Source organism: Ancylomarina salipaludis, assembly GCF_004122035.1.
Taxonomy (GTDB): domain Bacteria; phylum Bacteroidota; class Bacteroidia; order Bacteroidales; family Marinifilaceae; genus Ancylomarina; species Ancylomarina salipaludis.
Genome location: NZ_SAXA01000005.1, coordinates 1 through 57,671 on the forward strand (window position 1 = coordinate 1; position 57,671 = coordinate 57,671).

Annotated in this window: 48 protein-coding genes, 1 tRNA gene and 1 riboswitch (1 of these 50 running past the window's edge); of the genes, 27 read left to right on the top strand and 22 right to left on the bottom strand. The window is 37.1% G+C overall.

What is annotated here, in order from left to right; genetic code table 11:
- Positions 1–246: 246 nt before the first annotated feature.
- The 6 genes from EO244_RS06645 to EO244_RS06670 all read right to left on the bottom strand — a co-directional run bounded on the left by EO244_RS06645 (position 247) and on the right by EO244_RS06670 (position 4,536).
- Positions 247–331 (bottom strand) — tRNA-Ser (locus EO244_RS06645).
- A gap of 139 nt (positions 332–470) precedes the next feature.
- On the bottom strand, positions 471–1,406 hold the full coding sequence (locus tag EO244_RS06650; protein WP_129253880.1) for an MOSC domain-containing protein: 936 nt from the start codon (positions 1,404–1,406) through the stop codon (positions 471–473).
- A 38-nt stretch (positions 1,407–1,444) separates the two neighbouring features.
- Positions 1,445–1,903, bottom strand: coding sequence for a cyclic pyranopterin monophosphate synthase MoaC (gene moaC, locus EO244_RS06655; RefSeq protein ID WP_129253881.1), 459 nt, complete (start codon positions 1,901–1,903; stop codon positions 1,445–1,447).
- Between the two features lie 123 nt (positions 1,904–2,026).
- The gene (locus EO244_RS06660; RefSeq protein WP_129254079.1) at positions 2,027–2,827 is read right to left on the bottom strand and encodes a GTP 3',8-cyclase MoaA; all 801 of its coding nucleotides are present in this window, start codon (positions 2,825–2,827) and stop codon (positions 2,027–2,029) included.
- Positions 2,811–3,986: a molybdopterin molybdotransferase MoeA gene (locus EO244_RS06665; protein ID WP_164977430.1), complete on the bottom strand. Its 1,176-nt coding sequence runs from the start codon at positions 3,984–3,986 to the stop codon at positions 2,811–2,813. Before EO244_RS06665 ends, EO244_RS06660 begins: the two co-directional genes overlap by 17 nt.
- Before the next feature lie 4 nt (positions 3,987–3,990).
- Entirely contained in the window at positions 3,991–4,536 is a 546-nt protein-coding gene (locus tag EO244_RS06670; protein ID WP_129253883.1) for a hypothetical protein, read from the bottom strand.
- A 97-nt stretch (positions 4,537–4,633) separates the two neighbouring features.
- Positions 4,634–4,765, bottom strand: a riboswitch (molybdenum cofactor riboswitch).
- Between the two features lie 273 nt (positions 4,766–5,038).
- On the opposite strand from EO244_RS06670, the gene EO244_RS06675 reads away from it, so the two are divergent.
- The 11 genes from EO244_RS06675 to EO244_RS06725 all read left to right on the top strand — a co-directional run bounded on the left by EO244_RS06675 (position 5,039) and on the right by EO244_RS06725 (position 22,505).
- Positions 5,039–5,974: a cation diffusion facilitator family transporter gene (locus EO244_RS06675; protein WP_129253884.1), complete on the top strand. Its 936-nt coding sequence runs from the start codon at positions 5,039–5,041 to the stop codon at positions 5,972–5,974.
- A gap of 144 nt (positions 5,975–6,118) precedes the next feature.
- Complete coding sequence (locus tag EO244_RS06680) at positions 6,119–6,703, top strand: RNA polymerase sigma-70 factor (protein ID WP_129253885.1); 585 nt, start codon at positions 6,119–6,121, stop codon at positions 6,701–6,703.
- A 139-nt stretch (positions 6,704–6,842) separates the two neighbouring features.
- Positions 6,843–7,856, top strand: coding sequence for a FecR family protein (locus EO244_RS06685; protein WP_129253886.1), 1,014 nt, complete (start codon positions 6,843–6,845; stop codon positions 7,854–7,856).
- A 106-nt stretch (positions 7,857–7,962) separates the two neighbouring features.
- A complete protein-coding gene (locus EO244_RS06690; RefSeq protein WP_129253887.1) occupies positions 7,963–11,409 on the top strand; it encodes a SusC/RagA family TonB-linked outer membrane protein in 3,447 nt (1,148 codons plus the stop codon).
- A 323-nt stretch (positions 11,410–11,732) separates the two neighbouring features.
- Complete coding sequence (locus tag EO244_RS06695; RefSeq protein ID WP_129253888.1) at positions 11,733–13,175, top strand: Kelch repeat-containing protein; 1,443 nt, start codon at positions 11,733–11,735, stop codon at positions 13,173–13,175.
- Between the two features lie 103 nt (positions 13,176–13,278).
- Entirely contained in the window at positions 13,279–16,416 is a 3,138-nt protein-coding gene (locus EO244_RS06700; protein ID WP_129253889.1) for a SusC/RagA family TonB-linked outer membrane protein, read from the top strand.
- Positions 16,417–16,482: 66 nt separating this feature from the next.
- The gene (locus EO244_RS06705; protein WP_129253890.1) at positions 16,483–17,931 is read left to right on the top strand and encodes a RagB/SusD family nutrient uptake outer membrane protein; all 1,449 of its coding nucleotides are present in this window, start codon (positions 16,483–16,485) and stop codon (positions 17,929–17,931) included.
- A 132-nt stretch (positions 17,932–18,063) separates the two neighbouring features.
- A complete protein-coding gene (locus EO244_RS06710; protein ID WP_164977431.1) occupies positions 18,064–19,203 on the top strand; it encodes a thioredoxin family protein in 1,140 nt (379 codons plus the stop codon).
- A gap of 232 nt (positions 19,204–19,435) precedes the next feature.
- Positions 19,436–20,692: a thioredoxin family protein gene (locus EO244_RS06715; protein WP_129253892.1), complete on the top strand. Its 1,257-nt coding sequence runs from the start codon at positions 19,436–19,438 to the stop codon at positions 20,690–20,692.
- A 152-nt stretch (positions 20,693–20,844) separates the two neighbouring features.
- Complete coding sequence (locus EO244_RS06720; RefSeq protein WP_129253893.1) at positions 20,845–21,975, top strand: TlpA disulfide reductase family protein; 1,131 nt, start codon at positions 20,845–20,847, stop codon at positions 21,973–21,975.
- 5 nt (positions 21,976–21,980) lie between these two features.
- A complete protein-coding gene (locus EO244_RS06725; protein WP_129253894.1) occupies positions 21,981–22,505 on the top strand; it encodes an SRPBCC family protein in 525 nt (174 codons plus the stop codon).
- Positions 22,506–22,636: 131 nt separating this feature from the next.
- Here EO244_RS06725 and EO244_RS06730 read toward each other — a convergent pair whose 3' ends face one another.
- Both EO244_RS06730 and EO244_RS06735 read right to left on the bottom strand, forming a co-directional pair.
- Positions 22,637–22,984 carry a DUF6122 family protein gene (locus EO244_RS06730; protein WP_129253895.1) on the bottom strand — a complete coding sequence of 116 codons (348 nt, stop codon included), beginning with the start codon at positions 22,982–22,984 and terminating at the stop codon, positions 22,637–22,639.
- An 85-nt stretch (positions 22,985–23,069) separates the two neighbouring features.
- The gene (locus tag EO244_RS06735) at positions 23,070–24,512 is read right to left on the bottom strand and encodes a TlpA family protein disulfide reductase (RefSeq protein ID WP_129253896.1); all 1,443 of its coding nucleotides are present in this window, start codon (positions 24,510–24,512) and stop codon (positions 23,070–23,072) included.
- Between the two features lie 269 nt (positions 24,513–24,781).
- Between EO244_RS06735 and EO244_RS06740 the strand changes: the two genes are divergently transcribed.
- Complete coding sequence (locus tag EO244_RS06740) at positions 24,782–26,071, top strand: cysteate synthase (RefSeq protein ID WP_206734507.1); 1,290 nt, start codon at positions 24,782–24,784, stop codon at positions 26,069–26,071.
- 106 nt (positions 26,072–26,177) lie between these two features.
- Here the strand turns inward: EO244_RS06740 and EO244_RS06745 are convergent, their stop codons facing one another.
- Together EO244_RS06745 and EO244_RS06750 are read right to left on the bottom strand one after the other, a co-directional pair.
- A complete protein-coding gene (locus EO244_RS06745) occupies positions 26,178–27,092 on the bottom strand; it encodes a glutaminase (protein WP_129253897.1) in 915 nt (304 codons plus the stop codon).
- Between the two features lie 98 nt (positions 27,093–27,190).
- Entirely contained in the window at positions 27,191–28,420 is a 1,230-nt protein-coding gene (locus EO244_RS06750) for an MFS transporter (protein ID WP_129253898.1), read from the bottom strand.
- A gap of 520 nt (positions 28,421–28,940) precedes the next feature.
- Here EO244_RS06750 and EO244_RS17005 point away from each other — a divergent pair.
- Positions 28,941–32,387, top strand: a complete 3,447-nt coding sequence (locus EO244_RS17005; protein WP_206734508.1) for a hypothetical protein — start codon at positions 28,941–28,943, stop codon at positions 32,385–32,387.
- An 89-nt stretch (positions 32,388–32,476) separates the two neighbouring features.
- On the opposite strand, the gene EO244_RS06760 is transcribed toward EO244_RS17005, so the two are convergent.
- The gene (locus EO244_RS06760; protein ID WP_129253899.1) at positions 32,477–33,055 is read right to left on the bottom strand and encodes a tetratricopeptide repeat protein; all 579 of its coding nucleotides are present in this window, start codon (positions 33,053–33,055) and stop codon (positions 32,477–32,479) included.
- Between the two features lie 138 nt (positions 33,056–33,193).
- Positions 33,194–33,808, bottom strand: a complete 615-nt coding sequence (msrA, locus tag EO244_RS06765) for a peptide-methionine (S)-S-oxide reductase MsrA (protein ID WP_129253900.1) — start codon at positions 33,806–33,808, stop codon at positions 33,194–33,196.
- Between the two features lie 184 nt (positions 33,809–33,992).
- Between msrA and EO244_RS06770 the strand changes: the two genes are divergently transcribed.
- The 7 genes from EO244_RS06770 to EO244_RS06800 all read left to right on the top strand — a co-directional run bounded on the left by EO244_RS06770 (position 33,993) and on the right by EO244_RS06800 (position 40,680).
- Entirely contained in the window at positions 33,993–34,577 is a 585-nt protein-coding gene (locus EO244_RS06770; protein WP_129253901.1) for a molybdenum cofactor guanylyltransferase, read from the top strand.
- Positions 34,578–34,918: 341 nt separating this feature from the next.
- Positions 34,919–37,153, top strand: a complete 2,235-nt coding sequence (locus tag EO244_RS06775; protein WP_129253902.1) for a molybdopterin-containing oxidoreductase family protein — start codon at positions 34,919–34,921, stop codon at positions 37,151–37,153.
- 3 nt (positions 37,154–37,156) lie between these two features.
- The gene (locus EO244_RS06780; protein WP_129253903.1) at positions 37,157–37,690 is read left to right on the top strand and encodes a 4Fe-4S dicluster domain-containing protein; all 534 of its coding nucleotides are present in this window, start codon (positions 37,157–37,159) and stop codon (positions 37,688–37,690) included.
- A gap of 100 nt (positions 37,691–37,790) precedes the next feature.
- Entirely contained in the window at positions 37,791–38,732 is a 942-nt protein-coding gene (gene nrfD, locus EO244_RS06785; protein ID WP_129253904.1) for an NrfD/PsrC family molybdoenzyme membrane anchor subunit, read from the top strand.
- Positions 38,733–38,797: 65 nt separating this feature from the next.
- Complete coding sequence (locus EO244_RS06790; RefSeq protein ID WP_129253905.1) at positions 38,798–39,319, top strand: YeeE/YedE thiosulfate transporter family protein; 522 nt, start codon at positions 38,798–38,800, stop codon at positions 39,317–39,319.
- 73 nt (positions 39,320–39,392) lie between these two features.
- Positions 39,393–39,983 (top strand): YeeE/YedE thiosulfate transporter family protein, encoded by a 591-nt coding sequence (locus tag EO244_RS06795; RefSeq protein ID WP_129253906.1) that lies wholly within the window; start codon positions 39,393–39,395, stop codon positions 39,981–39,983.
- Positions 39,984–40,059: 76 nt separating this feature from the next.
- On the top strand, positions 40,060–40,680 hold the full coding sequence (locus EO244_RS06800) for a rhodanese-like domain-containing protein (RefSeq protein ID WP_129253907.1): 621 nt from the start codon (positions 40,060–40,062) through the stop codon (positions 40,678–40,680).
- Between the two features lie 76 nt (positions 40,681–40,756).
- Here the strand turns inward: EO244_RS06800 and EO244_RS06805 are convergent, their stop codons facing one another.
- The gene (locus EO244_RS06805) at positions 40,757–41,113 is read right to left on the bottom strand and encodes a hypothetical protein (protein ID WP_129253908.1); all 357 of its coding nucleotides are present in this window, start codon (positions 41,111–41,113) and stop codon (positions 40,757–40,759) included.
- Positions 41,114–41,477: 364 nt separating this feature from the next.
- Between EO244_RS06805 and EO244_RS06810 the strand changes: the two genes are divergently transcribed.
- The 5 genes from EO244_RS06810 to rplS all read left to right on the top strand — a co-directional run bounded on the left by EO244_RS06810 (position 41,478) and on the right by rplS (position 45,852).
- The gene (locus EO244_RS06810; RefSeq protein ID WP_164977432.1) at positions 41,478–42,647 is read left to right on the top strand and encodes a sensor histidine kinase; all 1,170 of its coding nucleotides are present in this window, start codon (positions 41,478–41,480) and stop codon (positions 42,645–42,647) included.
- Between the two features lie 4 nt (positions 42,648–42,651).
- Positions 42,652–43,353 carry a response regulator transcription factor gene (locus EO244_RS06815; RefSeq protein ID WP_129253910.1) on the top strand — a complete coding sequence of 234 codons (702 nt, stop codon included), beginning with the start codon at positions 42,652–42,654 and terminating at the stop codon, positions 43,351–43,353.
- Positions 43,354–43,509: 156 nt separating this feature from the next.
- Positions 43,510–44,172: a YggS family pyridoxal phosphate-dependent enzyme gene (locus EO244_RS06820; protein WP_129253911.1), complete on the top strand. Its 663-nt coding sequence runs from the start codon at positions 43,510–43,512 to the stop codon at positions 44,170–44,172.
- Between the two features lie 135 nt (positions 44,173–44,307).
- Complete coding sequence (locus EO244_RS06825) at positions 44,308–45,312, top strand: dihydroorotate dehydrogenase-like protein (RefSeq protein WP_129253912.1); 1,005 nt, start codon at positions 44,308–44,310, stop codon at positions 45,310–45,312.
- 192 nt (positions 45,313–45,504) lie between these two features.
- Complete coding sequence (gene rplS, locus EO244_RS06830) at positions 45,505–45,852, top strand: 50S ribosomal protein L19 (protein ID WP_129253913.1); 348 nt, start codon at positions 45,505–45,507, stop codon at positions 45,850–45,852.
- Between the two features lie 88 nt (positions 45,853–45,940).
- Here rplS and EO244_RS06835 read toward each other — a convergent pair whose 3' ends face one another.
- From EO244_RS06835 to EO244_RS06860, 6 genes are all read right to left on the bottom strand, one after another.
- Positions 45,941–46,783 carry a patatin-like phospholipase family protein gene (locus tag EO244_RS06835; RefSeq protein WP_129253914.1) on the bottom strand — a complete coding sequence of 281 codons (843 nt, stop codon included), beginning with the start codon at positions 46,781–46,783 and terminating at the stop codon, positions 45,941–45,943.
- Positions 46,784–46,793: 10 nt separating this feature from the next.
- Positions 46,794–47,528 (bottom strand): lysophospholipid acyltransferase family protein, encoded by a 735-nt coding sequence (locus EO244_RS06840; RefSeq protein ID WP_129253915.1) that lies wholly within the window; start codon positions 47,526–47,528, stop codon positions 46,794–46,796.
- A gap of 203 nt (positions 47,529–47,731) precedes the next feature.
- Complete coding sequence (locus tag EO244_RS06845; RefSeq protein ID WP_164977433.1) at positions 47,732–48,436, bottom strand: SIMPL domain-containing protein; 705 nt, start codon at positions 48,434–48,436, stop codon at positions 47,732–47,734.
- A 290-nt stretch (positions 48,437–48,726) separates the two neighbouring features.
- Positions 48,727–49,806: an ACR3 family arsenite efflux transporter gene (arsB, locus tag EO244_RS06850; protein WP_129253917.1), complete on the bottom strand. Its 1,080-nt coding sequence runs from the start codon at positions 49,804–49,806 to the stop codon at positions 48,727–48,729.
- Between the two features lie 96 nt (positions 49,807–49,902).
- A complete protein-coding gene (locus tag EO244_RS06855) occupies positions 49,903–50,328 on the bottom strand; it encodes an arsenate reductase ArsC (RefSeq protein WP_129253918.1) in 426 nt (141 codons plus the stop codon).
- Positions 50,329–50,412: 84 nt separating this feature from the next.
- A complete protein-coding gene (locus EO244_RS06860) occupies positions 50,413–50,739 on the bottom strand; it encodes an ArsR/SmtB family transcription factor (RefSeq protein ID WP_129253919.1) in 327 nt (108 codons plus the stop codon).
- 180 nt (positions 50,740–50,919) lie between these two features.
- Here EO244_RS06860 and EO244_RS06865 point away from each other — a divergent pair, with 180 nt between their 5' ends.
- The gene (locus EO244_RS06865; protein ID WP_129253920.1) at positions 50,920–53,940 is read left to right on the top strand and encodes a hypothetical protein; all 3,021 of its coding nucleotides are present in this window, start codon (positions 50,920–50,922) and stop codon (positions 53,938–53,940) included.
- Positions 53,941–54,111: 171 nt separating this feature from the next.
- Here the strand turns inward: EO244_RS06865 and EO244_RS06870 are convergent, their stop codons facing one another.
- From EO244_RS06870 to EO244_RS06880, 3 genes are all read right to left on the bottom strand, one after another.
- Positions 54,112–55,275 (bottom strand): hypothetical protein, encoded by a 1,164-nt coding sequence (locus EO244_RS06870; RefSeq protein ID WP_129253921.1) that lies wholly within the window; start codon positions 55,273–55,275, stop codon positions 54,112–54,114.
- Between the two features lie 37 nt (positions 55,276–55,312).
- The gene (locus tag EO244_RS06875) at positions 55,313–56,542 is read right to left on the bottom strand and encodes a PQQ-binding-like beta-propeller repeat protein (RefSeq protein ID WP_129253922.1); all 1,230 of its coding nucleotides are present in this window, start codon (positions 56,540–56,542) and stop codon (positions 55,313–55,315) included.
- A 432-nt stretch (positions 56,543–56,974) separates the two neighbouring features.
- Positions 56,975–57,388, bottom strand: a complete 414-nt coding sequence (locus EO244_RS06880; RefSeq protein ID WP_129253923.1) for a VOC family protein — start codon at positions 57,386–57,388, stop codon at positions 56,975–56,977.
- Between the two features lie 197 nt (positions 57,389–57,585).
- On the opposite strand from EO244_RS06880, the gene EO244_RS06885 reads away from it, so the two are divergent.
- Positions 57,586–57,671: the start of a RidA family protein gene (locus EO244_RS06885; RefSeq protein ID WP_129253924.1), read on the top strand. The gene runs 292 nt beyond the window's last position; the window shows 86 of its 378 coding nt (coding positions 1–86); the start codon lies at positions 57,586–57,588; the stop codon falls past the right edge of the window.

Consider the following 57,671-nt stretch of genomic DNA (forward strand, 5'->3'; position numbering starts at 1 on the left):
AAAATTAAAGATTTCAGGAGATCTTTAAGAGGTGTCGTAGATATTGACTTCTTCTTATTTCGGTTAACAAAAATATTCGCCTAATTAGAATCATTATAGAATTAGACCCAACTTTTACCAGTGATCCGGGGTTATTCGCTCGCGTCTCGCTCATTAATATATTACGAACCCTATGGGTTCTCATCCATAAACATTTAGGACATAAAAAAAGCATCAAAGTTTTTTCAACCTTGATGCTTCAATCAGCGGAGAGAGAGGGATTCGAACCCCCGGTACGTTGCCGCACAATAGTTTTCAAGACTACCGCATTCGACCACTCTGCCATCTCTCCATTATTTGTAAGCGTTATCTCTTGTGATAACGGGTGCAAATGTAAGTCAAAAATGAGCTTCTACCAAATAAAAAATGCACTTGTAGCCAATATTTGTTTGAATGCTTTGATTATCAGAATAAGAATTTGTAAAAATTAATTAGCCATGTAAATCCAGTTCATTCAGCATGTATAGTGAGTGTTCGATTGTTTTGAATATTTCATTGCAATATTCATTTACGGCCTTAGGGTTGCCTGGGAGTGTGTAAATCAATGTTTTATTCATGACTCCGGCTATCCCTCTGCTCATAAGTGCATTGGCTTTTTCCATACCGTACTTCACACGAATGAGTTCCATTATTCCTGGAATCTCTTTGGTTAATAGGGGTTTAACTACATCAGGCGTAATGTCTTTAGGTCCAATGCCGGTTCCGCCTGTCGTAAAAACGATGTCGTAATTTTCTGCCTGAGCTCTTAAGAGAATTGTTTTTAATTGTTCTTCGTTGTCAGGAATGATTAAGGTTTCAATTTCATAATGGCGGTTTTTTGATTTAAAAAAATCTTCAGCCAGTTTTTTTAGAAGAGGACCACTTTTATCAACATATTCACCTCTACTTGCTCTGTCGCTAAGTGTAATGATGAGTGTTTTTATGATTCGGGGTTGATAATCCAACTGATCACCTGCTTTTAATTCGCCACCCTTCAGTACACGACAAAAAATACCTTCTTTGGGCATCACACAATTCCCAACTTCGCGAAATATACTGCAATTATCACCATGGCATTTTTTACCGATTTGGGTAACTTCCAGAAGCATATCGCCCATTGTGAAGCGGTCAAGCGGAGCTGTTTTGTGCAGAATAAGTCCCTTTGTTGTAATATTTTCAGCAAATTCGCCAAAAGCGATTTCACGTTTTGCTTGTTCAGAAAATTTATCGATACTTTCCTGAGCCAGTAAACTCACTTGTCGGTGCCAGTTTCCGGAATGAGCATCATTTGCAACACCTGTCTTGTCTAGTTCTATAGTATCTACAGGCTTTTTGATTGTCCCTTTTTGTTCCGAAATATTAACAGAGAGTATATCTATTTTAGTCATGTCAAGTGAATTTGTTGGTGCTGGGATATTAAAAGATTTTAAATGTCTAGTTTTGTTTTCTCATCTAATTTTATGCTCTCCATAATCATGTTTTTATCTACAGCTTTACACATATCGTATATGGTTAGTAGAGCCACACTTGCAGCAGTAAGAGCTTCCATCTCCACACCGGTTTGTCCAATACATTTCACACGGGTGTTGACTTGTACGCCACTATCTATTAATTGGCATTTTACTTCAGCTTTTGTAATCATCAGCGTATGACAGAGAGGGATGAGGTTGCTTGTTTGCTTGGCAGCTTGAATTCCAGCAATTTCGGCAAGGGTCAAAACATCACCTTTCTTCATGTTGTTATCGCGAATCAGTTCAATTGTTTTTGCTGATAAGATGATTTTGCCCGAAGCTTTAGCCTCTCTGATTTGCTGAGTTTTATGTCCGATATCGACCATATTGGCTTTGCCGTCTTTATCAATATGGCTGAATTTATTAGTGGTCATGTTTTATTTGTAAAAGTGTGAAAGAGTGAAAAAGTTTTCTGTTTTTGGGGTGGAGGAGCGGGCGTTTGTTTTTGCATAAACATCTATCCTTAATCCTCACATTATCCAATCAGCGTATCAACATTATCCTCCAATGTTATAAAATTTCCCAATTTTGTTTTGACTTCCTTCTTGAGGCTTGCTTTCAATTGTTTTTTTTATGGCATCTTTAGCACCCAGCTTTTTGATATCGAATTCATTATTATTAAAGAGACAGGGTTTTACTTTGCCGTTGGCAGTTAATCGAATGCGGTTGCATATTTTACAATTGCCACCTTCACCACCTTCAACAATCGAAAAATCTCCGGATTCAAGGTCCATTTGTCTGATAAAACGTAAGTCAAGCCCGTTGCTTTGGCAAAATTCTTTCAGAGTGATTAATTCTGTTTCACTACTATCAGGCATGCGAACACAATTGATTTTTATAGGGGTTAGGCCTGCTTTTTTTGCTGCATCTATTCCTTTAAAAACATCATTTATATCGCCACATCGGGTTATTTCTCTGTATTTGGCCGGATTAAGTGTATCCAAACTAATATTGACTCTTTTGAGGCCAGCCTGCGCCAATGCTTCTGCGTATTTTTCAAGTAAAATCCCATTAGTAGTGAGAGCTAAGTCTTCTACTCCCTGAACATTAGCAATAAGCCTGACCAAGTCAATAATGCCTTTTCGAACCAAAGGTTCTCCACCCGTCAAACGAATTTTAGTAATACCTGTTTTAACCGCTTCTTCTACAAAGTTGATAATTTGCTCAAAACTGAGCATTTCTTCGTGTGCTATCAGATCGATGCCTTCTTCAGGCATGCAATAAGTACAACGCAGATTGCATCGGTCAGTAACTGAAATTCTGAGGTAGCTTATATTTCTGTTATATTTGTCTAACATGTACGAATTCTCCTTCTGTATACTCATCAACTTCTCGGGGAATAGCCATTATGCCATCCGCCTGAGTGAATGCATTAATATGAGCCGAACCATTATAGTTGACCGGAATAACCTGATTGTTTGCATTTAAGCGAACGGGTATAAACTCCAAACGATCGGTTCGCTTGCGTTTGTAGTCACATGAAATGGGTAAACGCACAATAGCCGGGTTATAATCGTGTCCCATCAGGCGGAAGACAAGTGCTTTTCCTAAAAGTTCGAATTGAACAAATGAGGAAACCGGATTGCCTGGCATGGCAAAAACATATTTTCCCTGACGGGTTGCAAAAACAGTATGCTTTCCAGGTTTTACGCTTAGTGTATGAAACCAAATGTTGAATTCCAATTCCTTTAATATTTGTGGTATGAAATCATATTCGCCAACCGAAACACCTCCTGAGATAATTAGCAGATCATTTTCATCAATACATTTGGCTATCATCTCTTTTGTCGCTTCTTTTGAATCAGAAACAATACCATAATAGTTTCCTGTAATACCAATCTTTTCGAGTTGAGCCAGTAATTGCCAGGAGTTTACATTTCTGATTTGCGTTGCTCCTGGAGTTTCATGTGGTTCAACCAATTCGCTACCTGTTGCAATAATTCCGATTTTTACTCTTTGGTAAACCAGAGGTTTGGCACAACCAATCTCTGCTAAAACGGATATGTGTTGTGCTTTAATACGTGTTCCTTTTTTTAGGACCACATCATTTTCCTGAATATCTTCCCCTTTTATGCAGATGTTTGTTTTCGTTTTTGTTTCTGTAAAACGAACATGATTTGGATCTACAATCTCACTTTTTTCAACCATAACCACACAATCAGCACCTTCAGGAACCATTGCTCCGGTCATAATTCTGGAACACTGATTCTTTCCAATCGTTTTTGTTGGATGTGTTCCCGCAGGAATGGTTTCAAGAATTTCTAATGTTTCTTTTAAATCAGCTTGACGACAAGCAAAGCCGTCCATTGCAGATTTATTGAATGGTGGAATGGAAATAGGTGACACAACATCTTCAGCTAATACACGGTTCAAGCATTTTGATAGTTCAATATGTTCTTTTTCCAACTTTTTAGTTGCGTGCTTTACTGTTTTTAAAGCTTCATTAAATGTTATCATAGGGTTAGGTTTGTATGGTCCAGCCAGAATTAGAAAATTGAAGATTTTCCGGATTGAAATCAAATTCGGAATCATCAAATTCAATCCATTTATCGGCAAGACCCTTGTTTTTAATAGCTTTGGGTTTTATGTTATGATTGTTTTTTTTATTGATTATTAAGAATATTCCTGGTTTAATAAATTGTCTCAATCCTCCTGATTCACATATTATAGGTGCGTCAACAGGAAGGTGTTGAACAAGTTTGTTAAAGGCTAAATGTAATTTATTGTCCAGACACTGAATGTAATAAACTTCCTTTGATCCTGCAATAAGAAATCGTTGACTATCTTTATGACCATTGGGATTTGTTTCCTTGCTAATACTATAGTCAGCTGTTTTATCTATGATTACTGCATCCGGATTTAGAAAATGAAAATGGGGTGATATTTTAATACTTACTACGGGAAACCTGGAGGCAAAGTGTGTAATCGTTTTGCAGGCAAAAAGCGTTTTACCCACATTTTGCCCGGTTCCTGCTATTAATAATATATTTTTGTAAATATTTTCCATTCTGCTAAATTTAAGAAAACTCTATTTTAATTCTTAGATGGAGTTGTCTGTTATTTAGCATATTGGGGGTCGGTTTGTTACAGTATAGAGCCCAGAAGCCAAATCACATATCTCTCCTTTCCAATTTAGGATCTAGTCCTGCGGGAGGTAATTAAGTTTCCTACTTTACCCATCGGTTATTAAAACGTACCAAAGGCTTAGCCATTAATAACTCGGAGTCTTCATGATAAGGGTAAAGATATAAAACATTAATGAATCTAGAAATGTGTATATGTTGTGGTGTGTGAAGTATTTAGATTGATTTGGATTCTGGATATTATCAATGATACTTAGTATGAGTGTGTTGTGATCTATTGCGCTGGTTGTTCAGATTTAAGATGAATTATTATTTGTAATTAATTTCGATAAGAATAATCTTTTTATCTTTAAGCAGTCTTGCTTTTTTTGTTCGCACACAAAGTTTTTTGTCTTCAATTATAGAAAATACATTGTTCAAAATAATATGGAAAAACACACTCATAAACACGATCATGGGCATTCGCACAGCCATGGCGATTTAAAAGGACGAAATCTAGGGATAGCTATTTTGTTGAATATAGGAATCACTTTGGCGCAAGTTGCAGGTGGTTTTATTTCGGGAAGTTTGGCCTTGATGTCTGATGCCATGCATAACTTCAGTGATGTATTGGCTCTCATTATTTCCTGGTTTGCCGGTAAGCTTTCCAAAAAGGATCAAACACCTTCGCAAACCTATGGCTATAAGCGCGCAGAAATATTAGCTGCCTTAATCAATGCGGTTTCTCTAATTGTCATTGCGTTCTTTTTATTAAAAGAGGCTATTTCTCGTTTTTCTGATCCTGTTGATATTCAGACGGGTTGGGTTATGATTCTGGGAGGTCTGTCAATTGTGTTGAACGGCTTGAGTGTTTTATTGGTTCAAAAGGAAGCTAAGGATAATATGAATATGCGTTCAGCCTACTTGCATTTGCTTTCGGATATGATTTCGTCAATAGCTGTTGTGTTTGGCGGATTAGCGATGTATCTGTGGGGTGTTGCTTGGGTGGATTCCGTTTTATCAATTGGAATTGCCTTGTATTTGGTTTATTCAAGTTGGGGTCTAGTAAAGGAGAGTGTTAGAATTCTGATGCAGTTTGCTCCATCTCAGGTAAATCTTGAAGAAATAAATAAAGAGTTACAGAACATTCCTGAAGTAAATAATATGCATCATGTACATGTTTGGCAACTGGATGATAGACAAATCAATTTTGAGGCGCATATCAGTTTTATAGACGATATTAGTTTAAGCAAGGTCAATGAAATTCTTCATCAGGTGGAGCATATTCTGAATGATAAATTTGACATCAATCATGTCACGCTTCAGCCCGAAATCAATGGTTCTTGTGGGGATGAAAGCATGGTTAATCAGGATAGTAAATAGGATCTTTAGTTTGCTGATTTAAAGTTGTTATTGTCTATTATTATGTCATTTGTGTGAGCATGACGTTATCTGTGTTCAAAAAAAATATTGATTTCGTGTAGAGAAATTAACATTATTTTGCACTTTTACGGAGCCCAAATTTAAATGATTTACCCTAGTTTGTCTGTTGACCAAAATCATATTAAGAATCTAATTCATCAACTTTCCTCAAAAGATGATGAGCGTGCGTTTGAACAAATTTTTGATCTGTTCTACTCAAAAATGTATGCTACGGCTTTTCAATATCTTAAAAATAAACCCTTAGCTGAGGAGGTTGTTTCTGATGTGTTTTGTCGGATATGGAAAAAGCGATTAGAATTGGATCAGATTAAAAATTTTGAAAGCTACTTGTTTATTTCTGTTCGCAATTTATCTTTAAATTATATCAGAAATAATTCCAGACTTAGTAACGAATCTTTGGATGAACAGGCATATCATATTTCAGATCCGGTTGCACTTCCAGATGAAGTAATGCAAGCGCATGAGCTACAAGAATTACTTAACGATTCTATTGAAAACTTGCCAAAAAAATGCAAAGCAATTTTTAAAATGATTCGTTTCGATGGCCTTAAATACAAAGAAGTTGCTTCTGAATTAAATATTTCAGTCAATACTGTGGATACTCAAATGAGAATTGCAATTAAGCGCATTAGTCAATCTTTGGGGGATTTCACAATAAAGAAGCGATAGGTCAAAAGCTCTCACACTTCTCTTTTTTAGTATTTTGTTTTTAATCTTGAAAATTTTTATAAAAAAGATCAATTTTTTTTAGGGATATTTATTGGTCTTGGGGTCTTAAGGTTAAAAGCTATTATTTCGAAATAATAAAATGAACGATATTCATCATATAATAACCAAGGTATTAGCCAATAGTGCTAGTAATGAGGAGAAAAGTCTGCTTGATGACTGGCTGAGGGAAAAGCTGGAGAATAAGCAGGACTTTGAATTAAGGCGTCAACAATGGGAAGAGATGCTTCTGATAGTTGACGATAAAGATAAAAAACGCGTTTTTACAGATATTAAAAATAAAATCAATCAAGAGACTAAAGTTGTTGATTTTAATAAGTATGTTGATCGAAAGAAATCCATAAGTTGGATGAAAGTTGCAGCCTCTGTTGTGAGTTTTATTTCATTGGGAGCTTTGAGCTATTATGAAATAACGGATCCTTTTTCACATTTAAATTTAATTGGATACAATTTAGTTGAAACAGAGGCCGGTGTTCAACAAACACAGTTATTAACCGATGGGTCAACTGTTTATTTGAATGGTGATAGTCGTTTGAAATATAAGATTGATTCTGAAGCCAATGAACGTACACTTTATCTTGAAGGTGAAGCATTTTTTGATGTTGCAAGAGATGAGAGCAAGCCTTTTGTAATTGGTCTGGAGGACAGTCATGTTCAGGTTTTAGGAACATCTTTTAATATAAAAGCATATTCTGAGGATGAACAGATTTCCACTTCTGTTATAAGCGGACGGGTTGCTTTTGAAGCATCAAAATCGAAATCATTAATACTTATTCCAGGCAATAAGGGAATTATTAATAAGGCTAAAAATACGATGGCTAAACTCGATGTGGATAATGCCATGGATGTAGCCTGGATGAAAAAAGCATTATATTTTGAAAATACGAGTTTGTCAGAGATGGCAAAATCATTATACCGGATGTATGGTGTGAAACTTAAATTTTTGGATGGCAGTCTTAAAGATTTAAAAATCACAGCAAAATTCGAAAATGAAAGACTTGATGAAATCTTCAAAATTCTTGAGATGACCAATGAATTTTCATACAAGATTGAAGATGATGTAATTCTAATTGGAGGAGTTGGAAAATTTAAATAAAAAAATACCGAAAAGTGGCAGCTTTTCGGTATCTGAATAACATGTAGTAAATTTACTTGTCAAGTAAATGTCGTTGAAATAAAAGGATTTACTTCAAAAAAACATTATGTGCTACAAAATTAAGAAAAAATATTCATACTATACGAACAAATCAGTTTTTGTTTGTAAAGCCACTGTTATTCAGGATGGTTTAAAAATGAGTATGTTCTCAATTTTATTTTTTTTATGTCTATTTACTACTTCTGTAAGCTTTTCACAATCAAATCTTATTTCTTTGGAGGGCATGAGTGTTGGTATGAGCTTAGAGGTTTTTGTTGAAACACTCGAAGCACAATCTGACTTTTCTTTTGTCTATAATTCAGCGAAATTCCAAAATCTGAAAATTAAGTCTCTTCCTCAAGAAAGCATGCCTATTGAGTCGTTGCTTAGTTACGTTTTAACACCTATTGGTTTAAATTTTATTATTTATCGGGATAAAATTATCATTAAAGAAAGGGGGGAAGGTATACCTATGACTTTGATTAAATCTTCCAATCTGATTGAGAAGTCTGATATACTTAGGGTAGAGAAGATTGTTTTAGGGCGTGTCCTGTGTGATGATGACAGTCAACCAATTGTTGGGGCGTCCATTCGTGTGAGAAATCAGGTTTATGGGACTGCTAGTGATAAAGATGGGTATTACAATCTGAAATGCAATATTGGTGATACACTTTTAGTTACAGCGATAGGTTTTGTTAGTTTTGAAACGGTTGTTGGTTTAAATATTATAGAGGACATTCGTTTAAAACCCAATATGATCAGTCTGAAAGAGGTCAATGTTATTGGGTATGGAGAAGAAGAAACTCGAGAATTGCTAGGTGCTGTTAGTTCAATATCTCCTTTGGTTAGTGGTGAAGTTCCAAATAATTTTGATGATATACTGGCAGGAAGTGCCAGTGGGTTGTGGTTTCAAAAAAGTTCAGGAGCACCGGGAAGTGCTTCAACAATAGCTATACGAGGTGTGACATCCCTTCAGCCTGATGCCAATAGTCCCCTTATTGTGGTAGATGGTGTGCCTCTTTTTTCTAGCGAAGAGAATTTGAATCAAATAACAGTAAAGTCGCAGGACGGTTCCGCCTTTGGATTGCTTAATAATTATGTCTATGATGATATTAGGGAGACAAGTGAGTTTAGAAAGAATGGCTTGAATATGGTTAATCCTGAGGATATTGAATCTGTTTCAGTACTCAAGGATGCCTATTCAACTTCAATATACGGGTCCAGAGGTGCTGCAGGAGTAATTTTAATTACAACTAAAAAACCGAAGAAAAAGGGGATAAGTGCCAGTTTTTTATATGAATCGAGTCTGTCACAACCGGTTGGGAAACCTGAATTAATGAATGCCAATGAGTATGCCAGATTATATAGTAACTATTATAGCGAATTAAAAAATAAAGAAGTTGTGTTTCCAAATCAGATTAATACAAATTGGTATGATTTGGTCGTTCGAAATGCTGTTGGGAATAAATTGAGTTTAGCTGTTCAGAGCAAAAAACATAACGGTTTCTTTTATATGAGTTTTTCGCAACTGAATCAGGAGAGTTACATTATCAATTCTGACTATAAAAGATATACGGGACGCTTTAATTTCCAACAAAGAGTACATGAAAGGGTCCGGATTGGAGCAAATCTGGCAATTACTTCAGAAAAGAACAATGCTTTATTAGCACCTAAAATTTACCGCGATGCGATCCTGAAAGCGCCCAATGTGCCCGTTTATACTGAAGAGGGGGATTATCGTTTCGGGAATATGGGCAATCCGTATGGAACATATTATGAAAATCCGCTTGCCATGGCAACAACAGGTAGAGGAGAAGTGAATGATACCTATACTATAGCTAATGTTTATTTCGATTTAGAATTGACTAATTGGTTGTCTTATCGATTCGATTTTGGCATTAATTTGATTGAAACTGATGCCATTTCGGCTTATAGAAATGGATTCAGCCCTGATAAAAAAAATTCAATCGAAAGTAATGGTTATTCTCGTAAATGGATTGTAACCAATACAATAAATGGCTCTCATTCTTTTGAAGATCATTCGATGAAATTTGTTTTAGGTCAGAGTTTTGAGCAATCCAGACAAAAAGAAGAAGAAGTGTTTTTTGAAGATTTATGGGGCTTAAACACTAGTGGGAATCTTGATTTGAGTAATTATGCAATGGATAGGCGTAAGTTTGCTCTGGCTTCATGGTTTGGTCGTTTGACTTATAATTACAAGCAGAAGTTATTCGCGGGTCTCTCATATCGGATTGATGGTTCGTCTCGTTTCAGAAAAAGTAACCGTTATCAAATGTTTCCTGCATTCTCACTCGGTTGGATCATAAAGTCTGATGTTGAAAATTCACTTTTAAACTTATTCAAGCTACGTTCAAGTTTTGGTTATTCGGGTGTGGAGCAATCGACTTATACCTATGGTGCTTTGCGGACATATCAAACACATCCCAATAATCTGAATTATGCAGGTACGCCTATATTATCTGAAGATAATGGTGCCGAATTGGATATTTCATGGGAAAAAACAAAGAATTTTGATTTTGGACTTGATCTGTCTTTTTTTAATGAGAAGCTTAAGACAAGTTTGGATTATTATTCTAAAGAGGTCAATAATTTACTTCTATTTACTGATGTTACTGCTGTTTCGGGGTACGAGCAACAATGGGTGAATGTGGGGAAGATGAAGAATACAGGAATTGAAATGAATCTGGATTGTCAATTAATTGATCGGAATTTTAAATGGAGTATGCTATTGTCTTCAGCTTATAATAAAAACGAAGTGGTTGCGATTAATTATATTGGAGAAGAGGTATGGGGAGCTGATCAGGCTTATAAATATTTTAAGGAAGGAAAGGAAGCTGCTCAGTTTTACCTTTATGATTGGAAGGGTGTCAATCCTGCCACCGGCAATCCGATATGGCAATATGAAAATGGGATTTTAAGTGAAGTACCACCGTCGGATAATACAGATAGAAAAGCTTTTGGTTCAGGAATTCCAACGTTTACAGGTGGGATAAATAACTGCCTGTCATATAAAGGTTTTGAATTAAATGCATCATTAATATTTGTATCGGGTAAAAAAATGATGAATGGAACAGCAGCTCTTTTACATACTTATTCAACAAGTGAGGCCTATAATTTATCACCGGATGTTTTAAATTATTGGAAAAATGAGGGAGCTATGACGAATCAACCATCCTTGTTGAATCAATCAATAACTAGTACAAACAATTATACCACCAGTCGAACAAGCTCGCGTTTTTATGAGGATGCCTCATTTATTCGTCTTAAAAGTCTTGTGTTGGCTTATTATTTACCTAAATCGATTGTAAAAAAAATGAAACTTGAAGGCGTTAAATTTTACGCTCAGGCAACTAATTTATTTACAATTACAAACTATTCAGGAGTGGACCCCGAAGTGAGCGCTTTTGGTTCATCTTCGTTACTCTCAGGTTACGATGAAGTAACCATGCCGCAGTCAAAGTCTTTTAGCTTGGGCTTAAGAATTAACTTATAAACAAACTTGTCAAGTAAAAATAAATAATATATGTAGTAAATGAAAGGTTATTGAGTCTGGCAGGATAAGATAACCGCACCGGAAAAAATCTTAAGAAACATATCAAAGATTACATAATATCAGCTTCACAGCTGGTAATCGGGATAGGCTTTTTCTATGTTTTTAAGGTGTTATGTGAGTTAAGTTAAACAGAAAATGGATTGTTAGAAGTGAAAATGTGATGAAAAGATTGATAAAACAAGAGTCTAAGTCAGTCATAGAAATCGAATTTTGAACGATAGAATCCGAATAATAAACCCAATTAAAACCTAAAATTAAAGTTTATGAAAAATTTAAGAATTTCATGGAAAATGGCTTTACCACTTATGGCCATCTTATTGAGTAGTGTGTTCACTTCTTGTAGCGACGATGAGAAAAAATTGAGTGATTTAACAGGATTTTTAAGCTTTGGATTTGCTGATGAAGCCCTTGAGAATTATGAGTTTACCATTGGGGGCGATAATGTTATTACCAATCAAATTGCTTTGCCATACGGATTTGACGCTTCTGCATTAACACCCGTATTTAGTGCTGCACCTTTGGCTCAAGTAAATATCAATGGTATTCCTCAGGTAAGTGGTTCAATAGCCATGGATTTTACCAGTGATATCGTTTTTTCTGTTGTTGCAGAAAATGGTGATAACACTATCAATTATACCGTAAGAGTCAATGTTGCTACAGAATTATCAGCCTGGACAAATTTATCTCCAAACGCTGGATTCCCATTATACACTCAGGTAACTGCTTTCGAATTAGGAGGTAAGTATTATGTTATCGGTAGTCTTAAAGGTGCATCGGTTTATGGTGACCACGAAGCAGGAATTTATTCTTCAGTTGATGGTGTCGCGTTTACCGAGGTGACTTCAACTCTTTTCCAGGATTATGGTATTGCAGTTGGATCTGCGACTGTGAAACATGGCGATAAGCAATTACTACTGGGAGGTTTGTCATATTCAGATTATTTTGGTGGCGGAACTGGTGATGGTTCTGGTAATAATAAAGTATGGGCTTCAACTGACGGGGCTACTTGGGAGAAGATTACAACTACACAAACCGATTACGAAGGTTGGGGGGCAGCACCTGAAGTTAATTCCTTTTCAATAAGAACTGAACCAACCGTTGCCAATATGAATGGTGATTTATATGTGGTTGGTGGTTTTTCAGTAGCTTATGGTGCTCCTCAAGGTGCGATCGCGGATGTTTGGAAATCAACTGATGGGGGAGCTACCTGGATTAATCTTGAAGCCGATTTTGGAGCAGACTTTGTTGCAAGAGCTCAAAGTCAGTTGATTGTATATAAGGATGAACTATACCTAATTGGTGGACGTACAGGATATCCGAATCAATATTTTAATGATGTATATAAGTCAGCTGATGGCATTAACTGGACAAAATTAGCTGTGGAAAAGCCATTTGATGCCTGTGCCGGTCATATTTGCTATGTGTATAACGACAGATTCTATTTAATAGGTGGTAATGTTGCTACAGGTGAGATGGATGAAAGCACTGAAATTGCAGTACCATCGAATGCAACCTGGGTTTCAGAAGATGCAGGTTTAAACTGGACAAAGGTTACCGAAGGTGCATTGCCTGAAGGTTTTGCAGGACGTGCAGGTCATGCATTTGCCAAAGATGGAAATGTGGTTCATATTTTCGGTGGAATGGGTGCTGAAGCTGATGGTACAGCTAAAATACTGACAGACTCATGGAAAGGCACATTAAATTAATTTGAATTCCGATTGGGAGACTACTGGCAGGTAGGCTCCCAATATAAACTTCTATAGAGGTTCATCATTTGTTTTCAAATAATATGTAGTAAAATCTAATATAATGAATAAAGTAATTTGTGTTATATTTTCTGTTTTTCTGATTGTCTCAACTTTGAGTGTCCGAGCTCAAAACGTGAAGGTTCAGGAATTAAAGAAGGTTAAAATAACGGGTACACTTAAATGCTCGGAAGATAACCATCCTGTTGTGGGAGCCACGATTATCGTAAAAGGAACAACAAATGGAGTCGCAGCTGACTTTGATGGTAATTTTACTATCATGGCTAATCAGGGGGATATTCTATTGATCTCATCAATAGGTTATATCTCAAAAGAAATAAAAGTTGGAATAAAAACACATTTCGATTTGATCTTGAGTCCCGATAATGTATCACTAAAAGAAATAGCCGTAATTGGTTATGGTGTACAGGAAAGACGCGACTTAACAGGTGCGGTATCATCTGTTAATATTGAACAGATCGATCAAGTTGCATTAAGTGTTGATAATGCGCTTTCAGGTCAAATTGCTGGCGTGCAGGTTAATTCTGCAAGTGGAACTCCTGGCAGTGCTACAGCGATAACTATTCGAGGAATTACATCGCTTTCTGCTGATAATAATCCGCTTTATATTATTGATGGGGTGCCTGTATATGGAGTTGGTGCCGGGGCTTCTACTTCTTTTCAGTCAGGAGGTGTTCCAATGGTCGCAATGGGTGGAAATACAACATCAGGCTCTATTGGGGCAACATCAGAATTTGAAAGAAACCCTTTGGCGAGTTTGAATATGGATGATATTGAATCCATCGAGGTATTAAAAGATGCTTACGCAACAGCGATTTATGGATCAAGAGGTGCTGCTGGTGTTATTTTAATTACGACTAAAAAGGGAAAAAAAGGATTACCCAAAGTTGATCTTAATATTTCAACATCTGTTGCCAGTCCTATTGATGTTCCTGATGTTTTGAATGGAGATCAATATGTTGATTTTTATAATAGTTTTTTAGGGGCAAATACCAGTGGTGTTTATCCATTTACAAAGGGGTATAATACGGATTGGTTCGATGCTGCAACACGTACGGCAGTAACCAATAATATTTCGGCAACAGTTTCTGCGGGAACAGATAAAAGTACCTATTTCTTATCTCTAAATTATCTGGACCAGGATTCGTATGTGATTAATAATGATTTTAAACGTTATACCGCCCGAATTAATTATGAGTATAAATCAAGCGAGAAATTTCGTTTTGGAAATAATATAAGTTTGTCTTATACCGATAATAACTCGTTGAACTCAGGTAGTGTCTATCGAAATTCATTACTTGCTGCTCCTGACACAAGAATTAAAGATGATAATGGAGATTACGTTTTTGTACAGAGCGATCGCGATAGATTTAATCCAATTGCTAAAGCTAAGGAGGATATTAACTTCGTTAAGGATAAACGTGTTATAGGTAACTTATATGCTGAATACAAAGTTTTGTCGTGGTTAACTTTTAAAACTGAACTTGGAATTGATTTAATGTCTTCAAAAGCTTACAATCGCAATAAGGAATACAAAGGGATCGATTCGGGTAAAGAGGTTGAGATTATTCAAGGAAGTGCAAGTCAAACAAATATTAATAATTTAAAGCTTGTTATTAATAACACAGCATCAATTTATAAAGAATTTGGCGAGCATGTATTCACGGGTGTTATAGGTCAAAGCTTCGAAACTTCAAAGGAAGACTATGTTCGGATTGCAGCTACAGATTTTCCAACGAACGATGTCTTAAGTATTGGTTCGGCTAACGATTCTCGAGTTGATGGTGCCGTTTTAAGAGAATGGGCTATGGTCTCGTTTTTTGGTAGAATGAACTACCGTTGGAAAGACAAATATATGGCAGGAGTAACCTATCGTGTAGATGGTTCTTCTCGATTTAATAAAAACGAAAGATATGTTGGTTTTCCCTCATTTTCGGCTGGTTGGCGAATTTCAGAGGAACAATTTATGGAACCATACCTTTGGGTTGATGATCTGAAATTTCGTGCGAGTTTAGGATTTTCAGGTATCTCCGGTTCAGGTGGCTATTACGGCAATCAAGGTCAATATGTGGCTAGAGACTACGCTAAACAGTACGGTAATACTAATATTCTTGAAGTGCAGCAAGCCAGTAATCCTGACCTGAAATGGGAAAAAACGCATACCGTTGACATAGGATTAGACGTATCGTTATTTGAATCGAGGTTTTCTTTAACGTTTGATTATTATAATAAGAAAAGTATCGACATGTTAATTGGTTCAAGTGTACCCTTATATTCAGGCTATTCTTCTCAAATACAAAATCTGGTTGATATGGAAAATAAGGGGATAGAGATATCATTGACCAGTGTAAATATCGATAAAGAATTTAAGTGGACTTCGAATTTAAATTTTGCAAGGAATACCAATAAGGTAACAAAACTTAACCTGAAGGGATATGTTGCAGGTGGATCAGAAATTGGCTATGCCTATTATCAGGTTGGAGAATCGGCAACAGCATGGTTTTTGTACGATTGGCATAGTGTTGATCCTCTTACGGGTAATCCTTTATGGAGGTATTCAGATGGGAGCATTTCGACCACACCTCCAGCATCTATAAATAATAAAGAAGCGTACGATAATAAATTTGTAATGGGCGATAGAATGCCAGAATTTACAGGTGGATTTACAAATATATTTACGTATAAGAATCTTGAATTGAGTACGCTGTTGAGTTTTTCCTATGGTGGAAAAATAATGAATGGAACTCGTGCCGAACTTTTAACGTATACGGATAATAAAAACAGGAATCTGAGTACTGAAATTTTGGATGAGTGGATAATTGCAGGACATAAAACTGAGATTCCGAAAAAGTATAATCTGTCTACTCCTGGAAAAATTGGAGGAGGTACAGATTACACTGTTAGTAGGGAGACTGACCGTTTTCTGGAAGATGGGTCTTTTGTGCGTTTGAAAAATGTTTCATTATCTTATCGCTTTAATCCGGATAGAATTCGTAAACTGGGATTAGAAAGTTTGGTACTTTATGCGAAAGGATCAAATTTACTAACCTGGACGAATTATTCTGGTCCTGATCCTGAGGTGAGTGCCTTTGGCTCATCAGCTGCTTATGCAGGAAATGATGAATTGACCATACCTCAGCAAAAGGCCATACAGATTGGGCTTAAGATTGGTTTAAGATAATATAAGAGAGTTTATTGTAATTATTCCTGATGCAAAGCATAGTGTCATGATACTAATTTCAAAAAAATGAAAAATAGAATAATTAATATATACGGTCTTGTTCTGTTAGCTATTGTTGGTAGCTTAACAGCTTGTGATAAACAACTTGATCTTGCTCCTGAGGATACAACTGTTGAATCTGAAGTTTTTCAGACTGCAGCTTCCGCCGAATCAGCCTTAATGGATGTTTACAATAAAACCTATGAGGCGAATAAGCAAACTGCTTATACCATAGGAGATGTGACAACAAGACTTATTGAGGTGACGAGCACATACAGTATGGCCTTGGTGTCAGGTAATTTATTAACAGATGATTATACGGCTGAAGAAATATGGTCTAAGACCTATTCGGCAATAAATGTAGCTAATGTCATCATCAAATCAGTTCCTGAGTTGGGAACCTATAATGAGGATCTTGAAAAGCAGCATGTGGCTGAAGCTAAATTCTTAAGAGCTTACAATTACTTAGTTATGCTGCGTTTGTACGGGGATGGAGCTTTGAAAGGAAAAATGGATGGCTTATGTTTACCCTTACAACTTGCTCCCTATGCGGGAACAGAATTTGTTTCAAATAATGCATTGAAGCGTTCTACAAATGATGAGGTCTACACACAAATTATAAAGGATTTATCTGAGGCTTTACCCGATTTGAGGGTTGAATACGATGATGATTTAGAAACCAGAGCTCGCGCAACGAAGGGAAGTGTACATGCATTACTTTCAAGAGTGTATTTATACATGGGGAATTTTCAAAAAGCAGCGGAAGAATCTGCATTTTTTGTTAATAACTCTACTTATAGATTAGCACCTGATCTTCGTTCTGTATTTCCAATTAGCAGTGGGGTTGATGTAGATTTAGATGAAGAGTTTATTTATGCAATCCCTTTAACTTTCAATGGGGGAGATCATCAGTTTGGTACACATTATTATCCTTATTATTCAAAATCGGTTGGTTATGTATCCGATGATTATATAGGAAAATTTTCCGGTACTGATCAAAGAATAACAGATTTGATCTGGGAAGGGAATCCTTTATCAATATACAATTCCGGCAAACTTACAACCAGTAAGTTTAATAATAAAGATGGACGTGATAATATTCCTATGATTCGCTTGTCCGAAATGTATTTGACACGTGCTGAAGCTTTGGCCAGAACTGATGGTAAAGTGCAGGAAGCGCTTGATTTGTTGAATGCTATTGCCAGTCGTGCTGATGCTGCTTTTGTTGATTACAATCTTTCTGATTTTGCTACAACTGAGGATTTAATTGATCGTATTATGCTTGAGCGCGAGAAAGAACTGGCTTTTGAAGGATTACATCGTTACGATATTATCCGTACCGGGAGAAAGCTTCAGTTTAAAAATGGTGATGGTGTATACGAGGATGTGCCTGCTGGTCGTTATGTATTACCAATTCCCAAGCGAGAAATCGATATTACAAAAGGGAGCTTGGTTCAGAATCCGGGCTACTTGTAAATCTCAATTCAGTCATTTATTTGACTGGTTCTTTTCAATTTAATAGAATACAATCATTTATGATATCAGGAGAAACTTCTATCATCAAGTTTCTCCGGCTGTCAGATGAATTCTATTCCTAAATTTTTACTAATGAATAAAATTAAAACAATACTTGTTTGTTTGTCTTTCTGTCTGTTTTTTTGTCAGGAATCATACGCTCAACTGCAATCAGATAGTAAAGATCATGCCGGGATTAAATTTGAGCATAGCTCTTGGCAGGAGATTATTAAGAAAGCTAAAAATGAAAACAAACTCATTTTTATCGATGCTTATACAAGCTGGTGTGGTCCCTGTAAAATGATGGCAAAGAATGTTTTTACAGACACAGAAGTTGGAACTTTCTTCAACCAGAATTTCGTTAATGTGAAATTTGATATGGAGAAAGAACCAGGTTTAAGTCTGAAATCAAAACTGCGGGTTACTGCCTATCCAACTTTGATTTTTATTGATGCTAACGAAAAGATTGTTCATAAGGCTGTTGGTTCCATGCCCAAATCTGACTTCCTGAAATTTGCTAATAAAGCTTTAAAAGGTGAGATGAATCTTTCTGATTACAACGAAATTTATGAAAAAGAAGGCGTTTCTGATTACAAGTTTCTGGTCAATTACTTGAAGGTGCTTGAATCTGCAGGTGAAAATGTAAAACTGAAGATGGTTATCGGAAAATATTTTGATGACTTGACTTCTGATAAGTTACTAAGCCGGGAAAACTGGGATCTGGTAAAAAAGTATATCAACAATACAGATAATAAAGCTTTTCAATACTTATTGAATAATCAAGAGAAATTTGAAAACTTGTTTGGCGAAAAAGAAGTAGGTGATAAGATTTATTACACATTCTTGCGTCAAGGGAACCAACTATGTGATAAAACAGAATCAGGAGATTTTCATTTAAATCTGGAAAGAAAATCACAATTCGAAGCTGATCTTGAAAAGTTCAATATTAAGGATAAAGCTATGATTTTGGCTTATTCTGAGATTTCTACTGCCAGAAGCCTGAACGATTGGAAGACTTTTGTGAGTACTGTTTCGAAGTACTTAAAATCGGGCTTAATTGATAAAAGTGTCATGTCCTTATACAATTATGCCTTACCTGTAAACCGGGCTGCTGATGATAAGGAGCTTCGTGCTGAGGCCGCCAAGTGGTGCGATATGGGGCTGGCTACTGAAAATTTAGATGCTGGATTTAAAAATACTTTTCTGAAGCTGAAAGCTGAATTGCTGAAGTAAAAGGCAGAATTTGTAATTATTACAATATTTAACATTTTCTTTTTAGGGATAAAGTAAAATGTCGGGGTCTTTAAACTGATGACGTGAAATTTGCTTCGGATGAGTGACGCATATCTCGTCGTAACTAAAAGGATTATAATCTATTAATTATTATCGGACGATCTACTTTATGGCTTTGGCAGCTGGCAGGCTGTTTTGTCTCGGCAATAGAATACTTATTTAAAATAATAACATGAAAAATTTACTAACAGTGATTGTATTGGCTCTTTCGGGGCTTTTTATTTCTACAGCTTCAATGGCACAGAATCGTTCTGTTGAGTTTGAACATGCAAAATGGGACAAGGTTTTAAAAAAGGCTAAGAAGAGCAATAAATTGATTTTTGTTGACTGCTATACTTCTTGGTGCGGACCATGTAAGATGATGGCCAAGGATGTGTTTACACAGGATCATGTTGCTGATTATTTCAATGCCAATTTTGTGAACTATAAGCTCGATATGGAAAAAGGAGAGGGGCCTGCTCTAAAGCCAGGTTGGAAAATTAATGCTTATCCTACTTTTCTGGTAATTAATGCAAAAGGTGAAGTTATTCATCGTGTTGTCGGAGCTTATAGTGCTGATGAGTTTATCGCTTATATAAAAGAAGCGCAATCGGATGACAAAAATTTTGCTGCTTTGCAAAAAGAGTACGAAGCGGGGAAACGCGATGGCGAGTTTATGTTTTCTTATTTACGATCGCTGCGTATGGCTAACCTGGGAAAGGAAGAAGCAGAAAAGGCTGATGTTTATATTTCAAGTCTGAAAAAAGAGGATTTGTTGAAAAAGGAAAACTGGAATATTGTGAAGTATTTCATGAAGAATCCGGCAACCGACGAGTTTCGTTTTCTTGTAAAGAATAGAGCTAAGTTAGCTGAAGTGCTCGGCGCTGAGGAAGTGGATGCCAAGATTTATAAAACTTATAATAAGAAGATTGAAGAATATTCATACTTCTATCCTGGGAAAGGCCGTGTATATGACAAAAAAGGCTTTGATGCTTTGATTACTGATCTTCAAAACTCAAATTACGATAAGGCTTCTGAGTTGATTGCTATAGCTTTAAAGAATGAATATTCCCGTTTGAATGATTGGGACAAATATGCTTACACTATTGATGCAGCTCTTGATTTTTCTTTAGTGAGAGAAAATGCAGACAAATTCAGATATTTCGATTCTGCAGCTTCGACCATTGCTAAAGTATCAAAAGACAAAGATTTATTGCTAAAAGCACTTCGCTGGGCTGATTATGCAGCCAGAAATGAAACTCGTCCTGAGCACAAATCGGGTTATTTGGCAACCAAAGCTAACCTTTTAGAGTTGGTTGGTAATGTTGAAGAAGCTAAGGCAACACAATCCGCGTCTAAAAAAGCAGATTTAGAAGCAGAGAAAGCTGGAACAAAGATTATTTCTGTGCCAATGATTAGAATGGGGGGAATGAAACCAGCAAAGAAATAATAAGAAATGGCTGAGGTTCCATAAATATTAGTACTACAGCATACAATTTAACGATATATAATTCTAACTGATTGCATCTATTTTGGTTTGGCAGAATCAATATAAGAATAGCAATCACAACCCAATGTTTATTGGGACTAAAATATTAAAAAATGAAAAATTTACTTGTTGCATTTTTAGCATTAATTCTTTGCTCGTGCCAGGCACCAGTTAAAGATACCATTACGATTCATGGAAAAGTGAAATTTCCTGATAATCGGTTTAAAATGAATATTATTAAGCGAAATGGTTTTGATAAAACCATAGTCGATTCTGTAGCAGTGAATCCTGATGGGACTTATAAGTTTGAGATGAAGGTGGATAAGCCAGGTGTTTACACCTTGGATTGTCAGAAGTGGCAGTCGGTTCAATTTTGGGCTGAAGATGAAGATTTAAAAGTTGATTTCAGGGGCCAGGATACGGCTAAAATGAAGATTAAAAATCCGCCTTATGTTTATATTGATGGTGGTAAAAGTAATGAGGTAATGAATTTGTTATCTTATAATTACTATCGTAATTACCAAAGTATGATTGCTGCCGGAAAGGTTATGTATGAGGCTTCATTGTCAGATTGTGAAAAGTGGAAAGAAGTTGCCGGTAAAGGTTATAATGCTTGTTATGACGATCTTGATGCCAGAACCCGTTATATCGCAGAACATTACGCTGATCGTAATTCAATTATCTCGGTATTGAGTTCTTTAAGAAAAGAAAGTGATAAACCTTTGGTTGAGAAAATTATTAAAACTTTGGAGGCAAAGAATCCGAATTACCAGCCTTTAATTGATTACAAAAATGCCAGAGATGAAGCAATTGCTCAAAAAGAAAGATTAGCGATTGGAAAAGAAGCGCCAATTTTTGAATTCCCTGATGTAGATGGAAAAATGATTAATCTTAAGGATTTCAGAGGTAACTATCTGATTGTAGACTTTTGGGCATCGTGGTGCGGCCCATGCCGTAATGAAATTCCTCATTTGAAAGAAACTTACGAGCATTATAAAGATAAAGGTGTTAATATTCTGAGTGTGTCTATTGACAAGAGCAAGAATGCCTGGAAAAAAGCAATGCGTCAGGAAAATATGCCTTGGCCACAAATTCAAGCACCAGGTGCAGGAAAAGATATCATGAAAGAATATCAGTTTAGCGGTATTCCTTATATTATTCTTTTGGATAAAGAAGGGAAGATTGTTGGTAAACAATTGCGAGGAAAGTCTTTAACAGAGAAGTTGGAATCAATTTTTAAATAAGAAAGATGAAGAATACAATATCAAAGTTTTGCTTGATTGTTTTACTGTTGGTTGGAATTTCAGCCAGTGCTTTTTCACAAATGAAACCTGCTAAAATGTTACCGCCTAAAGTGAAAAGAATAGTAACGATAAAGGCTCCGGCTAATGAAGTGTGGAAGTTGATTGCATCGCTTGAGAAAGTAGAAGAATATGCGCCTGCAATAGTAAAATCATCTTCAGCAGACGGACAAGGTCGGGATGCCGTTAGAGAAATGAAAATGGTTGATGGATCAGATCGATTAGAAACCGTTTTGATTTTTGACCCGGATAACAAGCACATTTGTTTCATTCCTTTCGATGAGTATATGCCAGCTGAATATGTGGCAGTTCATATTTATGTTACTGCACAGGGACCTAATAAATGTAAGGTGTCATATAGAGGCTACTTAAATGTGAAAGAAGGACAATCAGAAGGTAAGTTGATTAGGCAGTTGGGATCTGAGTTTACTCAAACACTCAATGGATTAAAAGCTTACATGGAAGCTCAGTAAGTTTGATTAATTAAAAATAAAAGGTGAGAGTTCAGCGATGAAGTTCTCACCTTTTTTTGTTATTACTTTACCCTTGCGTGAGTTGATATTGAGTATGTATTATCTTTTCTTTTGAGTACTGGGTTCTAACTCTATTGGATTAGAAATTTTATCCACAAACAATCCTGAAAATCGGTGGACATATGAAGTAACAAGCCAATGGCTATAATTCGTGATTTTGGAAAGAAAACCATAATAAAATAAGCTGCAATGGCATGATAGGAGTGCAGGGGATGGAAACCAATACTGCATCGTCCTGCTTCGAATATAGGCGTGGCTAATAAATGATCCAAATCAACCAGCATGCTTGCAAGCATTATCAGCCAAGCCTTTTTCCATTGGTCCCGAAAAAAGAACCAGGCTACAGCTCCAGGAAATAAAAGATGTAAGCTGTAATGCACAATCATTTGCAGGCTATACAGCAGTTCTGTCGTATTCATTCGGATGGATTTGTTTTTTATAATTAAGAGCGAAGTAAAAAAGCTACCCCAGTAGGATAGCTTAAGTGTCATAATTTAAACTTGTTTATGATTTTTCGGCTTTCACTTTTCGTTCATGATCGAGGAAGCCCTTTAGATTTTCTAAATCCAATCGTTTAGCAATGATCTTTTTATTTTTATCTAAAAGGTAAATGGTTGGCGTTGAATACACATCGTAAAAGATTCTAAAATTGCTTTGATAGTTGGGATCGTAGCAATTCACAAAGTCATAGAGTACGTTATCCTCAATGTATTTTTGCCAGGCTTCTTTATCTTGCTGTGTGTAAATCGCCATTATTTTGATGCCTAAGTCTTTATATGGTTCAAGTATTTCAGGTATTAGGTGAGGAGTTACTTTTTTACAGTGTCCACAGTCGGTTTCAAAGAAATACAGAATGGTGTAGTTGGCATCAATTTCATGAAGCCTCACAAATTCGCCGTCAATGGTTTCAAGAGCCAAGTCCTGGGCCTTCATATCAAGTAAATTGTATTGAAGCTTAATCACTCGCTCCTTTATATTAGCCATCAGCGTTGAGTCGGCCCAGGTGGCTTGTCCACTCAAATAGTAACGTCTGGCCAAATCGACAAAAGCAGCATCGACACCCATTATTTTTGATTTAATGGCATAATTAAGCGCATACTGCGTGTAATACTGGAAACATTTTTTGTTTGGTCGGGCTTGTTCAATCAACTTGACAGATTCTTTTACAATAGAATCGCGTTGTTGAATGAGTATGTTTTCGAAGAAAAACTTCAGTTTATCTTTTAGCAAAGGGGTGCGCAGGTATCTATCGTCAGCAGGATTCAGATTTGATAAATAATGATTTTTGGTCCAAAGGTAATTTCTGAGTTTTATTTCTTTTTCTCTGTCAGGAACATCGGAAGCAATCGAGTCGCTGAAATCCGGAGCTTCAGGTGAAAGCGTAAAGTTGGCAAACTCGGATACAAAGCTGGGTTTAGGGAATTTTTCATTTAAGGTTTTGATGTAGGCTTTCACTTCTTTATCGGCTTTTTCAAAAAGTGCCCGGTATTCAGCCTTGGCTTTTTCATCTTTAAGTTTGTCTTTATATTCCGCCTGTAGTTTTCGGCTGTTTTCAGTTTTTTCTTTCATAAATTTCTGAAAGTCAGCGAAAGCCTCACTTTCCTCTGATCCTTTTATGGTAAGCATATTGACAAAATCTTCTGAGTTCGATTTGATTGAGAATTCCTGATCATTGCCAATCAAGAGATCGAAGTATTTTTGTGAGGGCAAATAAACCACGTAGATGCCTTGATCCAGTAGACTATCCTTTTGAAACAAGCCAACACCATTGACAAGTTGGGTGGTATCATCGGCAAAAATTCGCCCATCTAGATAGTGGGCAAGGTAAGCAGAGCTATCACTAACATTCTCAAGTTTGATATCAATTTTTAAGTTTTGAGCATGAGCGCTAAAACTTCCAAAAAAAACTGCAGAAAGCAGCATGAAAGATCTGTAAAGTAATTTCATGTGTATTATATGATAGGTGAAAAATTTAAAGCTGAAAATTACGAAATATTGGAATTAAAATAGCCGATCTTATGAATTGAAACGTCAATAATTGTTAATTGAATCATAAATACCGTAATTTGCATCGGCTTTGTGGTTTTGAAGGGGAAAATTATGTTGTGATTTTCCAGCGTATAACTTTCAGTTAATAGATTATGGAGAGACTTGATTGATATCTAATAATCAATTGCTATTTTTAGGGTCTCAAAAAAAATAAAACATTATTAAGCATGACAAAAGAATTTCAAGCGACTCAATATAAACTGGAATCCGTAAAAACAGGTAAACGATTTGAAGATGAAGGTTGGACCTTGGATGCTCCGGGCGAAAGTGATCCGTCATTAATTCGAGCGATCTACGAAAATAAACAATTGGAAGTAAAGGATAATTCTTTAGGGATTTATAAGTTTTCTGATTGGTTGCCAATTCGTAAAACCCTGGAAGGTTCTTCAGCGCCTGCAACTTACAAGAGTGAAGGTTTAGCAAAGTATTTAGGCTTAAATAATTTGTATATCACGTTTAGTGGGTATTGGCCAGAGAAAGGGGCTAATTTTCGTACCTGTTCATTTAAAGAGACTGAGGCATATGCGGTAAGTGGTCGATTGAATTCAACCGATCAGGTTTTGGTTGTAGCTTCTGCTGGTAATACGGCCAGAGCTTTTGCTCGTGTTTGTTCTGATAATAATATTCCTTTGCTACTTTCAGTACCAGAGGATAACCTGTCGGCACTTTGGTTCGATGAGCCAATTAAAGATAATGTGCGTTTGATTGCAACCAAATCGGGAAGTGATTATTTTGATGCCATACATCTGTCGAATTTGGCTTGTGCTTTGGATGGCTTCGTGGCCGAAGGTGGAGCTAAGAATGTCGCTCGTCGCGATGGTATGGGAACGACGGTTCTTTCAGCGGTTAGTGAGATTGGTCAGATTCCTGATTATTACTTTCAGGCTGTAGGAAGTGGAACGGGTGCTATTGCTGCCTGGGAAGCGAATCTTCGTTTTATTGAAGATGGTCGTTATGGTCAGAACAAGATGAAGTTGATGGTTTCTCAGAATGCACCATTTCTTCCTATACACGATGCCTGGAAAGCAGATTCTCGCGCCATGTTGCCATTGGAGGATGAGTTGGCACGGAAGCAGGTTGAAGAGATTGATGCAAAAGTATTGTCGAATCGTAAACCGCCATACCCAATTGCCGGAGGTTTGTTCGATGCGATGAAAGATGCCGGAGGTGATGTTCTCGTTGCCAGCAATGAGGAAGCGCTTGAAGCAGCCAAACTATTTCTGGAAACTGAAGGAAACGATATTCATCCCGCAGCTGCTGTTGCAGTTGCTACCTTGGTCAAACAAGCTCAGGAAGGCAAGCTTGATAAAGATGCCTGCATCATGCTAAATATCACAGGAGGTGGTGAAGAGCGAATCAAGAGAGAAAAAGAAGTGATTTATCTTAAGCCTTCACATGTTTTTGATATCGATCCAGATATGGAAACTGTAAGAGAAGTGCTGGAAAAGTTATTCTAGTCTTGAAGGATAAAGGATAAAGGATAAAGGATAAAGGATAAAGGATAAAGGATAAAGCCGCGAATCAAAGATTTGATTTGCGGCTTTTTTGTGGATTAATAAGATCTTAGAATATTGAAAGTTCTGATTTTGTGGTCAGTAGTTCTAAGGCTAAAATACCCTTGTACGAATTCCCTTTCTTATTTAATCGGGGACTCCAGACAGCTACAGCGTATTTGCCTGGATGAATGGCTACAATGCCGCCTCCAACTCCTGATTTGCCTGGTAAACCCACTTTAAATGAAAACTCACCCGCTTCGTCGTAAAAACCACAGCATTGCATAATGGCATTAATACGTTTGGATTGACTGGTTGTGATGATGCGTTCATTTGAGTTTGGAATGCAACCATTATTGGCAAAAAGCAGGAAGGTTTGTGCCAATTCTTCACAGGTCATTTCAATGGAACAAATATCGTAGTAGAAGTCTAAAACATCATCAATGGAGTTTTCGATATTATCAAATGATTTCATCATGTTGATGAGTGCTGCATTTCTGTAACCATGTGCTTTTTCAGATGCTGAAATCTTTGGGTTGTAATTGATATTTGAGTTAAGAGCTAGTTTTTGTACAAAAGCCAGAAAATCATCCTTTGGATTTTCGAGTTGGCTCAGTAAGATATCGCAAATAACAATGGCTCCTGCATTAATAAATGGGTTTCGTGGAATGCCGTGTTCGTATTCCAGCTGAACTAAGGAATTAAATGGTGTGCCGGATGGTTCAACTCCAACGCGTTTCCATATTTTAACCCCTTCGTTTTTAATTGCCAGGCAAAGCGATAAAACCTTAATGATACTTTGGCATGAAAATTTTTCCTGATGATCGCCCAGACCATAACTGTTTCCTTCAAGTGAAATGTAATGAATGCCGAATTTATTGGGATTGATATTCGCCAATTCGGGTATATAACTTGCAACCTGTCCTTTGTCATTTTTATCTGCAAGTTCGGTGTAGATGTCCTGAAGTATCTGTTTTAGTTCCATTGTTTAATTTATTGTGGGGCGCAAATGTAATGAATTTGTTAATGTGTAAAGATGATTCATCAAACAAGTTTTACATCCTTTTACGGCTTGAATTATTTTTAGGTTTTTTTTCTGTAACTGATTAAACCGGCAAGAATGATTAGTGCTCCGGAAACTATAATCAGGGATAAACCAATACCCCAGATATCGGCACTGACTCCAAAGATAAAGGCGATACCAGCCGAGAACAATGTTCGAAGTTGTGATTGTGATGAATAAACAGAGGTTAGTAGTTCACTGGGAACATGGTCTGCAACAAATGAAGTTAAAATAGGTTTGCGAACATTCTCTATAATATAAATAAGTGCAAAGGCTATAAAAGCGCCAATCCACATTTCAGAAACATAGAAAATACCACAAATAACACCAAAACTGAGGCCTAAAAAGAGCGTTTTTCTAACGAAATTGGAAGGTGCTTTTTGTAGGAAGAAAGTAGAATATTGAGAGGCATAGGCAGTTAGTAAATAAATGGCAAAATAGAGAATTCCGATTATTAATCCGTTTTGTCTGTCTATATCAAGCCCAATAAAATTTGGAATCAGAAGAGCAATTGCCAGCATGATAGCTTGTATATAATCTTTTAAAGCCTTTAGATAAGCGGTGTGGAATGCTGATGTACTAACCAGTTTGAATACCGATTTTCGCTTCATCACCTTGTATAAACTGTTGAAGCTCTTTATTAAAGATTTATCTTCTTTTGGTTTGTGCATAATTGCTTTGTCAATTTCCGAAGGATAGCTCAGGATTAGAATGAAATTGATGGCATAGGGAATCACGGAATAGATAAAGATGTTTTGGTAGTTTCCATCTATTAAAACCAAAACTCCCGCCACTAGTGAAGATAGGGCAGAGCCACGTTGCGACCACGATCGGGTGTGTCCGTAATATTCCGATTTAAAGTTCATCCAATTATTTAGCTTCAGATAATCCATCATCATGCCTTTGTGTGAACCCGAACGGAAGGCGTCTGCCATACCAAATATGATAAAACCTACTAGATAAAACCAAAAATTGTTTGATAGCCAGAATATAAGGAAGGAGAGTGTAAATATGAGAAGAGCTCCAGCCAAAGATTTTTTTCGTCCGTAATTATCAGCAATCAGTCCGGAAGGAATCTCGAACAGATTTGTAATGATTTCTCTGACAGCATACAGTGTCCCAATCTGGGTGTAACTCATTCCTTTATCTAAAAGAAAAAGAATGAGGAAGGCATCAAAAAAACGTAGATTTTTAAGGAAGCCATAGGCACAGAACTTTCGGTATTGGGAATTTTTAAGCTTAATATTCATTTTAAAAGAGGATAAATTGGAGCTTCAATGCAAAATAAGAAATGATTTTCAGACTTGTAGCTAGGTTTTAGTAAAAGAATTGGATTAAAAAATCATGTTCGCATCATGTTGTAGAACAGATTCGGACTTCAGATCATCTTTAATGTAATAAAATTGCAAATACTATTATTAACAGTACGAGATTAAGGTTAACTATGTGTTTATGTTTCTTGTTTGTGTTGTTATACTTTTGTCTGTGAGTTCGTTGTGCAGAATTACTGTAAAACGAATCAGATGGTCTATATCGTTTGCAATAAAATGCATTTAATATTGAAAAAAATCATTAATGATAAAAGTCATGTAAATCATTAAGTGCAGGTATTGTAGAACATAGAAGAGTTAATGAAGAATTATTTCTTCAATATGAAAATATTTATAAATTTGGAATCGAAAGACAAACAGGAAATATTGTTTTGAATTCAAGCAGGCACATAATTAACTAAATGCAGCACTTGTTGCGTTTCTAATCAAGTTTAGGGATATGATTAAAAATAGGAAATTATTAGTTAGAGATCTTACCTTAAGAGATGGACAACAATCGCTTTTTGCGACAAGAATGCCTCAGGCAGAAATTGAGAAGGTTCTTCATTTGTATAAAAAAGCGGGTTTTTATGCTTTGGAAGTATGGGGTGGTGCTGTTCCTGACTCAGTGATGCGTTATTTGAACGAGGATCCTTGGTATCGTCTTGAATCAATCAAAAAAGAGATTGGTGATGTTTCTAAACTGACGGCTTTGTCTCGTGGACGAAATCTGTTTGGTTACAATCCTTATCCTGAGTCGGTGATTGAAAAATTCAATACACAATCCGTTAAGTCGGGCTTGGGTATCATGCGTATTTTCGATTGTCTTAACGATATTGAGAACATGAAATCGACCATTAAGTATGTGAAAGCAGCTGGTGGTATTGCCGATTGTGCGGTTTGTTATACAGTAGATTCAAAATTTCCCGAGAAAAAAGAGGATCGTGACCGATTGACTGTTAAGAATCTTCCTGATCAGATTTTTGATCTTGAATATTTTGTAAATCTGGCCAAGAAATTGGAGGCTATGGGTGCCGACATGATTTCCTTAAAGGATATGGCAGGTTTGGCTTCACCTTCGCGTGCAGGGCAAATTATTCGCCGATTCAAAGAGGAATTGACTGTTCCTGTTGACTTTCACTCTCATTCAACCCCGGGATACGGGTTGGCCTCAGCTTTAACAGCTATTATTAATGGTGTTGATATTATTGATACAAACATCATGAACTTTGCTGGCGGTTCTGCGGCTCCTGCTTATGAGTTGATCTACCTTTTCTGCCAGAAATTGGGTATTGAATTGAATGGTGATGCCAAAACGATTGTTGAGATAAATAAAATACTAAAAGAAATTCGTTTGGGAGCTTTGGCTGAAGTTGATAGCTATAAGCAATTCCCTATCGAATTTGATATTACAAAAGATAAGCTACCGGCTGATATCGACAAATTGTTCGATGATGCCATTGAGTATGCTAAAACAGATAAAGAAGATGAGCTTTTAGTGGCTTGTCATGCTATCGAAAAATATTTTAATTTCCCGGCTCCTAACGAAATGGTTAAGAAAGCCGAGATTCCTGGTGGTATGTATACCAACATGCTGAACCAGTTGAAAGCTTTAGGTTTGGAAACCCTACTCGAGAGAGTGTTGGAAGTTGTACCAGTGGTGCGCCTGGATGCAGGCTGTCCGCCATTGGTAACTCCTTCTTCTCAAATTATCGGGGTACAGGCTGTAAACTGTGTAATCGATGAGAATTCAGGTCGTCAGTTTTACACCAATGTTTCCAACCAATTCTTCAGTCTTGTAAAAGGAGAGTACGGTAGAACACCTATCGAAATTGCGCCTGAATTCCGTGAGAAAATCACAGGGAAGGCTGAGAAAGAAGATTATGACGTGAGCAAATATCAGTCTCCAGAGAACCCAAGGCTTCCTCAATACGGGGACGTAAAATTGGCTAAGGACGATAAAGAGTTCATGCTTTTGGAGTTGTTCCCATTGGTAGCCAAAGGCTATTTGGAAGGTAAGCGTAAGGCTGAATTTGAAGCCAAGCGTGAGGCTAACAGAAAGTCAATTGCTGCAGAGCGTGCAAAAATAAAACGTACGGCTAAACTTAAAATTCGTGACCTGACCCTGCGTGATGGTCAGCAGTCTTTATTTGCCACTCGTGTGCCTCAGCACGAAATAGAGAAAGTATTGCCATATTATAAAGCGGCTAATTTCTATGCCATGGAAGTTTGGGGTGGGGCTATTCCTGATTCAGTAATGCGTTATTTGAATGAGGATCCATGGTATCGATTGGAATCAATTAAAAAGGAAATAGGCGATGTGTCTTATTTAACGGCTCTGTCTCGTGGTCGTAACCTATTTGGTTATAGTCCATATCCGGAATCGGTGATCGAAGGTTTCAATAAAAATGCAGTGAAAAGTGGTTTGGGTATCATGCGTATTTTCGATTGTCTGAACGACGTGAAAAATATGGAAACCACCATTAAGTATATTAAGGAAGCGGGCGGTATTGCTGACTGTGCTGTGTGTTATACGGTTGATCCGAAATTTACACGCAAGCAGCGCATTCAAGCCATGTTTTCGGGTAAAAAGTTGCCTAAGAAAATCTTTGATGTTGATTATTTCATAAACAAAGCAAAGCAGATGGAAGCTTTGGGTGCTGATATGATTTCAGTAAAGGATATGGCTGGATTGATTCCTCCATCACTTTCAGGAAAAATTGTGAAGCGTCTGAAAAATGAGGTGAAAGTGCCTATCGATTTCCATACGCATTGTACACCAGGTTATGGTTTGGGTGCAGTATTGATGGCTATTGTAAATGGAGTTGATATTGTTGATACCAATATACTGAACTTTGCCGGTGGACCAGCTGCTCCGGCTTTCGAGATCATTCAGATTTTTGCTGATAAGCTTGGTTTGGATACGGGTGTCGATTTGGATGCTGTTGTGAAGATCAATGCGGAATTGAAAGGTATTCGTGAGCGAATTGCAGAATTTGACTCATATAAGATGTTCCCTCGTGAGTTCGATATTACAGCCGATTATTTACCAGCTGATATCGATGCGCTTTTCGACAAGGCAATTTCATTGGCTAAGGCTGATAATGAAGCTGAGTTGTTGGAGGTTTGTAACGCCATTGATGCCTGGTTTAATTTCCCGGCTCCTAACGAAGAAGTTAAGAATGCTGAAATTCCAGGTGGAATGTACACCAATATGTTGGCTCAATTGAAAGGTTTGGGGCTTGAAGACTTATTGCCAACCGTACTTAAGAAAGTTCCTGAGGTTCGAGTGGCTGCCGGTTGTCCTCCTTTGGTTACACCATCATCACAAATTATTGGTGTACAGGCTGTAAACTATGTTTTGGATGTGAACAGCGGAAAAGCACCCTATACCAATGTGAACAATCAGTTCTTCAACTTGGTGAAAGGGGAGTATGGTGAGACACCAATTGATATTGATCCGGATTTCCGTCAGAAAATTTGTGGTCAGCGTGAAGCAACGCCGTATGACGTGAGTAAATATAAAGCACCTGAAAACCTAGTTTTGGAAGAGTTTGGTGGTGTTAAGCTTGCTCAGAATGAGAAGGAAATGTTGTTGTTGGAATTATTCCCAACGGTAGCCTTGCCTTACCTTAAAAATCTTAGAGCTGAAGCTTTCTATAACGAGCAGGCTGAGATAGAAGAAGAGAAGCAAAGAGAAGCGGCTGAACGTCGTGCGGCTTTCGATAGTATGTCAGCTGAAGAAAAAGAGGAAAAAGTTTTGAGAGGTTTATACAATATTGAGTGGTTGTCAGCACAAGACAAAACTGAAATTAAGCAACCGGAATGGAAAGTGTCGAAACTTGACCAAAAAACCATCGATATGCTGAATCGCGAAAAACCTAAAAGCACACTAAAAGGAGAATAATCTCTTTGTAGTTTTACTCCAGATAAAAGCTCCATCCAAACAGGGTGGAGCTTTTTGTTTACATTCGGAAATGCATTCTGAATTGAGGTTTACCAGCTTAAGAAAAGCGTAGTCCAGAATGCTAAAGGAACAACTGTATTCCAAATAATATCCTCCCTGTGTCTGGCTCTTTCCAATCGGCAAGATTCAGCCTGATATCTCAACTTATTGATTTTTTCCTGTTCCTGATGACGTAACAACTCCTTTTCTTTATAAATATTATTCAGATAATACTCAGCCTCATAATTTTTATCAGGTCTGGCTTCTTGCACACTGATCAGATCTTTTTCGGCATCGTCTATATAGTTTAGATGATACAGTGCCATGCCTCTTTGTAATTTGACCTCATTTAGGTAGGGCTGTTTTTTTAAGACGTGATCAAAATCCCGGACAGCCAGTTCGTAATTCTTCAGTTGCATGTAGGCATAACCTCGGTCTTGAAATATTCTGGCATAATAGGGCATAATTTGAATAGCCGTATCTAATTGAGCAATGGCTTCCTGATACTTCCCTTCCAAAATCAACATTCTACCCTTGTCGTGATAATCCTTATAGCGCTCTACATTCTGAGCCTTAATAGAGGCAAAGCTGATTATAATAAGAGTCAGTAAAGTGATGATTTTATTCATGATATTCTGTTTTAAATAGTTTTACTTTTTAATTTTCCGAACAGAAATTAGCAAGTATTGTACCATTGTTGATTCATAATATACACCTTCTTTCATTGATCATCAAATCCTCAAATCAACATATCCCCTCATCAAGTTTTATTTTTTTAATTTCGATTCAAAAGCTTTTTTGAATTTCTCTATCTTTGGTTTTATTACAAAACTGCAGTAGGGTTGTGATTTATTCAAATTGTAGTAATCCTGATGGTAGTTTTCAGCTTTATAGAATTCCTTGGCAGGAGAAATTTCTGTAACGATTGGGTCGTCCCAGGCTCCTGATTTATCAAGGGATTTTAAAAGGTCTTCTGCAATTTGTTTTTGATTGTCATTGTGATAAAAAATAACGGAACGGTATTGGGTCCCAACGTCTGCACCTTGTCTGTTTAAAGTTGTCGGATTGTGAATTTGCCAAAAAACTTCGAGAAGTTCTTCAAAGCTAATAATTGTTGGGTCAAATGTTATTTGACAAACTTCAGCATGTCCCGTCTCGCCCGTACAAACATCTTTGTAGCTTGGATTGAGAGTTTCTCCTCCCATATAGCCAGATTCGACATTAATGACGCCTTTTAATTCTTCAAAGATTGTTTCGACACACCAAAAGCACCCTGCGCCTAGTGTCGCTATTTCTGTATTTTTTTTCTCCATTTCTGATTGTGTGCTGGCCTGACTAAGTGTAGAGAGTAACAGGCCTATTATTACTAATTTAAGTTTCATTTTTTTAAGTTCCGGATAGATATAAAAACTCTTATTTGAAATCATTCTAAAGGTACGAACTCAGATGTGAAAATAAAACAAAAAGATGTTAATGTCTGGTTAATTGTAGGGTTGAGTTTGAGTAGATTATTAAGATTTTGATTATTCATATGATTATAGAAGGATATTTTATTTAGTTTTAAGCATGCAAAATAATGAAGCTAAAATTGTAGGAATTGTATTGTCTGGTGGCAAAAGCAAGAGGATGGGGCAGGAGAAAGGCTTGGTGAAGTACCGAGGCAAAGCTTTGATTGAATATGCCATTGATACTTTAAAGCCGCTTTGTCACGAACTGGTGATCAGTACTGCAAATGGCGACTATGCTTATCTTGATTTACCAATGATAGCCGATAAAATTCCCGATTGTGGACCGATTGGTGGTATCAGCACCTGTATGAAGTCTGTTGAAGCTGATATTTACCTTGTTATTTCATGCGATACCCCACATATACCAACTGCACTGTTTGTTGATTTATTGAATCAATTAAAGGGCAATGCTATCATACCCATAGACGAATCTGGTCGTCAGCAACCTTTAGTTGCTGCTTATGCTTCATCAGCATCAAATTACTTCCATCAAGCGCTTCAATCGCGGAATTTGAAAATGATGAATCTCATTTCAAGCCTGGAGACTCAATTTTTTATACTTTCATCAGATCTTGATTATTATTCCGCAAACACCTTCACAAACTTCAATCGTATGGAAGATATTTCAGACATTAAAGTATGAATATAATTCTATTTATTCACGATCTAAATAGTTCTGTTTTCTTCTGATTTTAAGGTGATTGAATGGTTTTATTCTTTAGAATAAATCTAAAATGTTGTCAGTGATTTTAAAACATTTTTTCAATTGCTCTTTTTATATATGTTTACATGCATAAATCTAAGTTTCTAGATGTGTTGATGTGTGTAGGTTTGCAGTTTATAGCTTGATAAGCCAACCTATTCAACAATCTTTAAAAGCAAATTTTTATCATCTGAAGAAATTTTGTTATTGAAATAGATAAATAAGAATACCTAAATTCTATGGAGATTTCCATACGACCTAAATATGAAAATTAGTATCATATGAACAGCAGAAGACAATTTTTAAAAATTAGTTCTTTAAGCGCTGCCGGATTAATCTTTGGAGGAGGCCTTTTGGATGCCTTCGCTAGTAATCTGGTTAAAACCAATCCATCCCATTTTAAGGGACCCTTTGACTTTACACGCACCCCTACATACTGTGAAGTATGTTTCTGGAAGTGTGCAGGTTGGGTTTATAAAGATGAGAATGGTCGCATAAAGAAAATCATTGGTAACAATGATGACCCTAACTGTAATGGACGTTTCTGTCCTCGTGGTACCGGCGGTGTTGGTATGTACAACGATGAGGATAGACTTAAGACACCTTTGATTCGTACAGAGGAAAGGGGTAAGCAAACTTTTCGTGAAGCAACATGGGATGAAGCTTTCGACTACATTGCTGCAAAACTGAAAAAGGTTAAAGAAGAGCATGGTCCGGAATCATTAGCTCTGTTTTCTCATGGTTCAGGAGGTAAATATTTTGGCAATGTATTAAAGGGCTTAGGCTCTAATAATATTGCAGCTCCGTCCTATGCACAATGTAGAGGTCCCCGCGAGGTTGCCTTTATTGCGACATATGGTCAAGGGATTAATTCTCCTGAGAATACAGATATTCGCGATACCAAGTGTTTGGTTCTGATTGGTTCGCATATTGGTGAAAATATGCATAATGGTCAGGTTCAGGAAATGTCTGATGCTATTGACAAAGGTGCGACTATCATCACTGTAGATCCACGCTTTTCAACAGCGGCAAGTAAATCAAAATTTTGGTTGCCAATTAAGCCATCGACTGACATGGCTTTGCTTCTGACTTGGATGAACGTAATCATCAACGAAGAACTTTACGATAAGAAATATGTTGAAAAATATTGCTACGGTTTCGATCAATTAAAAGAGCATGTTCAACAATATACACCTGAGTGGGCATATGGTGTAACAACACTTAAACCACAACAGATTAGAGAAACGGCTCGAGCTATGGCTAATGCTGCTCCTGCTGTTATTGTCCACCCGGGACGACATGTAACCTGGTATGGTGACGATACGCAGAGATTGAGAGCCGTTGCCATCTTGAATGCCTTATTGGGCTCATGGGGAAGACGTGGTGGTTTTTACAATCCTGAAAAGGCAAGTGTTCCTCATTATAAGATTCCAAAGTTTCCAAAACCAAACAAATCGTGGAGAGAAGCTTTAGGTGGCAAATATAAATTAGCTGACTTAGCCTTGGCTTCGGGCCTTTGTGATGCCTCTATGCCAAGTCCGGAATTGGGACATCAAATTAAAGCCTGGATTGTAAATGGTACCAACTTAATTAACACTTTACCTAATCAAGCTAATACCTTAAAGGCGATTCAAGAGCTCGATTTAATTGCTGTGGTTGATACCATGCCAATGGAAATCACAGGTTATGCTGATGTGGTTTTACCAGAGTGTACTTATTTAGAGCGATACGACTCTTTGAGAGTATCACAGGGAAGAGAGCCAAGTATTGCTCTTAGAATGCCTGCTGTTGAGCCTAAATATAATACTAAGCCAGCTTATTGGATGGCTAGAGAAATAGCTAAAAGACTTGACTTGCTAGATTATTTTCCATTTGAGAATCTTGAAGATGAGATTGATTGGGAGCTTCAGCAGGTAGGTACTTCATTGGAAGAAATGCAACGAATAGGTGTGAAGCGTATTAAGCGAGAAGTTGATGATTTGTATTTTGCTAAGGATGAAGATATAGAATTCAATACCAATACAGGAAAGATTGAGCTTTATTCGACATCGCTTGCGGATGAAGGCTTTGAGCCAATGCCTGTATTTGTTCAACACCCAGAGCCTCAGGAAGGTTTCTACCGTTTAATCTACGGACGTGCACCAATGCATACTTTTAGTCGTACGGCCAACAACCCAAACCTGACAGATTTAATGGATGAAAATACCCTATGGGTTAATCCAAAGGTTGCTAAGGAGTGGGATTTGAAAAATGATCAATATGTCTATCTGGAAAATCAAGATGGCATTATTTCCGATTTCTCAATTAAGGTAAGAGTCACCGAACGTATTCGTTTCGATTCAGTTTATATGGTTCATGGATTTGGACATGCTGATAAGCGAATGAAACGTTGTTTCGGTAAAGGAGTTAGTGATACACAACTTATCACTAATGTTATGACTGACCCAATTATGGGTGGTACCGGAATGAGAGGAAATTTTGTAACATTTAGATTTGATAATAAAAAGGAGGCCTAAACTATGAGATATGCAATGGCTATCGATACCAAAAAGTGTGTGGGCTGCAGCGACTGTGTAGTGGCTTGTCAAACCGAGAATGATGTACCTATTGGTTACTGTCGGGATTGGGTCGTAGAGGTGATGGATGGCACTTATCCGCAACTTGAAATGGAAATTCGTTCAGAGCGATGCAATCACTGTAAGAACTCTCCATGTGTGCGATGTTGTCCTACAGGTGCCAGTCATTATAATGAAGGCGGTATTGTTCTGGTTGAAAAAGATAAGTGTATAGGCTGTAGTGCTTGTATTACATCTTGTCCTTACGATGCGCGTTTTGTTCATCCTGAAGGCTATGTTGATAAGTGTACGTTTTGTTTGCACCGTGTTAAAAAAGGGATGAAACCGGCTTGCGTTTCTGTCTGCCCAACCAAGTGTATGTATTTTGGTGATTTGGATGATCCCAGGTCTGAAGTTTCTATGATTCTTAAAAAGAGAAAATGGAAGACTCTGATTCCGGAAGCAGGAACAAAACCTCAGTTATACTTTTTAATCTAAATGTTTTTAATTGCTAGATTGCTAAATGATTAAAATGTTCAATATTATAATGAGCCAATTATTCCGTTTTAACAATCTAACACTATAACAATTTAATACTATGCGTGAAGAAATAATTGTTAGTGGTAGAAACAACCCGCTTATCGATCCCCAGCTTCATATTTGGCACTGGGAGATTCCTTTGTATCTATTTTTAGGTGGATTGGCAGCCGGAGTTTTGTTCTTTGCTGCTTTATATACCATTAGAAACAGAGAAAATGATTACCGTACCGCTGTAAAGATTGCACCTTTTGTTGCACCTGTTGCTCTTGTTATTGGTCTGCTTGCTCTGTTTTTAGATTTGCATCACAAACTTTATTTTTGGAGACTATATACGACTATTAGATTGGATTCGCCCATGTCGTGGGGGGCTTGGACTTTAATGTTGGTTACGCCACTGTCAATGTTGTGGTGTGCTCTACATATCAAAGAGCTTTTCCCTAAGTGGGACTGGAAGTTTGATATTATAAAAGATGTGTTAGCTTTCTTTGAAAAGAATAAGAAAGTTTTAGCCTGGATCATGTTGATTTCATCAGCAATACTGGGTATTTATACGGGAATTCTGTTCTCAGCATTTAATGCTCGTCCGCTTTGGAATACATCGATTCTAGGACCTTTGTTCCTGGCATCTGGTTTATCTGCTGGTTCAGCAATTACCATTTGGTTATCGAAAGACCATGCTGAGAAAAAGCGTTTTGCACAACTTGATTTAATGATCATTGGCGTTGAATTATTCTTAATTATTCACATGTTCATGGGATTTTTGGCAAGTACACAAGTTCAGATCGAAGCAGCCAACTTATTTTTAGGTGGTGCTTATACGGCTCCATTCTGGATCTTCGTTGTTATCCTGGGGATGATTGTTCCCGCGATATTGGAAATCCTTGAATTGAGAAAATTTAAAATACCTGTAGTTATTCCTGTAGTCCTGGTTCTATTCGGTAGTTTAATGTTACGTTTCATTATTGCTTATGCAGGTCAAGCTAGTCGCTGGCTTTATTAAATATAACAAATCAAGAATTTATAATCGTTTCTCAAGTCACATTGAGATGGTAAAATATAAATCATATGAACGAAGTAAAGAAAACTAAATATTGGAACCCATACATCGGAGGTGTCATGTTGGGTTTGGTACTATTATCTGCAAATTTTATTTCTGGTAGAGGATTAGGCGCTAGTGGCGCTTTAAAATCTGTTGTTGTAACGACTGTAAATACTGTTGCACCTGATCATGCTGAGAATACTGCATTTTATAAGGATTATAACGAAACTCACAAAAATCCAATGAAATCATGGTTGGTTTTTCAGGTCTTTGGTGTTTTAGTAGGTGGATTTTTATCCGGAACATTTGCTAAAAGATTGAAATTTAAGGTTGAACATTCGCCTAAAATTTCGTCTAAGCGAAGATTAATTTTTGCTCTTATTGGTGGTGCTTTTTTTGGATTTGGTTCCCAGTTAGGACGAGGTTGTACTTCTGGTTCTGCATTGAGTGGAATGGCCGTTTTATCCCTTGGTGGATTTATAACAATGGCATGTATTTTCGGAACGGCCTTCGGCTTAGCCTATTTCTTCCGTAAAAACTGGATTTAAAAACTATTTCTTCAAATGTTTAAGTTTTGAGTCATAAAAACTCAATTCTAAAAACTAAAAAAAATAAAATATTATGGGACCATTAGTAGTAAATGAAATAATTTCTCCGGATACCAATTTGTTCTTAGCCTTTTTAATAGGTATTGGTTTCGGATTTGTATTAGAATCAAGTGGCTTTTCATCCAGCAGAAAATTGGCTGGTATGTTTTATGGCTACGACACAACTGTATTGAAAGTATTCTTTACGGCTGCAATCACTGCATTACTAGGTATGTTATTCTTCAGCCTGTTTGGATGGGTAGATTTGAGCCTTATTTATATCAATCCAACTTTCCTACATTCTGCAATTGTAGGTGGTGTCATCATGGGTGCTGGTTTTATTATGGGAGGTTTTTGCCCCGGAACAGCATTTTGTGCTATTTCAATTGGTAAACTGGATGCTTTGGCCTTTATCGGTGGTTTATTTATTGGAATCGTTGCCTTTACCGAAGGTTACCCTATGTTTGAAGAGCTTTATAAAGCGGAGTTTATGGGAACGCCTACAATCAATGAATTCTTAGGTTTATCTCGTGGTTTATTTTCTTTTGGTTTAATTGCTGCTGCTTTTGGTATGTTTTGGGTAGGCGAATGGGCTGAAAAGAAATTCCCTAGAGAAGAGTATTAAAATCAATTAGGAATTTCGAATTATGATTTTGGAATAAATCTGTAATTCGTAATTTAAAATTTGTAATTCTACAATCATGAATATAAGATTAAAATTAGCAGCAGTTTTCCTTCCCTTAGGATTAATTATTGCAGCTGTACCTGAAAATACAACAAAAGCTTATAAGCTAACGGCAGAAGAATTGCTTGTGGAAGCTCAGGAAGGTGCTCAGTTTATGAGTACTGATGAAATTGCTGATATGTTGGTACAAAAAGATCCATCGTTTCAGCTGATTGATGTGAGAGCTCAGAATGAGTTCGAGAAGTTTCATTTACCTAATGCCATCAATATTCCTATTTCTGAGATTTTATCGGAAGATTGGGCTGACGTTTTGGATCAGGATGTGAAGATGAATGTTTTTTATTCAAACGGAACCTTAAAAGCCAATGAGGCATGGATGATTACACGTCAGTTGGGTTTTAACAACAATTATGTGCTTCAGGGTGGTTTGAACTACTGGATTGAAACAATTCTGAATCCAACTGCTCCAGCCTCAACAAGTCCTGATGAAGAGATTGCTAAATACGATTTCCGTAAGGGGGCTGGTATGGCTCTTGGTGGTGCTTCAGTGAGTACGACAAGCGCTACAACATCGAGTTCTCCTATGCCAGCTGTTAAGAAGAAAAAGAAGAAAAAACGTGCTGCGGGTGGTTGTTAATCCTCTTGTAATACGAGTATAAAAAAAGTGCTTACCAATTTGGTGAGCACTTTTTTTGTTTCTTGTTTTTGCAAGCTTATTTTTTAGTTTCTTTTTTGCTACAAGTCTTTTTGCAATCAGTTTTACATGCTTTTTTTGCTTCCTTATTGCAACATGCTTTTGTACAGTCTGCTTTGCAATCTTTCATTTCAGCCTTTGTACAACAAGCCTTTTTGTCTGCTTTAGTACAAGCTTTTTTGTCAGCCTTTGTACAGCAAGCCTTCTTATCAGCTTTTTTACAACAAGCTTTCTTATCAGTTTTTTTAGTGTCTTTTTTCTGATCTTGTTGTTGAGTTAATGTGATATTAGAATCTGTTGTGATAATTTGGTTAGCTGCTACGCTTACTAAACTCATTGAGAAAACAAACAGAAGTCCGAATACTAATCTTTTCATAATTAATAATTTAAATTGTTTATAAAGTTCTAACCCAGTTCAAATTGGTATGTTAAAGATAATAAAAAGATATTCGAGTCTTCTGTTAATGAATTGTTAAAGGGCTCAGATTTTAATAAATAAAGCCTATTTTTGAATCATAATTTAGTTGATTAAAAGAGTTTTAGAGTTGGATTGGAAATTTGTTTACAATGTGTTGGTGAATCTATTTTTCAGACATCAGTATTCAATTTTATCACATTAAATCGAAATTTTAATAGAATGAAAGCGAGTTTTGTTTCGCTCTTTTTTAAGAATACATATGAATCGATATAAATCACACATATTTATAGGTGTCTCAATTCTAGTTTTGATTATTCTACTGATGATACAAGTTCAGTGGATTAATCAGGCCCGAAAATTGAACGAAGAACAGTTTAGGCATTTAGTGGGACTAGCTCTTCACGAGTCGGTAAGCGAATTTATGAAAGACCAGCAATCCTGTTATGAGATGAGTGAGTGTATGAAAAAACTCAAGTCTAAGTCGGATAGTGCCAGATTAAAGTCAGAAATAAAACGCTTGAATACGATAATTGATGATAAGTTTAAACAGCATCAGATTGAATCGAGTTACACGATTGAAGTTTTATCTAAGGCTGACAAACAACCTCATAGTCGCTGTTTTTATTATAGCATGCAAAAGGCTTTAAGTGATGATAAAGCCATGTTGAATGTGTATTTTGATAAGCGTGAAAAAAACTTGCTTGATAGTATGGGAACCATGTTTATGGCATCTTTGATTGCGATTATAATTTTGTTTTCCCTTTTTGGAATCACCGTTTTATCCTTAATGAGAGATAAAAAGATTCTGGGCAGAACAACTGATCTGATTAATAATATTGCTCACGAATTTAAAACACCCATGGCGAGTATTGCACTGGCATGTGGTATGCTTAAACGTGAGAAGGTTTTATCACAACCGGAAAATGTAGCACATTATTCTGATATTATAGATACCGAGAATAACCGATTGCGATCGCAGGTTGAACAATTGCTTAAATTGGCATGCATCGAGAGGGGCGAATTGAAACTGAATGCCAATGAAGTTTCTATTCATAATCTGCTTACCGAATGCGCCGCATGTCTTGATATTCATCTTAAAGAGAAACAAGGGCAAATTGAATATGAACTGGATGCCAGTCATGATTGTGTAAATGTTGATAAAGATCTGCTTCAGGATGTGTTTAAGAATTTAATTGACAACGCCATCAAGTATTCCGGTGTTCATCCGCAAATAAAAATTTGTACCGAAAGTAAAAACGACCAGCTTCTGGTTTCAATCAGTGATAAGGGCATTGGTATGACCAGAGAAGAACAAAAGCATATTTTCGATCGTTATTACAGAGCACAAACTGGTGATATTCATAATGTGAAAGGGTTCGGAATTGGTTTATCCTATTCAAAAATGATTGTTGATGCGCATAAAGGAACGATTAAAGTTTGGAGTAAAAAGAATATTGGTAGTACATTTACAGTTGTATTACCATTAAGTTAAGTTTATGAATTCTGTAAAAATTCCCAATATTCTTCTGGTTGAAGACGATCCCAGTTTAGGTATGCTAATGAAAGATTTTCTTGGCATGGAAGGTTTTAATGTAACGCTTGCGCGTGACGGTGTTGAAGGCTTGTCTTCTTTTGTTTCGAATAAATTTGATTTATGCCTGTTGGATGTGATGATGCCTTTGATGGATGGTTTTACTCTGGCACGTAAAATCAGAAAAAAGAATGAAGAGATTCCCATTATCTTTTTAACTGCAAAATCTTTAAAGGAGGATAAATTGAATGGTTTTGACCTGGGAGGTGATGATTACATTACTAAACCATTTGATGAGGACGAACTGGTAAGGCGAATTCATGCCGTTCTAAAGCGTTCATTCAAAGTTGAGGATGATGAAGAGTATAAATGCAAAATTGGAAAATTTGAATTTGATCATCCCAATCTTGAACTCACGTACAAGGGCGAGACGACTCGTATTACCAAAAAAGAGGCTGATGTATTAATTATGCTTTGTAATAGTCGTAATTCTTTGGTCAAGCGTGAAGATATTCTGGTGAAGGTATGGGGCGAGAATGATTATTTTATGGGGAGAAGCCTTGATGTATTTATTACAAAATTACGCAAGCATTTAAAACCTGATCCCAATATCAAAATTGAAAATGTCCATGGGGTTGGTTTTATTTTGAGTGATGGTACCAGGTAAGCTTTTTTGAAAAGATTTATGGTATTTGATGTTTTTCCTAAACGAAAATATAAATTCGATCTGCATATAGATAAAAGCTATTCCAATTAATGTCTTACTAAATTTCAATATCCTTTCTAAAATTGTAATTTTGGGGAGGATTTTAAATTTAATACAATGAGTATTTCAAAAAATATAGATGAAATTTTAAATAGCATTCCGGAAAGTGTTAAACTTATTGCGGTTTCAAAAACCAAACCAAAAGAAGATATTGTAGAGGCTTACGAGGGAGGTTATAAGATTTTTGGGGAGAATAAACCTCAGGAACTAAAGCAGAAATTTGAAGCACTTCCTAAAGATATCGAGTGGCATTTTATTGGTCATTTGCAGACGAATAAAGTTAAATATATTGCCGAATTTGTTCATCTTATTCATGCTGTAGATAGTCTGAAACTTTTAACTGAGATCAATAAGCAGGCTCTGAAACACAATCGTATTATCAATTGTCTGTTGCAATTTCATATCGCCAAAGAAGAGAGTAAGTTCGGATATGCTTTGAATGAAGCTCAGGATATGTTGAATTCTGAGGAATTCAGAAATCTTGAAGGCATCAATATTGTTGGCGTTATGGGGATGGCGACTTTTACTGATGATCAGGATCAGGTTCGATCAGAATTTAAGCAACTGAAGACTAATTTCGATGTTTTAAAAACGGAATTCTTCAAAGAAAAAGCTGATTTTAAAGAAATATCTATGGGAATGTCTGGTGATTACCAACTGGCCATTGAAGAGGGAAGTACAATGGTACGAGTAGGAAGTTCTATTTTTGGTACCAGATAAGTTTTGTAGTGTACAACTTAATTGATACCAAGTGAACTTATTCTCCTTTGATTTAGTATTAAGTCAGTTAAAATGATAATTGATTCCTTGAATTAATTATATTTGTTTCAATCAAAAAAAATAAAGAATACTAGCATGATAAATCTTGAAACCACCTATATGGGATTGACTTTAAAAAATCCCATTGTAGTTAGCAGTTCTGGTTTAACCAACTCTGTTCGTAAAATTAAAATATTAGAAGAAAAAGGTGCCGGCGCTGTTGTTTTGAAATCTCTGTTTGAAGAACAAATCACCAACGAAGCTTCACATTTAATCTCTTCAGATCCTAAAAACACGGCTTATCCTGAGGCTGAAGATTACATTATTAATTATGTGAAAGGCAATTCAATTTCGAACTATCTGGAACTAATTCGTGAGGCTAAAAAGGCTGTTTCAATACCGGTTATTGCAAGTATCAATTGTGTTTCAGCTAAAGATTGGACATCTTTTGCAAAAGAGATTGAAAAGGCTGGTGCTGATGCTATCGAGTTAAATGTTTTTATTGTACCCAACGATAGAAACAAATCTTCAGAGGCATATGAAAAACTGTATTACGATGTTTTCTCAGCTGTGAAAAAACAGGTAAATATTCCAATTGCGATGAAATTGGGAATCTATTTTACCAATGTGATGGCTGTTGCCAACCGTTTGAATGCTGATGGTGCTGATGCTTTAGTTTTGTTCAACCGTTTTTATGAGCCGGATATTGATATCGATAAGATGGAAATGACTTCAGCGGATGTATTGAGTTCTCCTTCTGATATTCGTAAATCACTACGTTTTGTTGGAATGCTCAGTGATAAAATTCGCGGTATTGATATTTCTGCATCTACAGGTATTCATGATGGAAAGGCAGCAATTAAGCAGTTGCTGGCTGGTGCTAAAACCGTTCAGCTTTGCTCTACAATCTATGAAAATGGTTTCGATAGGGTATCGGATATTCTGACTGATATAGCCAAGTGGATGGAAGAGAAGGAATTCAAATCTGTTGCAGAATTCAGAGGTAAATTGAGTTATGGCAGAGGTGAGGATTCAGCGATGTATGAAAGAGCTCAGTTTATGAAATATTTTTCAAATACTAAAAAAGAGGTTTTGCAATAAAACGTCTTTTGATCATATTTTAGTCCGAATTATTGTTCGGACTTTTTTTATGCTTTGTTGCGATTTGCTTTATTTTTCTTCTTGCAGATTGAGAAAAAATCCTTACATTTGCGGCGAATTCGTGCGTAATCTCTGGCATCAAGACAGTTATATGTTTATATTGCGTTCGTGAATCTAAAAAAAATCAATACGATGGATTTAATTAAAGTTGCTGAGCAAGCATTTGCTACAGGCGTTGAAGTTCCTGCTTTTGGAGCAGGTGACACTATTAGTGTTTCTTACAAAATTAAAGAGGGTAACAAAGAAAGAATTCAGATCTTTAGAGGTGTAGTTATCCAAATTAAAGGTACTGGTACAACCAAAACTTTTACTATTCGTAAAATGTCTGGTAACGTTGGTGTAGAAAGAATTATTCCAATGAGTTCTCCATTCATCGATAAGATTGAAGTGAACAAAAGAGGTCGTGTTCGTAGAGCTAGAATTTTCTACTTACGTGCTCTTACTGGTAAAAAAGCTAGAATCAAAGAAAGAAGATTCTAATCAGCTTTTAAGAATATTGAAAAAAGCCTTCCGTTTGGAAGGCTTTTTTTATATCCAGGGTTTTTGCTTGACAGATGCTGTTGTTGGACTAAAGCTGATAGAATTTTTCAATCGCAATTTTCCCCATGTTTTTCCCAATTTCATAATCGGTTATAAGGGTTTGATAATCTTGAGTGAATCGGGTGGTTTTGAAATGTTCAGGAGGACAAATTTCTATAATTTCAACACCCTTAGGTGGATTTTTAATGAAATCAATAGATCGATTGTAAACTTTGTAACGGTTCTTTATAGCTTCCAGAAGTCCCTTGTGTTTGCTAAACATCAGGTTGGCTAGTTTAAACTCAAAACCGTTTTGCATGCGGTACGACTCGGGTCTCGAACGCAGAACCATAATACGAGTAGCACCTTTTTCGTAGGCTCGTTCAACAGGAATGGGGGCTGCAACCCCGCCATCTGAAACAACTTGCCCATCTACTTTAAGATAATTACGATAAAAGAGAGGAATCGTGCACGAGGCTTTAAGGTAATGGCTTAGATTTTCGGCATTAGGGTTTAGAAAGAAGGCTTCTCCACTTTCATTTTTTGTGAAGCCAATTTCAAAATCGATATTTTTTTTAAAAAGTAGGTCGGTATTGATAGGGAGTTCCTTTTCTGTAACCTGCCAAAGCCAATCGAGATCGATAAAATGTTTTCCCTTTAAAAAGTTTTTAAGGCTAATGTATTCGGGATGGAGCGAGTAGTTGGTGTAAACCTCAAAGTTACGTCCTTTGTGATCTGCAAGATAGGCTGCTGCATTAATTGAACCTGCCGAAACGCCGATGATAATATCGAAGGGATTGAACTGCTCTTCTAAAAATTGATCCATGATTCCAGCTGAAAATATGCCTCTCATGGCACCTCCCTCGACAACTAAAGCTGTTTTTACTGGCATAGCGTAAGTTTTATTGACCTAATTCAGTTCGGATAAGTTTTTCAATTTTTGCTGTTAACTCTTCAGCAGTATAGGCAGAGGGCTCAATCGGATCTAATACCGTATAGCTTCCTTTCTCACCAAAAGATAGTGGAAATTTGCCATTTTTTTCAATTTTATAGTTGCCATCAACCACAAAGGGAACAACCAATGCATTGGGTGCTTCTTCCAATAGAGTTGCGAGTCCTCCCGATTTAAATTGTTTTAGCTTACCTGTTCTGCTTCGGGTTCCTTCTGCAAAGATACACGCACAATAATTATTATCCGCAATTAATTTCCCAAGTTTTCGGATTTCAGCCAAAGCCTGATTTCTGTTTTTACGATTGATTAATGCTGCTCCTGAATGACGCAGATTATAGGAAATACTGGGCAGATTTTTAGCCAGTTCAATTTTTGAGATAAATTTAGGATGATGTTTTCTGAACATCCAAACAATGGGAGGGATGTCGTAGGTTCCCTGATGATTAGATACAACAATAATGGGGCGATTGGTTGGTAAGTCGACCTTATTGTTGAATTTTATTCTGAACCCGATAAGAATGACCAATCGCATCAGAATATAATTCAGAATATCAACAGAAACTTTGTGAGCTTTATAGCCGAATAGGGTTCTGCAAATAACCTGGATCGGATGAAAAACCACCAAAGCCAGAATGAATGAAAAATAGAAAAGTGGAGTGCTTATATATGACAGTAACTTTTTCATCAATGAGAAATATTTTATGCGACTTAATTGTTGTATTAATTTAGATTCGTTGTATTCTTAGCCCTTATATAAGCTAGTTTGCGATTGAATCTTCTAAATTTTAAACTGCACAAAATTAAAAAACGATAGTTGATTTTCAACTATCGTTTGTAAATATCGGAATAATACTTTCGATATAAGAATTTACATGTTTTTAACTTGGCTTATTTCAGTTCGAAACGAACCATTAGCTGGCATTCAAGTTTGATTTTTTCGAATTCAATTTGTGGAGCCGCATCTGACATTTCTAAACTTGATACGCCTCTAATCATTATTCTTTTATCTTGTGGACGGGCTTGATAGGTGCTGTAAGAACTTTCGTTGATATAAATAGCCTTACCAATTTCCTGGTCCAGTGCAGCTGTTAAAGCCTTTGCTTTAGCTTTAGCTGACTTTATGGCTTTCACTTTAAGTTCGAGTTTAAGTGCTTCAATTTTTGAATGGTCAACTTTTTCAATGTTGATATTCGAAATTCCAATATCTTCTAAAGAACGATATAAATTTGCAAGGGTTTTTGTATCATGAACAATGACTTGATAAGATTTTGATTTCATGATATCTTTCTTTTTCAGAAAATAGCTTTGAAAATTACTTGTGAAATCAACAACTGAAACCTGTTTTTCGATATCGAGACCTATTTTCGTTAAGGTATTCAGCATGTCTTTTTCAAGCTCGTCTACACTCTCTTTGTTCTTGGTGTCTTTTTCACTCAAATTGATATTCAGATAGATTTGATCCGGAACGATTTCGATTTTGGCTTTTCCGTTAACCTCAATATAATTCTGATCAATGAAATTTTTTGTTCCTGCCTGAGCAAAAGAAAGTTGTGTCATTATAAGGGCAAAGCCCAATAAAAATAGTCGTTTCATACGTCTCATATTTTAGTTTATTTTATCATTTGATTCCAAACAGCCGTATTGGTTGCGTCCCAATTTTGCTTATTTATTCGAATCTTTTTTGTCATTTAAAGTGAGTACAGAGGCAATTATGATGCCAATGATTTCATCTTTAAAGATGGATTAATGAATTTAATCATAAATTTTTAGTTTAGAACTGTTTAGGAGATACAAATAAAGCCACCCTTTTCAGGATGGCTTTTAGCATATTCATCTCGGTTTAGTTGTAAGTATAAACGTTCAAGAATTAGTAATATGCTATTCTAATTAATATCGTTGGCACATTTCTTAATAACGACCTTATTCTTGAAATATTGTCGTTTAAATAAAAGAGAAAGATTAACAAGGGCAATGAGTACCGGTACTTCAACCAGTGGACCAATAACCGCAGCAAAAGCAACACCGGAATCAATTCCAAATACTGCAATGGCAACTGCAATAGCTAATTCAAAATTATTACTCGCTGCCGTGAACGAAAGGGTTGCTGTTTTCTCGTAGCCCGCATCAAATTTTTTCCCCATAAAGAAGGAAACCAGGAACATGATCACAAAATAGATCAATAGTGGAATCGCAATTTTTACAACATCGAAAGGCAGCTGAATGATATTTTCACCTTTTAACGAGAACATCACAAAGATGGTAAACAAAAGGGCTACTAAAGTCAGAGGACTGATTTTTGGAATGAATTTCTCCTGATACCATTGCTTGCTTTTTCGTTTCAGTAGCAAGTAACGTGTCAACATGCCTGCTAAGAAAGGAATTCCAAGGTAGATGAAAACGGATTGAGCAACTTCACTCATGGTGATATCAACAACTGAGCCTTCCAAACCGAAATACTGTGGTAAAAGCGTGATGAAAACATAGGCGTAGATGGAGAAGAAGAAGACCTGAAATATGCTGTTGAAAGCAACCAAACCTGCGGCGTATTCAGTATCTCCTTTGGCTAAATCATTCCAAACAATAACCATGGCAATGCATCGTGCCAAACCAATCAGGATCAAACCCGTCATATATTCGGGGTAATCTCTTAGAAATAAAATGGCCAGACCGAACATTAATGTGGGGCCCAGAATCCAGTTTTGAACTAAGGAAAGTAAGAGAATTTTTCGGTTCTTAAAAACATCTTTTAGCTCTTCATATTTCACTTTGGCCAGTGGCGGATACATCATAATGATCAGTCCGATGGCAATGGGTATATTGGTGCTGCCCGATGACATGGAATTCCAAAAATTAGCAATGTTTGGAAAAAGAAATCCTGATCCAACACCTGCGGCCATAGCAACAAAAATCCAGAGGGTTAAATACCGATCCAGAAACGATAGTTTTTTAGTTAAGCTTCCCATTTTATTTAATGTGGTTTATTTTGGTTAATAGTTGTTTGTAGTCAGTTATCAAAATCTCTTTTGACTTTCCGACCTTTCGACTTTTTGACCTTTCGACTATTTCTTATTTAAAATGTATTCTTCGTTGAATTTGGCAAAATCACGACGAATTTCATCTCTAACTCTTCTGAAAACATTCATCACTTCTTCTTCGTTTCCTTCAGCATATGCCGGATCGTCAAAGCCAATGTGCAGACGTTTGCCAACCGGGCCAATAAATGCCGGACAAGCTTCCTTCGCACCACCACAAACCGAGATTAAAAAGTCAACACCTTCTTCAAGGAAAACATCGACCATCTTAGGTCTTAGGTGACTGATGTCAATTCCAATTTCAGCCATGGCTTTTACGGCTAAGGGATGTACCTCATTGGCAATTTTAGTTCCGGCCGATACAACGGTTAGTTCCGGGTTAATATCTCTTAAAATGGCTTCACCCATTTGACTGCGGCAAGAATTGCCTGTGCATAAAATAAGGACTTTCATAGTTTGATTTATAATTATCAATTAATGATTAACAATTGTGTTTTGTCATGTTATCGTTTTATTAGAAACGAAGAGACGATAAGTTTAACAGCATTCTTTGTTTTGGGGTTGTATGCTGGTGACAAAATCTGAAAAAATCTGATTTAATGCTTCTATTGCTTTATCATCAAGGCAGTATCTCATTTTTAAACCCTCAACTTCACCTTTGATTAAACCAATCTCCTTAAGTTCTTTTAAATGTTGTGAGACTGTAGTTCGGCTCAGGGGCAGATGATCTGAAATATCACCTGAGATGCAGGTATTGCACGAGGCCAAGTATTGAAGAATGGCAATACGTGCGGGATGTGACAATACTTTTGCCCACTTGGCCAAGTCCTGTTGATGTTTATCGAATAGTTCTAATTTTTTCATCGGTTAATGTTTTATGACGCAAACATACGACATTGTATTAAAACTCAGTTTAAAGAATTGTTAATTTTTTAGTTTGAGATAAAAAAACACTCGATTTTGCTCGCATATCTGCTGAATCTATTGTCTTTTCAAGAAAAGAAAGTATCTTTTGGGACTTAACAAAAAATGATTGCTACACCTATGAAAACGATTCTATATTTTCTGGCGCTGATGTTGATTTCAACGGCTTCCTTTTCTCAATATTACAGTACAGGACAAGAGCCGTCAAGCCTGGAATGGAAGCAGATTAATACCCATGATTTTCGAATTGTATTTCCGGTTCAATACGAGTCTAAAGCTCGTTATTTAGCCACCCTTTTTCAGGATTTGAAAGCCAAAGCCGGTAAAGATTTGAAACACACCCCCAAGAAGTTTTCAATTGTATTGCATACGCAATCTGCCACATCAAATGGTATGGTGGTTTGGGCACCTAAGCGGATGGAGCTTTATGCAACGGCTCCTCAGGATGGAGATAACCAGGATTGGTTGAATCATTTGGCAACACATGAGTATCGCCATATCATTCAGATGGATATATTGGAGCGGGGCTTTACACGTATTTTGAATACCTTATTCGGTCAGCAGGCTACTGCTTTGGTTGTTGGCCTGTACTTGCCTGCCTGGTTTATGGAAGGCGATGCTGTTTGTGTGGAAACGGCATTAAGTGAATCGGGCAGAGGACGTCAGCCTGAATTTGAGCAGGAGTTAAAAGCTCAGTTACTCGAAAAAGGGACTTATTCTTATGACAAAGCTGTTTTAGGATCTTATAAGGATTTTATTCCGAATCGTTACACCTTAGGTTATTATTTGGTGGGCAAATCGCGACAACATTATGGCGATGAATTTTGGAGAAATACCCTTCGTAAAGTTGGGGCCGAGTCGATGAAGGTGAATTGTTTCTCTACGGGCTTAAAGCTCGGGATGATGCATAAGCGAAATCAAGTGTTTGCAGAACTAAAGGAGAGGCAGGCAATTCATGCAAATACGGAATTTGATGTGGAAAACATCGATTGGGATCAGGTGCAGGAACTCAATACGCATAAGGATGGCAAGTTGACCCTGTATGCCGATGTCATGTCGGAATTGAAGTGGGAGTGGCAGGTTCAGGATAAAAAACGTATTGCTGCGCCATCAAAATGGATCACAAAACCCAAAGCGATTTATACCCATTATCGTTTTCCGCACCTAAGCGATGAAGGAGATCTTTTGCTAAGCAAATCGGGATTAGCCGATGCGCAGTCCTTTGTTTCAATCGATGCCCAGGGGACAGAAAAGACGGTTTTTATTCCTGGTTTCGATTACAGAACAGGTTACGATTATAAAAATGGGAAGCTATTGTGGTCGGAATACAAGGCTGATTTGCGATGGCAACATGCTGACAAGGCTTTAATTGTGAGCTACGACACAAAAACCGGTAAGCGAAAAACATACAAGCAGAAACAAAATTGTTATGCTCCAGTTTTTTCAGGTGATGGGAAACGTATTTTAGCCGTTGAAATGCATCCGGATGGGACCTGTGCGCTGGTGATTATCGATGAAAATACCAATGAAATGATTCAGCGTATAAAAGCGAATGGTAATGCGTTTTTTATGACACCTCAGTGGGCTAAAAATGATAAAAGCATTATTGTGATGATACAGTCTAATGATGAGAAGTGTTTGGTTGATATTGATCTGAAGTCCGAAAAAAGACGGGTTCTGTATCGGGCCGGGAAAACAAATATATCGCAGCCTTTGGTGAGTGATCGCTATGTGTTTTTCACGTCTTCACATACGGGAACTGATAATATTTTTGCCTATGAATGGGAGAGTGGTCAGGTTTCGCAGTTGACATCGTCTCGTTTTGGAGCCAGAGATCCCTATTTTGATGCAGACCATAATACACTCTACTATTCTGATTATTCGGCTGATGGTTATGAGCCACATGCTGTTGATATTGATCACTGCTTGTGGAAAAAGCAGGAGGGTGAGGCTTATACATTCCCTTTAGCCGGGCAGTTGTCAGATCAGTTGGGAGAGAAACTTCAGGCGGATACTTTAAATTTGGCACAATGGCAGGTTAAGCCCTACAATCGTTTAACACATACTTTTAATTTTCATTCCTGGGCTCCCGTTTTCATTTCGCCTGATGAAGAGAATATGGATATTGGGATTTCGGCTTCCAGTCAGAATTTATTAAATACCCTGTTCACCACGGTGGGTTACAGAAAACAAGAGGGCTACGATAAGGGGCAATTTTATCTGAATTTATCCTACCAGCGTTTCTTTCCCATTTTCAATTCAAAATTGGAATACGGAAAGCCATCTTTGGCTTATTTTGGACAGCGTAAAAATTTGAGTACAGGTGAAGATGAGTCATTACCCCTTGATACAGAATGGAAGCAAGTAGAGTGGGAAAATTCAGTGACTTTGCCTTTTAATTTATCGTCGGGACGTCATTCTGTGTTTTTAAGACCCAAGTTTTCATATAATATCTATCAGTTTAGAGATTATCAAACCCAAATTTTGAGTTCTGAATTCAATCCTCAGTTTTATAATCTGAATATTGCAAACAGAACGCTGACCGAACTGGAATACCAGTTGTATTTCAGCCATTCAGTCAAGGCTTCGAAACGCGATTTGCAGTCGCCCTGGGCTCAATATTTACAGTTTGCTTATCGCAATAGCCCATCTAAAGAGTCTAATGCAGGCGAGCTGTGGTCGGCGCTTGGTCAGTTTAATTTTCCGGGTTTTGCCAAGCATCATGGTATAAGCCTTTATGCGGGTTATCAGAATCGTTCAGAATTGAATACCATTTTTGGCAACAGCATTAAATCGCCCCGTGGCGTGTCTGATTTATTCGGTTTTGATTGTGCGATTGTGAGTGCGGATTATCGAATGCCCATAGCTTATCCGGATTGGAGCATGGGAGGCTTGGCTTATTTTAAGCGAATTAAGATGGGGGCTTTTATCGATTATGGTATAGAAAAAGGCCATTTTATTCATAATGAAAGCCTGATCAATTTTGATAATCGAATTACTTCAGCCGGGCTTGAGTTTACGGCGGATATGCACGTTTTGCGTTTGCCTATTCCTTTGAATTTGGGTTTCCGATTGGGCTACGAGAACGAAACGAATGCCGTATTTGGGAATCTTCTTTTATCCTACAGTTTTGATTTGTAAGGAAGAAAAGATTGAAAAGTATGAAGAGTCAAAAGGTTTGAAAAGTTAAAGAGTTCAAAAGTAGAAGGTTAAAAAAAAGTGAAGTAAGAGAAAATAATCCTATAATGATTAATGAAAAAATAAGCCATCTCAACTAAGATTGAGATGGCTGACTTTTTGTTTTAAATTGTATTATTCGCAACGTGTATAAGTGAACCTGCTGTTTTGTTGCCAGGTCTTTCCCTGATCGTGAGAGACCTTCTTCATCAGAATAAAACTGTTCGCCATTCTGTCACTAATTGAGAATTGTGTATAAGTCTCCTCTTTCTCAACAGAATTATCAAAAATAAAATCCTGATCTGAGAAATCCCCCTCAAAAACTTCAAAGGTAGAGGATAAATCGTCGAGGATAGAAATCCTGTATTTTCCCTTTGCTTCGTTATAGGTATAGTTTATGGTCATATTCCGGGGAAGGTCGGGTTCGAGTTTTATCTTTTCCTGAAGGATATTTGTATCTGAAAAGTCAATAACAGAACGGGTTTGTCCCATAGGGCGCCAGGTTCCTCTTCGTGTAAAGGCTTCAATTTTCACATTCCAATTGCCTTGCATAAAGGCCAGTTTCTTAATCTCTTCTCTTTTGGGCATTATAAGCCAGTTTTGATCAAAGCCAGGGTTGATTTCTACATCTTCAATCTGTATCACTCTGTCGCGTTGCCAGAATGTCCGTTCAATAAAGAAGGGCATAACGAGACCATCAACTGTTCTAAAATCATCAAAGAAAGTCTCTGAAGGCATTTCGGAAGCAAAGTCGACCCATTTGGATTCGCATTTGTATTCCAGATAGGTGTTGGCATCCAGATACCATTTTTCAATCTTGCCGTTGGAGCGTGTTAGCTTCAAAACAAAAACATCAAGCCTTTCAAGTTTTTCTTTTCCAATAAATTCCACCTGATGCCCTTTTTCTTTGTAATTGAAAAATGGGCTTGTGAATTCAGCTTTCTGGGCGAAAACATTTTCTTCGCCTGAGTTAATTCGTCGGGCATAAGAGATTTCCTGCCAGGGATCTATAGTCCATCCTTTTTTGCCATCGAAAGCTTCAATAACCCGATGTTGTCCCAATTGAAAATCGGCGTAATACTGACCCGAACGTGTTTTCCAGGCCATATATTCCTTTTCGATACTAAAGGCTGTAAACCGACCAGTTATTTTCATTGTTTCAACCTGGTTCCACTTTTTCAGTCCGCCGTGTGCTTCTATATGTTTGGCGATGATGGTTTCTACATTTTCAGCCATAAGCAGGCTTGGCAAACAAAGCGAAAGACAGACTAAGATGAGTTGATATATTTTTTTGTTCATTGTTTAATATTTAAATCGTAATAAATCACTAATCCAATTAATTGAACTTGTAACAAGCCATTTCAGTTTGGTTTCTTAGGTAAAGTTTCCCTTTAACAAATGAGGGGGCTGTCCACGATTTTCCTTCAATGGCCTGAAAGCGTCTTTGTTCGCTGTAGGCTGTCGGGTCGGCTTTAATCTGAATCAGCTGACCTTTATCAGAAAGCACCAGAAGTTTATCGCCAACCAAAATCAGACTCCCTTTGCCAAAACCTCTTTTGGTCCATTTTTTCTCACCGGTTTCAGCCGATATGCATTGCAGGGCAGCCACATTAAAACCATAAAAATGCCCTTTGTAATAGATGGTTGAGCTGTAGTCGTTTTTCATGGTAGGCGCTTGTAGGACTTCACTTAGCATATTGTTTTTAACTTCTACAATTTCGAAACCCGAGCTGCGGACAGTAGAGATAAAAATCTTATTTGCATCAACCAATGTGGGCATGGCTGTTGGGGCGTTCATCTTCATGGCGTAAGTCCAAAGGGTTTCGCCTTTGCTGTTGTAGGATGATAAGGTTTTCTGATTGGCGAAGATGATTTGCGTTTGACCATCAATTTCAGCCACAAGGGGAGAGCAGTACGAGGCATTCCCTTTGCCCTTAGCCCAAAGTAATTTGCCTGTGTTCTGATCGAATGCCACAAAAGCTCTCGATTCGGTTCCACCCGCTTCCATAATCAGGATGCCATCAACCTGTACAGGCGATGAGGAGAAGCCCCAACGAGGCAGTTTGCTGCCAAATTCTTTCATAAAGTCGACCTGCCACAATTGTTTGCCATCTGTTTTAGCATGTGCGGTTAACTTGCCGTAGCTACTAAAACTGAAAATTGTGTTTTCGCCAATCAGCGGGGTAGACCGGGGACCGTCGCCAAAGCCATCCTTATCGATAAAGATAGAATCGACTTTGTTTCGCCAAATCTCTTTCCCTGTTTGGGCATCAAAGGCTGCCATATATTCCCAGCCGGAAAGACTGTCTGTTTTTTCACTGAGCATGGTGTAGAGTTTATCGCCCGAGGTGGTTATTTCTGAAAAGGCGCAACCAATTTTTTTCTTCCAGATTAATTCAGGTGCAGGATCGCTCATTTGGCTGTCAGCGATGCTCTCTGTTGAGATACCCGAACGGGCAGCTCCTCTGAATTGTGTCCAGTCTTCACTTGTTTGAGCAAATGTGATGGGGGATTGCAGCATTAAGACAAATGCCAGCAAGCATGAATAGATTGTTCGTTTCTTCATTTTGGGTTTTTCCAGGGTTTAGAAATGTTGTTTTGTTTTTTTTCATACCTAAGATAAACATGTTTCCCCGTAAGAAGCTGTAACAAAATAAGAATTAGATGAAAGGTGATCTTTGCACGATTTCTTTTGAAGGTGAAAGGATAAAGGATAAAAAGTCAAAAGGTCTGAAAAGTCCACAAAGTCATAGAAAATATCCTTATGTCTTCTGATTGTAGTTGAAGTCCTGATTCGTTAGTGCCATCATTTAAATACTTGCATTTCAATTCTGCTCAATGTCCGTATTTTTCCGAAAGCTCCAATAAAAAAAAATCTCCCTTTTAGGGGAGATTCCGGCAGGGAGAGGGGTGTTTTTCCATTGTCTGGAAAATCATCAATCCCAAATCAATATTTTAATCTTTTTTCATTACATATTAAGCTTGTTTCCTTTAAGCTTTATTTGGTTCTTCCTTCGGCCATGTTGTCGTATTCCTCATCATCGGCTTCCCAAAGCTGAATTTTATTGCCTTCGGGGTCGATGATGTGGGCAAACTTTCCGTATTCCAGGCATTCAATTTCATCCAAAACTTCCACGCCTTCTTTTTTAAGTTCTTCCAGCAGCCATTCCAGATCTTCAACCCGGTAGTTCACCATAAACTCTTTATCCGAAGGTTCGAAGTATTTGGTGTTGGCATCAAAAGGACTCCAGACTGAAAATCCCTTTTTATTGGCATCATCCGCCTGGCGCCATTCGAATGAAGTGCCATACTCATCGGTATTAAAACCCAAATGTTTGGTATACCAGTCTTTCATCGACTTTGGATTTCGGCACTTGAAAAAGATGCCGCCTATTCCTGTTACCCGTTTCATATAGATAGAATTAGATTTCACACTGAAGATAAAGAATATTAAACAATCTTCACAAATTTGTTTATCGGGAAAGGGGCTTGTCCATTTTTTTTTATTTTTGTTCACGAAGATTTAAAGTTATCAGGCTTTAACCATATTTTGCCTTTTGATATCTACTGAAATACTTCAACTATTAACAAACATTTTAAAATTTAAACATGAAACGTTTTATCAATTCAGAAAAAGCCCCTAAGGCTATTGGTCCTTATTCACAAGCCGTAGAAGCTAACGGGACTTTATATAT

Coding starts and splice junctions, on each gene's coding strand:
- EO244_RS06650 (WP_129253880.1), bottom strand. CDS start 1,406: ATGACTAAAATAGATATACTCTCTGTTAATATTTCGGAACAAAAAGGG.
- moaC (WP_129253881.1), bottom strand. CDS start 1,903: ATGACCACTAATAAATTCAGCCATATTGATAAAGACGGCAAAGCCAAT.
- EO244_RS06660 (WP_129254079.1), bottom strand. CDS start 2,827: ATGTTAGACAAATATAACAGAAATATAAGCTACCTCAGAATTTCAGTT.
- EO244_RS06665 (WP_164977430.1), bottom strand. CDS start 3,986: ATGATAACATTTAATGAAGCTTTAAAAACAGTAAAGCACGCAACTAAA.
- EO244_RS06670 (WP_129253883.1), bottom strand. CDS start 4,536: ATGGAAAATATTTACAAAAATATATTATTAATAGCAGGAACCGGGCAA.
- EO244_RS06675 (WP_129253884.1), top strand. CDS start 5,039: ATGGAAAAACACACTCATAAACACGATCATGGGCATTCGCACAGCCAT.
- EO244_RS06680 (WP_129253885.1), top strand. CDS start 6,119: ATGATTTACCCTAGTTTGTCTGTTGACCAAAATCATATTAAGAATCTA.
- EO244_RS06685 (WP_129253886.1), top strand. CDS start 6,843: ATGAACGATATTCATCATATAATAACCAAGGTATTAGCCAATAGTGCT.
- EO244_RS06690 (WP_129253887.1), top strand. CDS start 7,963: ATGTGCTACAAAATTAAGAAAAAATATTCATACTATACGAACAAATCA.
- EO244_RS06695 (WP_129253888.1), top strand. CDS start 11,733: ATGAAAAATTTAAGAATTTCATGGAAAATGGCTTTACCACTTATGGCC.
- EO244_RS06700 (WP_129253889.1), top strand. CDS start 13,279: ATGAATAAAGTAATTTGTGTTATATTTTCTGTTTTTCTGATTGTCTCA.
- EO244_RS06705 (WP_129253890.1), top strand. CDS start 16,483: ATGAAAAATAGAATAATTAATATATACGGTCTTGTTCTGTTAGCTATT.
- EO244_RS06710 (WP_164977431.1), top strand. CDS start 18,064: ATGAATAAAATTAAAACAATACTTGTTTGTTTGTCTTTCTGTCTGTTT.
- EO244_RS06715 (WP_129253892.1), top strand. CDS start 19,436: ATGAAAAATTTACTAACAGTGATTGTATTGGCTCTTTCGGGGCTTTTT.
- EO244_RS06720 (WP_129253893.1), top strand. CDS start 20,845: ATGAAAAATTTACTTGTTGCATTTTTAGCATTAATTCTTTGCTCGTGC.
- EO244_RS06725 (WP_129253894.1), top strand. CDS start 21,981: ATGAAGAATACAATATCAAAGTTTTGCTTGATTGTTTTACTGTTGGTT.
- EO244_RS06730 (WP_129253895.1), bottom strand. CDS start 22,984: ATGAATACGACAGAACTGCTGTATAGCCTGCAAATGATTGTGCATTAC.
- EO244_RS06735 (WP_129253896.1), bottom strand. CDS start 24,512: ATGAAATTACTTTACAGATCTTTCATGCTGCTTTCTGCAGTTTTTTTT.
- EO244_RS06740 (WP_206734507.1), top strand. CDS start 24,782: ATGACAAAAGAATTTCAAGCGACTCAATATAAACTGGAATCCGTAAAA.
- EO244_RS06745 (WP_129253897.1), bottom strand. CDS start 27,092: ATGGAACTAAAACAGATACTTCAGGACATCTACACCGAACTTGCAGAT.
- EO244_RS06750 (WP_129253898.1), bottom strand. CDS start 28,420: ATGAATATTAAGCTTAAAAATTCCCAATACCGAAAGTTCTGTGCCTAT.
- EO244_RS17005 (WP_206734508.1), top strand. CDS start 28,941: ATGATTAAAAATAGGAAATTATTAGTTAGAGATCTTACCTTAAGAGAT.
- EO244_RS06760 (WP_129253899.1), bottom strand. CDS start 33,055: ATGAATAAAATCATCACTTTACTGACTCTTATTATAATCAGCTTTGCC.
- msrA (WP_129253900.1), bottom strand. CDS start 33,808: ATGAAACTTAAATTAGTAATAATAGGCCTGTTACTCTCTACACTTAGT.
- EO244_RS06770 (WP_129253901.1), top strand. CDS start 33,993: ATGCAAAATAATGAAGCTAAAATTGTAGGAATTGTATTGTCTGGTGGC.
- EO244_RS06775 (WP_129253902.1), top strand. CDS start 34,919: ATGAACAGCAGAAGACAATTTTTAAAAATTAGTTCTTTAAGCGCTGCC.
- EO244_RS06780 (WP_129253903.1), top strand. CDS start 37,157: ATGAGATATGCAATGGCTATCGATACCAAAAAGTGTGTGGGCTGCAGC.
- nrfD (WP_129253904.1), top strand. CDS start 37,791: ATGCGTGAAGAAATAATTGTTAGTGGTAGAAACAACCCGCTTATCGAT.
- EO244_RS06790 (WP_129253905.1), top strand. CDS start 38,798: ATGAACGAAGTAAAGAAAACTAAATATTGGAACCCATACATCGGAGGT.
- EO244_RS06795 (WP_129253906.1), top strand. CDS start 39,393: ATGGGACCATTAGTAGTAAATGAAATAATTTCTCCGGATACCAATTTG.
- EO244_RS06800 (WP_129253907.1), top strand. CDS start 40,060: ATGAATATAAGATTAAAATTAGCAGCAGTTTTCCTTCCCTTAGGATTA.
- EO244_RS06805 (WP_129253908.1), bottom strand. CDS start 41,113: ATGAAAAGATTAGTATTCGGACTTCTGTTTGTTTTCTCAATGAGTTTA.
- EO244_RS06810 (WP_164977432.1), top strand. CDS start 41,478: ATGATACAAGTTCAGTGGATTAATCAGGCCCGAAAATTGAACGAAGAA.
- EO244_RS06815 (WP_129253910.1), top strand. CDS start 42,652: ATGAATTCTGTAAAAATTCCCAATATTCTTCTGGTTGAAGACGATCCC.
- EO244_RS06820 (WP_129253911.1), top strand. CDS start 43,510: ATGAGTATTTCAAAAAATATAGATGAAATTTTAAATAGCATTCCGGAA.
- EO244_RS06825 (WP_129253912.1), top strand. CDS start 44,308: ATGATAAATCTTGAAACCACCTATATGGGATTGACTTTAAAAAATCCC.
- rplS (WP_129253913.1), top strand. CDS start 45,505: ATGGATTTAATTAAAGTTGCTGAGCAAGCATTTGCTACAGGCGTTGAA.
- EO244_RS06835 (WP_129253914.1), bottom strand. CDS start 46,783: ATGCCAGTAAAAACAGCTTTAGTTGTCGAGGGAGGTGCCATGAGAGGC.
- EO244_RS06840 (WP_129253915.1), bottom strand. CDS start 47,528: ATGAAAAAGTTACTGTCATATATAAGCACTCCACTTTTCTATTTTTCA.
- EO244_RS06845 (WP_164977433.1), bottom strand. CDS start 48,436: ATGAAACGACTATTTTTATTGGGCTTTGCCCTTATAATGACACAACTT.
- arsB (WP_129253917.1), bottom strand. CDS start 49,806: ATGGGAAGCTTAACTAAAAAACTATCGTTTCTGGATCGGTATTTAACC.
- EO244_RS06855 (WP_129253918.1), bottom strand. CDS start 50,328: ATGAAAGTCCTTATTTTATGCACAGGCAATTCTTGCCGCAGTCAAATG.
- EO244_RS06860 (WP_129253919.1), bottom strand. CDS start 50,739: ATGAAAAAATTAGAACTATTCGATAAACATCAACAGGACTTGGCCAAG.
- EO244_RS06865 (WP_129253920.1), top strand. CDS start 50,920: ATGAAAACGATTCTATATTTTCTGGCGCTGATGTTGATTTCAACGGCT.
- EO244_RS06870 (WP_129253921.1), bottom strand. CDS start 55,275: ATGAACAAAAAAATATATCAACTCATCTTAGTCTGTCTTTCGCTTTGT.
- EO244_RS06875 (WP_129253922.1), bottom strand. CDS start 56,542: ATGAAGAAACGAACAATCTATTCATGCTTGCTGGCATTTGTCTTAATG.
- EO244_RS06880 (WP_129253923.1), bottom strand. CDS start 57,388: ATGAAACGGGTAACAGGAATAGGCGGCATCTTTTTCAAGTGCCGAAAT.